The organism is Kordiimonas sediminis (genome assembly GCF_014656395.1).
GTDB classification, from domain to species: domain Bacteria; phylum Pseudomonadota; class Alphaproteobacteria; order Sphingomonadales; family Kordiimonadaceae; genus Kordiimonas_A; species Kordiimonas_A sediminis.
Genome location: NZ_BNCI01000001.1, coordinates 1,093,318 through 1,150,988 on the forward strand (window position 1 = coordinate 1,093,318; position 57,671 = coordinate 1,150,988).

Here is a 57,671-nt window from a genome sequence, read left to right on the forward strand (position 1 = left end):
TTGCAGAGCTGCGCGAATCAAGGTGAATAAGACATTCTGGCCTATCAGAGCGAAATCCGTGGAGCACGTCCACGAGCGGTCCCTCGACGAAACTTGGCGGCGCAGAAATTCTAAGCGTTCCTTTTTTCCGTGACCGCACATCTTTGGCTAATGCGGATAAGTTATCAACACCCTCAAGTATTTCAGACACTTTATCTAAAAGAAGCAGGGCTTCTGACGTAGGAACCAGATTATTGTTTTCGCGGTGAAAAAGGGAGATCCCCAATGATTTTTCCAGTTCCAGTATATGTTTGGAGATCGTTGACTGTGCCACATCTAATATTTGAGCGGCACCAGAGGCAGAGCCACTGTTGATGACTTCCTTGAAACTAACCAGGGTTTTAAGTGTAGGTTTGGACATGACGCTCCGAAGTAGCTTGGAAAACTCTATGAAATGTCGCGAAAGTTCTGACTAAATCTTGCACAAATTCAGCGCATTGGTAATACAAAAGCTGCGGCATAATTATTTTTTGGTGTAAGTATAGTTATGCTCTATATGGCTTGTATCAGGCTGATTAAGATGGGGTATGTTATGAACTTTCGGCAAATAGAAGTTTTTTATTCGGTTATGACCGAAGGCAGCATCACGGGTGCAGCAAAAAAACTAGGTATTTCACAGCCTTCTGTGACAACGACGGTCAAGCAGGCAGAAGAAAAAATTGGCTTTCGTTTGTTTGAGCGCGAAGGAGGGCGGTTAATTCCAACGGCCGAAGCGCGGGTGCTGTTTGAGGAAGCAACACGGGCGCAGGAGGCCTTGACCGCAATTGATAGACTTGCAGACCGACTTCGGGACGGTATCTCCGGCCATGTCAGTATCGCTGCCACGGCTTCTTTCTGTCTCGAGATTATTCCAGATGTGATCGCGACGTTTACTAAACAGTATCCGCATTATTCGCTGTCAATTTCCACCCATAATACGGATGCGATTTTGCGCAAACTGGACGCCAGAACAGGAACGCATAATATTGGGTTCACTTTTGGAACAGGAAACTATGACGGATTGTCCACATCAAAACTTGGGACTGCTGACCTGTTTGCTGTATTGCCGCCCAGCTGGCCAATGATCAAAGGCGATACGATCAATATTGCAGACCTAAACCACAAGCCTTATATCGGAGCGGTGCAGTCTACACCTCTTGGTACGACCATCGAAAATACGCTCCTGCAGGAAGGGGTGGAGCCAAACCGTGTTGCAACGGTACATTCACATCAACTGGCGCTGGATCTGGTTAAACGTGATTTGGGTTTCTCGCTGTTGGAAACGGTGACCGTCCATAATCTTATCAAGTCAAACACTGAGCCAAATGTCAGGATCAAGAAACTGTCTCATCCGGTTAAACTTCCCGTAACGGCGGTGTTCCCTGGCGGGCGTACCCTGTCCAATCCGTCCAAGCATTTTCTCGACTGTGTTCGGTCGCGTTTCAGACGCCTTTGCACGGATGTGAATAATGCGCTTTAGGGGCGTAAATCCTGCGTCTGCTATAGATACATAGTCAGAAGTTATGATGCGTTTTTTTTGCTGGGAAGCGGCGATACAGTATCACCAACTGTCCTGAGAAATGGAGACTTCTTATGTACCGGATTGTGTGTTCTTTCCTTGCTGTTCTGGCGCTGCCTTTTTCCGTGGTGGCGACCGATGCAAAATCCTTTGCAGGAATTGTCAGTTCCGCATCGCCTGAGGCAACCCGTGCCGGGCAACAGATACTGGAGCGGGGCGGCAACGCCATTGATGCCGCTGTTGCTGTATCGCTTGCCGTTGGGGTGACAGAGCCGGCGGGCTCGGGCATTGCGGGCCAGACCGTAATGCTGGTTCAGCCAAAGTCGGGCGACCCTTTTGTCATTCACGGCACGACATGGTCCCCGGCAAATATCCCTGCGACTGTTACAAAGGACCAGCTGCGCCAGGGACGCACCGCGTCCACGGTTCCGTCTACGCTGAAGGTTCTTTCGCTTGCACATCAGCGTTATGGTAGCGGTGCAATTGACTGGGCTGACCTTGTCGCACCGTCTATTGCGTATGCAGAAGAAGGGTTCGTCGTAGGACCGTTCCGTCAGCGTGCCTTTCGTTTCTATGGGGACGCGCTGAAGAAACAGGCGGAAGCAAAGTCTATTTTTATCAAGCCGGACGGCACTGACTATCAGGTTGGCGAAACTTTCAGGCAGCCAATCCTTGCGGACACACTGCGTCAGATTGCTGAAAAGGGTGCCGAAGATTTTTATACCGGTGATATTGCAAGAAAAATTGCTGCTGACATGGCCGAAAATGGGGGCTGGATCACCTATGATGACCTTGCGAACTTTCCTGAGCCGCGTATCGTCACACCGCTTTCCGGTACATACCGCGGGTATGAAGTTCTGACCTTGCCGCCGCCCTTTGGTGGCTGGGTCGTACTGCAAATCCTGAATGGTCTTGAAACAGCGGATCAGGGGGATGTGGATGCAGATGATGCAGCACGCAGAATTGCGCTCCTGAAAGCAATGGCAATAGGGCACGGTAGCCGCAAGCATACACCTGTTCCTGGTTTTCTGGAGTATGAAGATGATGTGAAGGTCAAAATCTCCAAACAGGAAGCGGCAAGACTATTGTCCTTAATGGAAGACCGTGCCTCAGGAGAAACAACGCACTTTTCTGTCGTTGACGGAGACGGGAATGCAGTCTCTGTGACCCAAAGCATAGATAGTTATTTTGGATCAAAGGTTGTTCATCCTGAACTGGGATTTTTATACAATAATTATATGCAGTCTTTCCGCCTTGTTGATGACGGATCGCCTTATGTGCTCAAGGCGAAGGAAATGCCGTTAAGTTCCATGAGCTCAGCAATTCTACGCAAAGACGGTGCGCCTGTCATGGTGCTGGGAAGCCCTGGCAGCGCTCGCATCATCTCTGCAGTGGCACAGGTCAGCAGCTTCTGGATTGATGTAGAGGCAGATATTGAAAAAGCCGTCGGAGCATACCGCGTACATGTGGTGCCGGACGGTAAAGCATATGTTGAGGGGCCAGTGGTGCCAGCGGACCTTCTGAGCGGTATGGCAAAATATGGTTTCAGCCTTAATCGTCCTGCCTACGGTGTTTCTGACAGCCAGTATGATCCCTATTTTGGCGGGGTACACGCACTGGCAAAGGAAGGCGACACATGGGCCGGGGCCGCTGACCCGCGTCGGGACGGCTTGGTGCTAACCGCCAGGAAATAGGCCTTGTTCTGATAGCGATAAACAGAGGAAACACCGGCCCAGCGCCGGTGTTTTTTATTGGCCGTTTGTCTGCGCGGTCTTGGTCGCCGGAATTTCAACCAAAAAGCCGTGCGTGACGGCGTCTGTAGTCAGGACAACATCCTGAAAGTCATATTCTGCGTACCTATAAGGGGTGCGGGGGCTCCAGACCCGAACAGTCGTATCTGCAAGCTCACTAAGATGCTGTTCAAAATCCTCGTGAATATGAATGCGGACTTGGCCGTCAGACTTGGTTTTTGCCAGAAAAGGGGTGCTAAATCTGACAATATAGCCGGCGGGCTTATCGGATCCTTCCGCAGTTAAAATCTGCACCCAGTCCATGTGATCATCCTGAACGGCATCGGGGGTGGGCGTGGCTGTTATATTTGCCTCTTGCGTGACGCTATAAAGCGGGACGTTAATGTAGCGCCTGCTTTCGGATAGTGTCGAGGGTACTTTGGTGCTCGCAGGAAGGGCGATTGGTGACGTACTGCAGGTATCAGATAAACAAGGAAGGGCCACGCGGTATGCGTGGCCCTTCCTGCAAGTTCAAATAGTCGGTAGTTTACTGTTCCTGCCAATCAGGGATGCGGCCAGGCGTTGCCGGTGCACCTTTGCTTTCAAGCTCGGCTTCAAGTGCAGCAAGATCACGGGCAATCGCCTGAAGATCAGCCTGTGCCTTGGTAAACTCAGAGGCAGCGATCTCGTAGCTTTCGCGGTGTGATCCTGACACAGGTGACTGGCTTCCCCAGGATGCAAAAATGATCCAGCCAATGCGTCCCTGAATGGAAAGCGGTGTTGGTTCATTGATACTGGCGATTGCGCGGTCACCTGACAGCGCGACCGATAAGTCCGCCACCGCGGATTTGATGTTACGCAGGCGCTGTGCATCATCCTCGGTTGCCGCAGCCGTCCGCAGGATCGCCGTGTCCAGATGGCTGATGCGGGTACCGAAGTCCCGAACCGCACGGCTTGCTGCGATAACAGCCCGCTGTAGATCAGATGTCTTGGTCTGGAAGTCCAGAAGCGCTGCACGGTCTTCGGTGATTTCATCACTGAGCGGCAGTGTTTTGACGGTAAAGGACTGTGGGTCACCGACTTGTGTCAAGGTGCCTTTGATACGGGTGCTGAGGGTTACAGTATAAGTACCCGGCAGTGCCATTGGACCAATCACATCACCCTCCCACGGCAGACGAGGGCGCGGTGAAAGATTAACCGCATCCGGCGCATCATAACGCAAGTCCCATGCTGTACGGTGCAGACCCTTGCCGGATTTGCCGTTAAGTTTCCGGACAACATTCCCTGCAGAATCACGCACGGTCAATAGAACACTTGGTGCCTCTTCGCGGGCTTCGGCGCGCAGGGTATCAAAGTCAGGATATGGGGTGTCTTTCCCTTCTTTCTGTGCTGCCTGATCTGCCTTCTGGCGTGCCGCTTTGTCTGTTTGCAGTCCTTCGGTCAGATGATAAGTAAAGATCGCGCCATATGGCGGGTTCTCCGCACGCCAGAACTGATCACCAAGCGATCCCTTTTCTGTCATGCCCCATTTATCGCCGACAATGAATTGCCAGGCGTCTTTCACCGGGAACAGAGTTGCATTTTCTTTGGTGACGTCCTCGGCGCTGATACGCAGGGGCGAATAATCATCCAGAATAAACACGCCGCGTCCAAAGGTGCCGATCACCAGATCATTTTCCCGACGCTGGATTTCCAGATCACGGACTGCAATGGTTGGGAAACCGCCTTTGACCTGATGCCAGTTTTCGCCGCCATTCTGGGTGAAAAACAGGCCGTATTCGGTACCCACAAACAGCAGGTTTGGATTAGCATGGTCTTCGGCAATTGTGTGGGCGGTGCCGCGAACAGGTAAATCACCGCTGATCATCTTCCATGACTTTCCCTTGTCTGTTGTTTTCAGGACATAGGGTTTGAAATCGCCGCGTTTATGGTTGTCAATGACACTATAGGCGACATTTTCATCATGCACTGATGCGATAACATCTTCGATCAGGGACATGTCGGGGACGCCTTTAAATTTGTCAGTTTTACGCCAGTTCTGTCCACCATCCTCGGTTACCTGAATAAGGCCATCATCCGTGCCGACATAAATCAGCCCTTCACGCAGGGGGCTTTCAGATAGGCCGATAATACTGCCATAAATGGACGTGCTGTCATTCTTGGCAATGGCGTCCACACTCCAGACACGGTCCATAACGTCCAGCGCATTGCGGTCAATCTGGCGTGTCAGATCGGGGCTGACCGCAGACCATGTATCGCCGCGATCTTCAGACACAAATAGTTTCTCTGCGCCGTAGTAAATGCGGGTGGACTTATGGGGACTGATGATGATCGGTGTATTCCAGTTCCATTTATACTGGTTCTCGCCGCTTTTCGGTTGCGGCGTGATATAAAGACGTTCTTTGGTCTTTTTATCGTAGCGTGCCAGGCCGCCATACTGATACTGGGTATAAACAATATCAGGATTGGTGGGGTCCGAGACAGCTTTGTAACCATCGCCACCCAGAATGATATGCCAATCACTGTTGGTGATCCCGTGCACTACATTGGTTCGTGAAGGACCGCACAGGGAATTATTATCCTGCGTACCCCCGCACACATTATAGAAGGGCTCTGCATTGTCTGGTGTGATCCGGTAAAACTGCGCCAGCGGCAGATTGCGGATGTGCCGCCATTTGTTGCCGCCGTCATAGGTTTCATAGACGCCGCCATCACCGCCAATATACATATGATCGGTATTATCGGGGTCGATCCACATGGCATGATCGTCAACGTGGCGGCTGCTGAAATTCAGGGCTGACCAGGTGCGTCCACCATCTTTGGATACATTGGTGAAAGTGTCGGTGGAATAGAGGGTGTTGCCGTCTTTTGGATCCACGAACAGCTCGTTATAATATTGGGGGCTGGTGGTCATGTGCGCGGACCGTTTCTCCCAGCTTACACCAAAATCTGTGGTCGCATAAACGCCCCGACCTTTTTCGTCCGCTTCGATGATGGCATAGATCAGACCGGGTTCAGACGGTGCGGCTGCCAGCCCAATCCGACCCAGATCTCCGCCGGGTAGTCCCGATGTAATTTTAGTCCAGGTCTTGCCGCCGTCTGTTGTTCGCTGGATACCGCTGCCGGGTCCGCCGTTGATCAGGGTCCAGACATGTCGTCTGCGCTGATAGCTGCTGGCGACAATTGTGTCAGGGTCATTTGGGTCAACGACAAATTCGTTGATGCCTGTATGGTCGTCAATCTCCAGAATACGGGTCCAGGATTTGCCGCCATCGGTCGTGCTGTACAGACCGCGGTCCCCGCCTTTGTCCCATAGATTGCCTTGTGCAGCGACCAACACATGATTGCTATCGTCGGGGTTGATCCAAATCTGCCCGATATGGCCGCTGTCTTTCAGGCCCATGTTGGTCCATGACTTGCCGCCATCGATGGATTTATAGACACCGTCGCCGTTTGCGACTGACCGCTGGGCATTGTTTTCCCCGGTACCAAGCCACAGGGTGTTGGTATCATTTGGGTCCATCTCAATAACACCGGTCGCATATGAACCGTATGTATCAAAAATGGGTGTCCAGCTGATCCCGTTATCAAGCGTTTTCCAGACGCCGCCCGAAGATGTTGCAACATAGAAAATGTTGGATTTTTCTGGGTGAAAGGCAAAGTCGGAAATACGTCCGGACGTGTGCGCCGGGCCAATCTCGCGTGGTTTTAAATTTGTAAATGGATTGCTGTCGGCTGCACTCGCTGCAAAACCGCCTAGGTGTGACGCAGACAGTACAAGTGCCGATGTCATAAGCGCCGAACGTATGAACGTTGATTTCATCGTGGTATCCCCCCTGTTTTTTCCGCTTGCTGATTACCCGTGCAAGCAGATTTGACGAGGGGGGAGAGTAGCACTGAGCTGTGTGCGAGTAAAGTGGACCGGATCGTCAGAAATCCGCAGAAAACCTCAGAAATTCTGGACTAAACTTTTTTCCACTTGAGAATATAGTGACTTTCTCTGTCGTCTCTGCCTTTGGACGTTAGGGTGGTCAGCGTCATACGGTCCCCGTCCAGTGATGCTTTTCTGCGGACAGTCTCTCCGATAAGGTTGGGTACCGAAGACAGTTCAATATCATGGTGAACCACATCGCCGTGCAGGCTGTAATGCCCGACATAAGACAGCACCATCGGACGTGGCGGCACCCCTTCGATATGGGCATAGTCCGGGTCCATCAGAAACCCGCACATCTGGCCGGATGGATCATAGATCAGACGTCCTTTTGCCTTTTCGCCGTAAGGGTAGGTGACTGTGCCGTCGCCAGCAACCCGTGTCCATGACAGAAGGTCCCATGTACCCAGCAGCTTGTCTGTGCTTAGATCAGTCATGTCATTATTCTCCTGTTCCAATTACAAGGCTGACGGTGGTGGTGGCACTGCCACCGATATTCAGCGTGCCAACATTTTTGGCACCGTCCACCTGATAGTCCCCGGCGGCGCCGGTGACTTGCTTATAGGCATCCAGTACCATGCGCGCCCCTGTCGCCCCCACAGGGTGGCCCAGACCGATCAAACCACCGGACGGGTTAATCGGCAGCCTGCCCGTCATGCTGATAGTGCCGTCTTCGACTGCTTTCCAGCTTTCGCCGGGGGCAGTTATGCCAAAATGGTCAATGGCCATATATTCTGTGGTGGTGAAGCAGTCGTGCGTTTCGATCGCATCCAGATCAAACACGTCTTTGCAGCCGGCACGCCCAAGCGCATCCTGAATGGCTGCGTGGACGTGGGGGAAGATATAGGGCGAATTAGTCGTCGTGCCTTCGGCAATTTTACTGGCATAGGAAATGGCGGCCGTCCGGTGTCCCCACCCTTTAATACGGGGGATGTCTGACAGCGCGATATTATGCTGTTTTGCATATTTTTCGGCCGTACGTTCATTTGCGAGGAAAACAATGGCGGCACCGTCTGTTACCTGGCCGCAGTCTTGTCGGCGGATGATACCGTCAATAACGGGGTTGGCTTCATCATTTTCCGTGAAACTTTCCGGGGTGAAGGCCCATTTCCGTGTTTGGGAATTGGGGTTCTTGCGGGCGTTGGCAAAGTTGATGTCCGCAATGCCCGCCAGATGTTCATATTTCAGGCCGTAGCGTCTTTGATACTCCTGCCCGAGGGTGGAAAACATGTGCGGCCATGGATACTTGATATCCTGACATTCATGACCTGCCCACATGGCCGGTCCGCCAATATTCAGGGCAGCCTGATCACCGGGGACGTTGCGCATAATTTCAATGCCCAGCACGGCGACCAGTCCGTATCTGCCCGCTTCAATTTCTGCGCTGGCGGCCATCATGGCAATGCTGGATGATGCACAGGCCGCCTCGTGTCGTCCGGTCGCAATACCTGCCATTTTGGGGTTTGCCTCGGCAAAAAAGCCGCCCAGATGCCCCTGGTTGCAGAAAAGTTCGGCTGTAAAGTTACCCACATGAGCCGCTTCAACATCCGCTGCATCAATGCCGGTTGCATGCAGACCCTGTTCAAGAGTTTCCTTGAACAAATCAAAAATTTCCAGTCCTTCACGGTACCAGTTACGGGCAAAGTCGGTTTGATGACCGCCGAGAATATATACTGTGTTGTTCATGGTGTTCCCTCCTGATGGGATTGTGATCTTACATTAATGTCGTGCGGTATCTGCCGAGAGACAGCCAGACCCTTTACCAGCCGCCGGTTGAGGCCCATTTTGCAGCTTGCTCCAGCCGGTCTGCACCCCAGAAAATCTCGTCCCCTACTTTAAGGGTCGGAGCGCCGAACACCCCCAGGTCCTGTGCTTCCTGTGTAGCGTCCTTCAGTGCCGTCTTGGCAGCTTCTGTTATATCAACTTCCAGACCAAGGGTTTTTTGGATAGCTGCTAAAACCTCGGGCGATGATACATCTTCTTCGCCTTTATAGGCAGCAGTGAAGACGGCCCGTGCGAAGGCGACAGCCTGCGCCGGATCCACCGCATCAATGGCATAAAATGCACGCCCGGCAGCAACGCTGTTGAAGGGAAACTGTTTTGGCATTGCGAACGGCATACCGTGGGCCCGTGCACAGCGGGCGACATCATGAAACAGATATTTGCCTTTTGGTGTTTTTGGAGATGCCGGTGCGGCACCAATTGCCTGGAAAACAGGCCCTAGCAGAAATGGTTTCCATTTTGTCGTAACATTGTGTCTTGCGGCTGTTTCTTCGATTATCCCTTGGGCAATATATGAATAAGCTGATGAAAAATCGAAATAAAATTCAATAACCATGGACATGTCCCCATCCCTTTTTAACTGCTGATACCATTGAAATCAGGCAAACCATAAACTGATTAAGTATCGTATTGCAAGTTACTTCATGACCCGCTATACATACATAGTTTCTTTACGCAAGTTAGTGTAGAGATGTGGCAAGGGGAAGTGTCGCATGAACGCGAAAAAGAGAGTATCCAAAAAACTTATACCGGCAATGATGTCGGTGTCTGTAGCTGCCGTTAGTATTGGCGCAGCATTTGCCAGTGATGTACCGCAAGATATGGGTGACGTCTCAGGCCTGACTGACCGCTGTGAGGCATTTGCCGACGCGAAAATAACCGGTGTTGAAATCAGCAGCAGTACGGCATCCACAGACAATGAAGCATTGCCGGACCATTGCAGGGTGCAGGGCACGATTGCACCCAATATAGGGTTTGAAGCACGTCTGCCCCTTACTGACTGGAACGGGAAATATTTCCAATCTGGCTGCGGCGGCTTTTGCGGGTCTGTACTGGCTGACAAGCCGGGATTTTCAAACGGAATTAATGAAGCGCTGAAAAAAGGCTATGCAGCGCTGACAACAGATAATGGCCACAAGGGCTGGCTTGGTGATGCGTCCTGGGCCAAAGACAATCCGGAAGCTTTGGAAGTGTATGCGCGGACGGGTGTGAAATTTGCGCACGCGGCTGGTACGGCACTTGCGAAGGCATACTACGGTGCTGAGGCGCTGGACCGTGCATATTTTTCTGGCTGCTCAAACGGCGGACGGATGGCGGCCATGACGGCGCAGGTATATCCGGATTTGTTTGACGGGATTTTAGGCGGAGCCGGAGTGCTCGATCTGACGAACTCTGGCGGTGTGTATGGGCCTTGGATTTATCAGGCCAACTCGGATGCTGGCGGCGAACGTATTTTAACACGGGCCAATTTCGGCATGGACAAAATCAAGCTGCTGGAAGCAGAAGTTATGCGGCAGTGTGACGGTGTTGACGGCCGTGAAGACGGCCTGATTTCTGATCCCTATGGCTGTGAAGTTGACTTGGGTGTCCTGCCGACATGCGAGGATGGCGGCAAAGCTTGTTTTTCGGCTGCACAGAAAGATGTTTTGAAAAAATGGTATCAGGGTCCACAAAATTCAAAAGGCGAGCAACTGTATCCGGGGGTGCCGCCCGGGTCTGAACGCTTCCTCTATGTCTGGTTCCTGGACGGTGACAAAGGAATGGCGCCGGGGACCGCGCTTGGATACAGCTACACAAAATACATAGGTTTTGAAACGTTGCCAGTGGAAAACTATACGGCTGCCGATTTTGATTTTGATGCCCATCCCGCTTTGTTGCAGAACCGCGGAAAGCTGGTTGATGCAACAGATCCGGATTTATCCGATTTTCGCGACGCAGGCGGAAAATATTTGATGTGGCACGGTCTTGCAGACCCGCTAGTCCTGCCAGAGAACAGCACCGCCTATTACAGTGCAGTCGCTGACAAGATGGGTGGTTATGACGCCATTCGGGATTTCTACCGCTATTTTACTGTGCCGGGATACGGGCATTGTTGGGAAATGCCAGGCGCCGGTCCGGACAGTTTTGATCCCATCGCTGCGCTGGAGCAGTGGGTAGAGGACGGAATAGCCCCAGAGTCAATTCCGGCAAAGGCTTCAGATCCGTCAGCGCGTACCAAGCGGGCTAATCTGCGTCCGTACCCGCTGCAGGCAGAGCCGATGTCGGAAAAATAGATAAAAATTGCAACCTTAGTACTATTGTAAAAGTAATCACTTGCATAATAGTACTAAGATGTGATCAAGTGTTTTGAGATTCAGAAAGTTCGGGAAAGCTTTCTGACTCCGGCCTTAGGGAAATGGCCGGACTTTACAGGGAGAGAGTTTACATGATTACTGTATCTAAATTATTTGGCACGACCGCACTGACGGCTGCTGTCTTCGCTGGTGTTGTTCCAGCGGTTGCGCAAAATCAGGGTGGTGAGGCTTCCTTCTCGCTTGAGGAAATTACGGTTACAGCCCAGAAGCGTGCTGAAAGTATTCAGGATGTTGCGATCGCAATTTCTGCTTTTAATGGCAACGATCTGGATAAAATCAATGCGGTTGATGTAACCGACGTTGTTAGCCGCACGCCTAACTTCAATATGACCCAGTTTAATCTTGGGGAGCCGCAGTTCACGATCCGGGGTGTTGGGTCTTCGTCTGATTCGGCTGCAAGTGACCCAACGGTCCCGGTATTTGTTGATGAAGTCTATAACGCCCGCCCCGGTTCTGGCGCGTTTGACTTTTTCGATCTGGAACGTGTGGAAGTTCTGCGTGGTCCGCAAGGTACGCTTTATGGCCGAAATACTTCTGGCGGCGCGGTCAATATTATTACGAAAAAGCCAAGTCAGGAAGCATACTCTAAAGTATTCCTTAGCTACGGTAATTACGATTCTATGCAGGCGAAAGCAGTCTTTAACGGCGGCCTGACCGAGACTGTGGCAGCCAAGCTGTCGCTCGCATACCGCAAGCATGACGGTTATTCGGAAAATATTCTGACCGGTGACGAGTTGATGGACGCGGAAAACTTCAGTGCGCGCCTTCAGTTTATGTTCGAGCCTAGCGACACAACCAGCCTGTTGATCAGTACGGATTATTCCAAAGACGATAACGGTGGTAATGCGCGGGTGCCATTCCCGTCATTGGCGCCGCTGGATGCCTTTATCAAGTTGCAGTTCCCGGACGGCACATCCATTCGTAAAAGTTATGCCAACCCAGATAGTTTCCAGAAGCGAGACATGGGCGGCATCATGGCAAAATACGAACAGGAAATGGACTGGGCGACTCTAACATCGATTTCTGCATACCGCGAAACAGATTACAGCTGGTTTGAAGATTTGGGTGGCCTTGAGTTCGGCAACCCGGAAAAACCGTGGGTGTTGAAAAATGATGATTATGCAGACGAGAAGGCTTCCCAGTTCAGTCAGGAACTGCGCCTCTCCTCGAAGCCTGAAGAAATGGTCAAGTGGGTTGCGGGTCTCTATTACTTCACAGAATCTGTGGACAGGACTGAGCGTTTTGTAACTGAGGCAGCTGTTATTTTCCCGCCGGTTCTGGGTGGTGATGTATCCTTCCTGCAGGATGTGAAAACACACAGCTATGCGGCTTTTGCCGAAACAACGTATCCTATCTCAGAGAATTTCCAGATCACGGGTGGTCTGCGCTACACGCATGACAAAAAATCAGTTAATCAGGTGACTACCGACAATGATGGCAGTGACCCGGTTCCAGGTTTGCCACTTCTTGCAGCGCCATTTGACGTGTCAGCAAGCGATAGCTGGGACGCTCTGACAGGTAAGATCTCGCTTGAATATAAGTCTGACAATGTTCTTTATTATGGAACAGTTTCCCGCGGGTATAAATCCGGGATGTTCCCGAGCCAGCCAAATGACCCGGTAGTTGCTGTAACGGCCCAGCCGCCAGAGCGTCTATGGAACTATGAAATTGGTATCAAGTCTGACCTGATGGACAAGCGGGTGCGTTTGAACGTAGCGGCATTCCTGATGGATTACAGCAATTTGCAGCTTTTCCAGCTGACACCGGAACTGCGTCTGCAGACATTCTCCGGCACTGCCAAAAACTACGGTGCAGAGGTTGAACTGGCTGCGGCTGTAACACCTGAGCTAGAGATTGGGGCAAACGGTTCCTACCTTCATACCAATCTGAAGGAAACGTCCATTGGCATGTTCGCAGGCTCCGATCTTTCGGTTTCACCGACCTGGTCCTATAATCTGTATGTTGATTGGTCCCGTCAGCTTGATGGTGGTGAAATCAGTGTTCGCGCAGATTATCAGTGGCGTGATGAGTATAACCGGGGCTTTACCCCGGAGGGTGGTCAGCCACCAGCCGAATCCAATATCCCGTCCCTTGGTCTTCTTGATGCCCGGATTGCCTATGCATTCAAGGAAAACCAGTATGAAGTGGCGCTATGGGGTAAAAATCTGACCAATAAAGATTATCAAACACACGTGATCCCCTTCGTGGGTTCGGGCTTCTCCCTATTCGGCCCCCCACGCACATACGGAGTATCCTTCACTGCTCACTTCTAGGGTAGAGGATTATCTGTACGTTCTGGAGCCCCGCTGTATCGCAGCGGGGTTTCTTGTTTCAGGGGGTCAAAATCAGGCAAAAAACACCAGAAAATCAGCAGTTTCTGGTTGCAAAGCCTTTTGATGGCAGGTATAACCTAAGTAGGTTTAGTTATAAAAGTTACGGATAAGAATTTATGAGTGCTGGTTCCTCTTCATCTGAAATATTTTCTGGAATGAAACTGCCGTTGATGGTGGCGCCGATGTTTCTGGTGTCTGGTCCTGATCTGGTTTTAGGGGCCTGCAAAGAAGGGGTCATGGGTACCTTTCCGTTTCCGAATGCCCGCACAATTGATGTGTTGGATGACTGGTTAAGCCAGATCACAAAGACATTGCAGAAATGGACCACCGAAAACCCCGATTGTCCGCCTGCGCCGTTTGCTGCAAACATGGTGGCGCATTCGTCTTATGGACGGTTGTCGGCAGAACTGGAACTTATCGCCAAGTATCAACCGCCCGTAGTGATTACAGCGCTGGGCAGTCCCAAGCCGGTTATTGAGGTGGTTCATGCGTATGGTGGGCTGGTTTTTGCCGATGTGAACAGTGTTCCCTATGCGAAAAAAGCTGTCGCAGCAGGGGCGGACGGGCTGGTGCTTGTTGGGGCAGGCGCCGGTGGGCACACAGGGCATATGTCTGGCTTTGCGCTTGTTTCTGCCGTACGTGAATTTTTCAGTGGCCCGGTCATTTTGGGCGGCAGTATCTGTAATGGTGGCGGTATCCGCGCGGCCGAAGTACTGGGTGCCAATATTGCGTCCATGGGCACAAGTTTTATTGCGGCAGAGGAAAGCCTTGCTGACAGCACCTATAAAGAGATGATTTTGGCGGCCGAGTTTGAAGATTTGGTTCTGTCGAATGCCCTGACCGGCGCGCACGCTTATTATCTGCGTGAAAGCCTGCTCAAAATGGGCCTAGATCCAGATAACCTGGGCAAGAAGGCCGGGCCGGATTTCAGCGATTCTGAAAATCAGGTCAAAGCCTGGCGTGATATTTGGTCCGCGGGGCACGGGGTAGGTACCGTGACCAAGGTTAGGCCAATCGCCGACATAATTGATGAATTGAAAGCACAGTATCAGGCAGCCGTTGATTTGCCGCACTGTGCGATTGCAACGTGATTTACGAGAGTGTTTGTAGGAGGGAAAGATGAAAGAAATAGTCACTGATATTCCGCTATATATTGATAGCGATACTAATCCTCTGCTGGAAGGTGGTTACGAGCCCATCGGTACAGAGATCAATGCAACGGATATGGAAGTTATCGGGACATTGCCCGCAGATATTGATGGTGTCTATGTCCGCAACGGTCCCAACCCACAGTTTCAGCCGCGTGGCCGCTATCATATTTTTGACGGCGACGGCATGCTGCATGCGATGCAGTTGAAAGACGGCAAAGCCGTTTATAAAAACCGCTGGACCAAAACCCGCGCGCTTGAAATGGAGCGTGAGGCAGGTAAAGCGCTGTGGCCGGGACTACTTGAAATGCCTGACCGCACCCTCCCTGAAATGTGGGGGTCCGACGATAACCTGAAAGACGTTGCTAACACCGACGTTGTGCCATTTGGCGGTAAGGTGCTGTGCATGTTCTACCAGTGTGGAGAACCGTATCTGGTTGACCCAATCACGCTGGAAACTGAATCCATTATAGACATGGACGCGATGGATGCGCGCCTGATATCTGCGCATTCGCGGACGGATTTGCACACTGGCGAATTCTACTTTTTTGATTATCACACAAAGCCGCCATACATGACCTACGGTGTGCTTAATCCTGATGGTACGAAAAAGCATTTCACGGAAATTGATCTGCCGGCAGCGCGTTTGCCGCATGATATGGGTATCACTGATAATTATGTGATCCTGCATGACCTGCCCCTGTACTGGGATCCGGAACTGTTGAAGCGTGATATCCATAAAGTCTGTTTCTTCCCGGAAAATCCAAGTCGGTTTGGCGTGTTGCCGCGTCTTGGCACCAATGAGGATATCCAGTGGTTTGAAGCAGAGCCCGGGTATATCTATCACGTGATTAATAGCTGGGAAGAAGGCGATGAAATCGTTCACGATGTTTGCCGGATGCAGACGCCGTGCCCACCGGATGATGCGCGTATTGGTGATACGAAATATGCGTCTTTGCTGGCGTGGGGCGCGATGGATGCACAGTATTACCGCTACCGGTTTAACCTGAAAACAGGGGAGACAACCGAAGGGGTGATTGACGACCAGTGCGTCGAGTTCCCAACCATTAACCAGTATTTCCAGGGTAAGAAAAACAAATATTCTTACTGTGTTTTCATCCCGCAGGGTGAGCCGCTTCGCATGGGTGGGATCATTCGGTATGAAACCGATACAGGTAACCGTACAGAATATATGTACGATAAAAATGTCTATGCCAGCGAACCGGTATTTGCCCCTAGGATTGGTGCAACTGAAGAAGACGATGGTTATGTGATGACCTTTGTCGAGGATATGAATCAGGATGGACGGACAGAACTGCACATTTTTGATCCCCATAAGATTGATCAGGGGCCTATCTGCCGGGTTGTGATCCCGCAGCGAATCCCAATGGGCTTCCATGCTTGCTGGGTACCGGGCGAGACTATTAAAAACTAGGAAGTAATCTGGTTTCCAAAACACCTAAGCCCGACTTTGTCGGGCTTTTTTCTTGGGTACATTTCACTGCTAAAGAAGTTTTAGACAGCGTTTTTCAGGGTGGTTTCGGTTGTAGACGCTGTCTCGTCTCCGGTGGAGGCTTCTATCACGGTGAATTCAACCTCGTCCGGTGTGATGACTTCGCGGCATTCGGAACAGATAACTTCCTGTTTCATTTCCTTGCCGCAGGCCTTGTGGGACAGTATCAGAGGCGGTCCGGCTTCAAAGCTGTACCATGTTTCGCCCCATTCTAGCAGGGTCATTAAAATCGGATAAATATCCAGCCCCTTGTCCGTCAATTTGTAGCGGTATCGGTTGGGGCGTGTCTGATAGGTCTTCTTGGAAAGGAAACCATCATCGGTTAGCATTTTCAGGCGATTGGCAAGGATATTTGTTGCCATGCCGGTATCTTCCAGCATTTCATCATATGTATTGATGCCAGTGAAACATGACCGGATGATCAACGTTGCCCATCTGTCGCCAATGATGCGTGTGATGGTATCAAGGAGTGTGGTGGCATTTTGCCGTTCCTGCGCACTGCTGGTTTGCTGGCGTCTGCGTTGATAGTTCAGCGGCACCATGCCGTTGCCGGGGCCTTCTTTCCATTCAATGTCACGCGCTGTATATTCTTCATGACACTGGTCACAGGCAGGGGCAGGTTGAAAATTCTTCCCACATGTACTGTGTGTCAGCGTTACCTGAATTTTCTGACTGTTCGCACCCCATTTGTTTTCCCACCGCAACATCATCAGGGCAGTATTATATAGCCCCAGACCTTTTTTCGTCAGGACATATTCATACCGTTTCGGTTTTTCGCAGTAGAGCTTCTTTTCCAGACAACCAGCGTTAACAAGTTTACGCAGGCGGTCACTTAGAAGTGTGCGCAGAATTTCGGTCCGTTTTAAAAATTGATCAAACCGGGTAACGCGCAGAAACGAACTTTCCAGAATTAGTAAGGTTGGTACGTCGCCAACTATTTCCAGGGCACGCCAGATTGAACAGGCTCGTATGTATTTTTCTGATGACATGGATACTTCATCCTTATTTACCCCTGAGTCTAGTTTTGAAAGTAAACTGATTCAAGGTTTTCTTCGGAGAAGTTTTAATAAGCGTTACTTTTGTGCATTTGATTCATGATTACCCTTGCAGTGATCGGGAACACTCATTAACTTGCATTAACGAACTAACTTGATTGGAGATGTGACTATGAGTTTGGCAGCCCTGTTTGAAGCCCACAAAGATACTCTCGATAAGGCGCTTGATGCCTGCAGGACACGGTCTTTTTTCTCTCCATTTGTTGAATCTCCAAGTTCCAAAATTCATGGTACGGACAAAGTTCGTGCAGGGAAGGAGGCATTTGAAGCCCATCTGGGTACGTCTTTTGATCTGGAGCAGCCAGGAACCGTTGGCCGAACAGGATTTGAAGTGTCCCCCTACACGCAGGAACCGCTGGGTATAGACTATCCGCGCATAGATGTGGACATGATGATGGAGGCAGCAAGCAAAGCTATGCAGTCTTTTGCGCACACCACTGCTGACGAACGGGCTGGGCTGTGCCTGGAGATGGCTTTTGCCTTCGACAGCCATAGTTTTGAAAACGCCCATGCGACGATGCACACGGCGGGGCAAAGTTATCTGATGGCATTTTCCGGAAGCGGTGCCAATGCGATTGACCGGGGCGTCGAGGCGCTTGCTTATGCCTATAAGGCCCTGAAAGATGTGCCAACAGAAGCGGAGTGGGAGAAATCTTTCGGCGCAACGGGTGTCGTGAAACTAAAGAAGACCTACCGCACGGTGTCGCGGGGTGTTGCGGCCGTCATTTGCTGCGCGACCTTTCCGCTTTGGAATGCCTACCCTGCGATTTTTGCAAATTTGATGACGGGTAATCCAGTAGTGCTGAAGCCGCATCCTAACGGTATTCTGCCGGTTGCCATTGCGGTTAAAAAGGCGCGGGATCTTCTTATGCAGCACGATCTTGATCCAAACATGGTAACCATGGCGGCTGACACCCGCGCGGAACCGATTACGATTGATCTTCTCAAGCATGATGCAGTGCAGATTATTGATTATACCGGTAGCCAGCGTTTCGGTACCTGGATTGAGGATAATTTTGCGACCAAGCTCGTTTATACTGAAACGGCTGGCTGTAATGGCGTCGTGATCGAAAGCCTGAAGGACGTTGATGACATGCTACAGGGGCTTGCCAACGCGCTTTGTGGTTTTTCCGCACAAATGTGTACCAGCCCGCAAAATATTCACATCCCGGCGACGGGCGTTAAAACACCGGACGGCACACTTTCCTATGAAGACGTGCGGGATCTGATCGTGGGCAAAGTTCAGAAAAATATTGCCACGCCGCGTCAGTGTGCGGGCCTTTGCGCAACCATTCAGGCGGATGAGACACTGACACTACTCTCAGATGTGCGGGCGGCAGCACAAAAAGCGGGGCAGGTCTTGCTTGATAGTGCGCCCTATGAGCACCCTGACTTTCCAAAGGCGCGCACGGCAACTCCGTTGATTGTTGAAGTACCCGCCAGTGATACCAGCCTGTATGATCAGGAACACTTTGGGCCGATCTCTTTTATCATCAAGGAAGAGACAAGCGAAGCAGCGCTGGCGAATGCTGCAAATATGGTACGGGACCACGGGGCTATCTCCAGCTATGCCTACAGCTATGATCCTGATTACCTTGCTGCGGCGCAGAATGCCTTTGCAGACGCAGGGGCATCCCTGTGGTGCAATATGACGGGCAGGATGCCGATTAATTTTGCAGCCGCATACAGTGATTATCATGTCACGGGTATGAACAAGGCAGGGAATGCCTGTCTTGCTGATCTGGCCTTTGTTGCTAGCAGGTTCCGGATCATCCAATTCCGAGAACCCATTTAGTCAGAGACTGTTACGCGATAAAAAGGGCGGTACCAGGTTTGGTGCCGCCATTTGTATGGATGATATAGTTTTTCTGGCTGGTGTGCCGGGCTTTTACTTTGTGCGAAAGACCTACACCCGTTCAAGGACCATGGCGGTTCCGACCCCTGCGCCGCCTGACAGGGACACAAGACCTGTCTGTAGACCACGCCGTTCCAGTTCGTCCAGGAGAATACCGATCAGCGCGGTGCCGGATGACCCCATGGCATGTCCCATGGCGATTGCGCCGCCATTGACATTGACCTGATCATGACTAAAGCCAGAGTCGTTCAGGAATTGAACGGAAACAGCTGCAAACGCTTCGTTAAATTCAACAAGATCAATATCGGATGCAGTCATGCCTGCTTTTTGCATCGCCAGTTTGGCTGCTTCGAACCCGCCGGTCAGTCCCATCACGGGCGTTACACAGCCGTTAGCCATACTGAGAATTTTGGCACGTGGTTTCAGGCCCGTTGCAGACAGGGCTTCATCAGAGGCAAGAATAACCGCAGACCCGCCGTCACACATAGCGGGGGAGTTACCAGCATGGTGAATGTGGGTAATCGCTTCAAGGTTATCAAACATGGCGACGATCGCAGCATCAAAACCTTTAGCGCCGAGCCCGGCAAAGCTTGGCTCCATCCCGGCCAGTGTTTCTGCGGTGGTGCCTTCGCGAATACATTCATCTTCTGAAATGATCTGGCCTGTTTCCGGGTTGGTAATTGGAATGATGGATTTCTGGAAATAGCCATTTGCCCGCGCTGCAGCCGCGCGTGCCTGCGATGTTGCCGCGTAGGTATCTGCATCCATTCGAGAAATGCCGTACAGACTTGCAATTAAATCGGCAGAGATACCGAGCGGAACGGATTTGGCGCGTGTGGCTACATCGGCATCAACGAAGAAGGCCCCCTTGTCTGCCAGCATTGGAACCCGTGACATGCTCTCGATACCGCCCGTGATGTTCAGTGTATCTAATCCAGACTGGATTTTTGTAGCCGCCAGAATGGCAGCGTCCAGACCACTGGTGCAGTAACGGGTAACGGTCACACCGCCCACTGTATCCATTTTCTCTGTCAGGAGCGCGGATGTGCGGGCGATATTACTGCCCTGATCGCCAACCTGTGTGACACAGCCAAGGACCACATCATCGACGGTATTCAGATCCAGCCCATTACGGTCAGCCAGCGCCAAATAAAGCTTTGCCATCAAGTCTGCCGGTTTGACAGCATGCAAGCCGCCTGTGTCTTTTGCTTTGCCGCGTGCGGTGCGCACGGCGTCGCAGATGAATACGTTTGGTGTGCTCATTAAATCAGGTCCTTCAGTTCGGATCGTACAACTTTGTTCAGGGGATTGCGCGGCAGTTTGTCTACAGAGATAAGCTTCTCTGGCAGTTTGAACACCGCGACATCCTTGGCCCGTAGGAAGTCCGTAATATCGTCCAGTTCTAAGGACTTGCCTTCCATTGGTACGACGACTGCGGCGACTTTTTCCCCCATCAGTGTGTCTGGGTAGCCAACCACTGCGGCCTCCAGAATATCTGGATGGCCATCCAGTAGAATGTCCAATTCCTCGGGCGAGATATTCATGCCGCCTCGCACAATCAAATCCTTGCAGCGGCCAACAAACTTATAAAATGCATTGCCATCACCAGTGATTTCGAACAGGTCTCCGGTGCGGAAATAACCGTGTTCATCAAAAACCAGGGCATTGTCTTCGGGGGAATTATAGTATCCATCAAAGACGGCCGGGCCTGCGATCCGCAGTTCGCCTTTTATGCCAGGTTCGGTGATCTCTTCGTTTGTATCAGGGTCGCGCAGCACAGAACGCATGCGGTGCGCCATACGGTTATGCCAATCAAAGCCACTGACACCGTAGCGGGGGAAACAGGTTGCCCGGGTTTCCGGGTCGGGCACATCCTTGGAACAACTGGCAAGCGTGCAGCCTTCGTTGGACCCAAAGACATTAATCACGTCAATACCGACCTTTTCCTTAAATCCGCGCACCATATCCGGGGCAAGCGGCGCGCTGCCTGACAGGATAAATTTCAGTTTTGACAGATCAACCTTGTCAAAAATACCGGGCATACTGTTCAGGTGTGACAGCACGGCTGGCGGTGCAATGGTATAGACAACGCTCTCAGTCTGCAGTTGCTGCAGGAAGATCGTCGGGTCAAAAGGATGGTGCAGCACAAGAGTGCCTTTAATGTTCAGCCAAACGAACAGGAAACCACCGATCGATGCCATGTTAACAAATGGGAACGGGTTTAAAAGCACGTCCCCTTCGGTTAGGGAAACACTGTCTTCACACGACACCATGGAATTGCGCCAGTGGTTATAGCTGCGCGGAACCCCTTTGGGGCGCCCCGTGGTGCCGGATGTCCAGCAGATGGTGAAAATATCGTCGCCGCTTTGTTCCAGTCCTGCCAGATAGGCGGCGAAGTCGTCGGATTTTACTGCCGTGCTTTCGTCTGCGCCAATGTCCTGCCCGATGGATAGGATCAGTGTGTCTGCATCAAAGGCTGACTTATGGGCCTCGGTGGAATTTTGACCTTTGAACCAGTTGGTGCTGATAAATGCCTTGGGTTTCAAGGTGGCAGCAATATGCGTCAGCTCATGCAAACCATACTGCATGGGGACAGGGCTTGCGATTGCGCCGATACGGGAAATCGCCAGATACAGGATGACAATTTCAACTGTGTTTGGAAGCTGGATAACAAGGATATCATCCCGGCGTACACCGGCTGTGTATAGTTCCTCAGCCAGTTGTTCCGTTTTGTCGGCCAGTTCAGCATAGGTGTAGCGTTTCGGAGCCTCCTGGCTGAAACTGCTGCGGTCCGGCGGATCAGCAAGGGCGCATCTACCTGGTGCAGACGCCAGAGCTGTCGCGAACATGCTATATAGCGTCTGATCTTCCCACCAGCCCTCTTTGTGAAAGGTTGAAATTTTTTCTGCATTTGAAGTTTGCATACTGTTTCCCGCTTCCCGAATAATAATAACTTGCATAAAAGAACTAACGTGCAAGACTACTATTGTCAATCAGGTTACGCTGAGAAAGTGATGTGGTATTTACAGGCCCTTGTAAGCCGTCAGAGCTGGATTGTTAGCTGACGGCTTACCCGTGATTAAAGGTGCCTCGATTTTCAGGGCGTGGCGGGCGCTAGCTTGGTGCAGAGACAGATTTCCCGGTTGGCTTGATCCGCTGATACAGATAACCGATACCGATCAAGGCACCCCCCAATCCCATGAAGGATAAGGCACGGGCCAGGCCTTCCAGCTCGCTCATATCAATCAGGAAGACTTTCAGTACCACGATACTAAGAACAGCAAGACCGCCCATGCGAATCTGACTGACTTGCCGGCGCAGCCCCAGACTAAGAAGCCCAATAGCATAGAGAAGCCACGCCATTGAATATCCGTATCCTTTCCAGTCGCTGGAGCCGAAGAACTGGTGTACTTCCACGGTCATCCATAGCCAGAAGACAAGGAATGTAACTGCCCCGTACCGTTTTGCCGAACCGCTGCGTCCGGCCTTGTAAGTCAGATACGCCTTGGCCGCGAAAATAAAGGCTGGCAGCAACAGTTGCAGGAAGTTCAGGTTAAACAGAGGCAGACTGTCATCCGGTTCTAGATCGAACAACTCGTTATTCCATAAACCGCCACCGACCAGCAGCGCACCAACCGACAGTGCGGTCATAACACGACGCAGGGCGCGCAGCACCTTGTCATCCGTTTGAATTTCAAACCATAACAGCACCAATGTCGCCAGTGACCAGTTCAGGGTTTGCACGGCGATTTCAAAACCGGTCGGTTCTGATGTGAGCGTGCCGCCCTCACTGAACAATACTCGGATTTCAAGGCTGATGAAGCTGATGAACAGTAAAATTGCACCGGCTTTCAAGACGGTAAGCAATCTGTCCTGTATCCCGTTTGTCTCGAATATTTTTGCGGCCACCGCAAATAAAACAGCTGTCAGGCCATAACCGTAAAATAACCAGTTAAACACCGGCATTGGGCCTTCGCCGTGATACTCTACGACCGCATCATTCAGGAACAGCCTGCACAGAACCGCTACCGCCAGAAGAAGCGCAAGACGGCGCAGGCCGGACACCTCGGTTTTACGCCAAATGTAGGCAAGGGCCACAAGTTCGAGTGCAAGTGCAAAACTGAGCCATGCGTCCCTAAGTATCATCGTAAAGGCAAGGGCCAGTGCCGCGGTTGCCCCGGATGCATAGGCCGCCACCGGCACATTCTGCGCGGTACTATCCAGTTGGCGCATTCGGGTGACTGCAAATGTAAACGCCAGACACAGTCCAAGTGCAACCATTGCGAACGGTAGATTTTGTTCCAGGTCCATTACGCGCCAATAAGTAATGATCAACAGAAGTATTGGCGTTGCAACGCCAACCGATGCCCACACACCCGTCCGTAATAGCCTTGGGCAAATCCAGAAAAGCACACTGCCAATACCAAGCGCATAGAGCGCAACCAGCGTGATAAATTTCTCCATACCCGGGGGCGCAATAGGGGACCAGGCAAATTGCTGGAAATTATGCCCCGTTAAAGTTGCCTGAATTTCAAAAAAATCTGGAACGTGCCACGTACTGAAAAGAAACAGGATGCTGGCAATGGCAAAAATCCCGGCCACATCATTTTCAGCAGACCTATATACCGCATGGGCATGTACGGCCAGATTCAGCGTGACCAGCATGATGCCTAGACTGCTGTAATGATCCAGCCGCACAATGCTGACCAGCAACAGCATACACACAAGCGATGCGATATCAGAAATGAAGGTAATCCAATGGGAAGGCATTAAGCCTTGCAGCGTTGGGATGTTTTGCCTGTCAGGGGACGCGCCCTGTGCCATGTAACTGTTGGCTGTGGTCAGGAGTATTAGATAGAGCCCGGTTGGCAGTATGTCGCCGGGGCCCCAATTTGTGAATATCCAGACAAGAACCCAGAGAGCCGCTAAAACCAGTGTTGGGACTGCAATTTCGAGCCAGGCGCGCTGGCGGCTGATCCACAGGCATGTAGCAACAATGATCAGAAGATAGGGGAACAAGGCCCATGCATTCCCTGATCCGGTGGAGACAAGGGCAGGGGTAACAAGCCCCCCTAAAACGCCTAAAATCGCGAAAAATCGTCCATGCCGAAGCGCGAGGAAACTGGAAGCAAGTGAGAAAAGTGCAAGCAGGCCAAAGGCAACAAGGGCAGGGAGTAGCTGGTATAAGGCAAAAGCAGCATAAACCGCGGTGAAGGAGAGCGATAATCCAGCTGCGGCAATAGCGCTGGGAACATAATCGGGTGCATCCCGCAACAGGGGCACCAATGCGCGCCGTTGGCGCAGAACTTCCCCTGCGCCCGTCATAAGGATACCAAAGATAGTCCCCAGAGTAACCCGGACACCGGGGCTGAGGAGACCAGCGTCCACGGAATATTTAACCATAAAGGCGCCGCCAAGGGCAAATGCTACGCCGCCTAACCATATGATCCAGCGCGATGACAGGGAATGTTCCACCTCGCTTATGTCAGATGGTTGGGCTGCTGTTTCCGCTTTGCCTGCGGTGTCACCCAAGGTGGTGTCTTCTGTTCTGAGGGTGGACACTGCAGCATCATTTGCCGGCACACTAGCCGGTGTGATTGCGGCATCCTCTGGTGCAACGTCAGCAACCCAGACAGTGTCTTCTTGTGATGACGTTTTCTCAAGGGCAGTCGTATCTTCAACAGTATCAGGGGGCGGGTATTGCCGTGCAAGACGTTCTGTCAATCCCCGACTTTTTTAGACAAGCGCAGAAACTCATCGGTGAATAATTTGCGAAAACGCCTGTGTTCCAGATGCGTATTGATGGCGACCAGCCCGACAATCACGAGCAGTACCCCTAAAATTTCACCCATAAACGCATCCCCCTCTTTTTAAGACAGGCAGCCGTCGCCGGCATGTCTATACGCGCAGGCTCCGTTGCTGCTACTATTAAGAGAGAATAGTCACGAGATCGCGTTTTGCGAACTATTTTATATTTTTCTTAGGGTTGGCTGGACCGAATGACAGCATTTAGACGGCTAATTATGGCATCGTCCACGCGCAACGAGCAGGCAATATGAAAAATTGGACCATGCTTCAGCATCGGAAGATGGGTGTATTTGGTGAGCTGATCTTCGTAATTGTCCCAGTTTCGGATTTCTTCGGTAAAAGCATCTGCAAAAATGGAATAGTCAATCGAACGGGATGCGATGGCGTGAATAATCCGTTCACTTGATGACAATTCTGCTGGGATACGTGAATTGCCAAGGAGCTTTTCAATCGGTTCCACATAGCGTGCTTTATGGGGCAGAACACCCTTGGCACCAGTTTTAATCAGCTCTTCAAGGGTTTTGCTGTTTTGGATACGCGTGTCATCAGACCGGCCAATCAGGATATATTCTCCTACAGTGCCAATTGGATCAGAGAATTTCATCACGCCTTCACGCTCTGGCACATGGATAAAATACGATCCGCAAATCGGGCGGGCGTTGGCTTCCAAAACTCGCAGTTGGTCATGCCAGGGGATTGTTACCGTGATTGTGTTGATGCCTGCTGTATCAAAAATCTTAGCTACTTTTGCACCGATTGCACCGCTGGGGGACAGAGTGGACCGTATTTCACTTTCGCTTGATGACGCCGGGTAGGAGTACATCAAAATAAGCTCATCATCCTCAATTGGTTCCTGCGCCTGCACCTGTGGGTATTTAATTGAAAAACCTACAGCTAAACATGCAGCGAATATAAGCATAGAACGTATAAAGGCATACAAGGTCATGTGTGACAGTAATATCGGCAAAAGTTTGATTAGTTTCATTCCACTGGTGACGGGCAAAATTGCGAGACGCTTATCCTTGATTTAGCCAGCGAATGCAACCTGTATGTGTTCAACTGGCGAACTAAATTCTAATGTTGGTTGGTGCAGTTTTATTGAGCATTTCAAAAGCATGATACCAGTGAATAGTTAACAATCTTGACACGTCCCTGACAAATGCATAGCGTTTTCAGGTAAGCAACCAAAAGGAGTTGGCATAACTGCCAGTTACGGGTTCTGACCCATGTGCAAATATTTGCGGTGATGTGCTGGCGCTTTCTGCCCATACCAATTCATGACATTCAGTATAGATATCCGCCCAATCGTGTTTGTGATCGGGCTGCTTCTTGTGGGTATTGCCACATTTATGATGATACCCGCAATTGTGGAAGCGGTTATGGTGGATACAACACCGACGGAATTTCTTTTTGCAGCGGCAACAACCGGCTTTTTTGGCTTTTTGCTGATACTGGCTAACCGGGATGACCGTGCGTTTAGTCTGGATACCAAGCAGGCATTTTTACTGACCGCAAGCTGCTGGATTATACTGCCGGTTTTCGCGGCGTTGCCCCTTTTGGGAATGGGTCTGAATGAAGAGGCCGGGCTTTCTTTCACCGATGCCGTGTTTGAAACTGTCTCCGGGATAACAACGACCGGGTCGACGGTTATGACCGGACTTGATGACATGCTGCCGGGAATTTTGCTGTGGCGATCTCTTCTGAACTGGATAGGCGGGGTCGGTATTGTTGTGATGGCCATTATCCTGTTACCGTTTTTGCGTATTGGCGGGATGCAGCTTTTCAGGGCAGAGAGCTCGGATAAGTCCGAAAAGGTTGTCCCGAAATCAGCAGAACTGGTGAAATGGATTACAAGCGTATATCTTGGGCTGACCTTCCTGTGTGCGCTGGCATACTATATGACAGGCATGTCAGGCTTTGATGCGATCAACCATGCTATGTCAACGCTGGCAACCGGGGGATATAGTACCCATGATGCTTCCTTTGGCCATTTCGGGGCTGGCAGCCAGTGGATAGGCAGCGTCTTTATGTTGGCTGGTGCCTTTCCCTTCATTGCCTTCATCAAGTTTGCACAAGGGCGGCCAAGGGCACTGATTGACGATCCGCAGATTCAGGCCTTTATCAAGTTTTTAGCGGTGGTTATCTTTTTTTCTGCGCTAATGCTGCAGGCAGACCGTGGGTGGGATTTCTTTGATGCACTGCGTATAGCAGCCTTCAATATTATTTCGATTGTGACAACAACCGGCTTTGCATCAACGGATTATACCACCTGGGGCACAGGAGCGGTTGCAGGCTTTTTTATTCTGACCTTTATGGGGGGCTGCGCGGGCTCTACTTCTGGGGCGATCAAAATATACCGATTTCAGGTTTTGTGGATAACGCTCAGGGAGCAATTAATACGCTTAAATAGTCCGAACCGGGTCGTGGTGATGCGGTATCATGGTGCGAGAATGGCACCTGACCTACCGATTTCTGTGCTTGCGTTTTTGGCGGCTTTCTTCGCATCCATTGCAATATTTACGCTCTTGCTTGCGATGATGGATATTGATTTTGTTACCGCGCTCAGCGCCAGTGCAACCGCAATTACCAATGTTGGGCCCGGATTTGGTGATATCATTGGCCCATCGGGCAATTTTTCTGCACTTCCGGACGGTGCAAAATGGCTCCTTTGTCTTGCCATGCTGCTGGGCAGGCTGGAGGTCTTTACCTTATTAATGTTATTTGATCCGCAGTTCTGGCGCGAATAATTCTGACAGATTATTACTGTCCTTAATCCCTGTCTTGCCTGATGCTCAGGGCAGGGTCCTTCCTTACTTATCGCGTGCAAGTTAATTTCTGCCTTTGGGGACGCTCTGACTTCGAAAACGTGCAGTATAGCAACTGGCTATGTGATCTGCTCTGCTCCCTTTCCCGTACCCCTGTATGCAAACAAAAACTTATGTTCCAAGTATCAATACAGCTAGTCATTAATCGAAGGAGGCGGGTATGACGACCATCGCTGGCATCGCGACAGGCGATACTAATTTTGAAATTCTGGTTGCAGCAATCGGATTTATTGATGCGGAAAAAGGCACAGATTATCTGGGCACCATTAGTGACCCGAATGAATCTCTTACAGTATTCGCGCCAACGAATGCTGCTTTCGGCCAATTGGCTGCAGATTTAGGGTTCGACGGTGATGTAACAGACACTGGTGCAGTTACTGGTTTTCTGACAACGCTTGGGGCTGATACGCTCGAAGCCGTCGTTTTGTATCATATTTCCAGCGGCGTACAATTGTCCGGTGACATTGCGACTTCTGGTGAAGTCATCACCCTGCAGGGCGGCACTATCGGAGCCTCAGAATTACCAACGCTAACAGACATGGAGCCAGATTTGATCGACCCATCGCTTGTTGCAACTGATATTGTTGCAGACAACGGCGTTGTGCATGTGATTGATAAGGTACTGTTACCACTTGACCTTGAAGGCAACGATGCGGCGTCCATTACGGGTACGGTCCTGGCTGTCAGCGGTGCAGAAGGCTTTGACGACAACGGCAGCGATTTTGATATGCTCCGGGAAGCGGTGGTAGCTGCGGGTCTTGCAGATACGCTGGATGATGTGAATGCTGACCTGACAGTCTTTGCGCCTACGGATGATGCCTTTATCGGACTTACCCAGGCTTTAGGCTACGAAGGCAATGACGAAGCAGGCGCCTTTGATTATCTGGTTCAGGCGCTGACACTCATGAATGGTGGTGACAATCCTATTGATCTACTGACAACAATTCTGACGTATCACGTCGCCGGTGAAAGCCTGCAGGCAAGTCAGGTTTTGTCTAAAGATACGATCATGACCCTGCAAGGCGGAGAGCTGGGCGTTGATGCGGCAGGCCTGACGCTTTCTGATGCTGACCCGGATGTAGCTGACCCAATGTTGACTGCAACGGATATTCAGGCTTCGAACGGAATTATTCACGCCCTGAACGGTGTGCTGCTACCAGCAGATTTGCTTCAGTCTGACGGATCAAATGATGTTGATCTGGTGATCGGGGGTGACGGTGTTGACGTTATTCGTACCGGCCTGGATGCAGATTTGATTGCGGCGGGTGCAGGCAAAGATAAAGTTTTCGCAGGTCGCGGTGATGATCTGGTCCTTGGCGGTGATGACCGGGATCAAATTTTCGGCGGTTGGGGCCATGATACGCTGCATGGTGATAACGGTAATGATATCATCAAAGGTGGCTGGGGCCATGACATGATCGCCGGTGGTAGTGGCGATGATCAACTTTTCGGCGGTTGGGGCAGTGATACTTTTGTCTTCGCGGCCGGGGATGGCTATGACCGTATTTTTGGCTTTCAGGATGGCGAAGATCTGATTGATCTCTCCGCTTATGGTTTCACTGGTTTTGCGGACATCGCTGATATGATATCCGGCACTGGTGCGAAAACAACAATCGATCTGGGTGATACAACGATTGCGATCATTGGACAGAAAGCCTCAGCCTTTGATGCGGATGACTTTATTTTCTAATCGCGGTCAACGGACCGACAGAATATCGTTCTGAAAAAGATAGGCGTATAGTACGCCGCCCAGCACCCTCGGCACAGCTGCTGCCGGGGGTGTTTGTTTTCTGTTCGAATATGGACACAAGTGTTCAAAAGTGAACGGTTTGGCGCAACTTAAACATAAGTTTAATTTGTAACTCATTGTTTTTACATGTTTTAAAAGTTGCGCTGTTGGCTTGATTGTTGCCTCTCTGCTGAGTTCGTGTGTCCGTCATGAATGTTGGGCACATCACTGGTAAAAGGGGGGCGGTACCTATGTTCCGAAATTATTTGATCACTGCCATTCGGCATCTTTGGAAAGACCCAACGTTTTCACTGATTAATATTATGGGTCTGGCTATTGGTCTGACTGCTGTGATGTTGATATCCCTGTATACGTGGGACGAAGTTACTTTTGACAATATGTACCCCGGTACGGAGGGCGTGTATAAAGTCGAATTACAAATGACCCGTGAAGGCCGTCCACCCCGTGCGCATTCCAATACGGCTGGTGGTGCTGGGGTTGGCCTGTTAAATGATTTTCCGGAAATGGTCGATCAAACTGCACGTATTCAGTATGGGACACGGGTGATTAGCCTGAATGGTAAGCCGCAAAGTATGGATATCGCCCAAGCGGATACCAGTATTTTCGAGATATTCCAGATCCCTTTTATCGCAGCAGACGCAGACAATCCCCTGATTGACACATCGTCTGTTGCGATCAGTGAAACATCGGCAATGCATCTGTTTGGGACCACCTCCGCAGTAGGTCAGACGCTTGAACTGGATGATGGCCGGTCGTATCAGGTGCGGGGTGTTTTTAAAGACCTGCCGCGAAATACACATTTGAATTTGTCTTTGGTGTTTGCACTCCAAGCAGGAGAGTATGACCGAATTGACGCAGATAGTGGTTGGTGGTGGCTGCAATTTTCCACCTATGTCAAGTTGGCTGATGGTGTTTCGATCTCGGACCTGCGGGCCCAAATGCCTGCTTTTGTTGAGAAATATGTCGAAGCATCGTCACCGGATGCTAAAGCTTCGGATGAATATAAGCTGACCTTTATCCCGCTTAGGGATGTTCATTTTGAAACCGCTGGACCGGAGCGAGGCGACCGGACAATTCTGACGGGTTTTGTGGCCATTGCCTGCCTGATCCTAGGGATTGCGACCTTCAATTTCATGAATATGACCTTGTCGCGAACTGTCATGCGTGCACGCGAAGTAGCCATTCGCAAAACGGTAGGTGCAACCCGCCGGGATATTATCTATCAATTTGTAGGGGAAGCAGTGGTAACAACATGTACGGCACTTGTGATTGCCATTGCGCTGACAGAATTTTCACTTCCCTTCTTCAATGATTTTGTCGTCAAGACCATGCAGGCTGGCACGCTGGGGTCACCAGTGTTTGTATCGGGTATTTTGGTGCTGATAGGACTGGTAGGTCTTGTCTCTGGCTATTACCCGGCGTCTGTTATGGCCGGGTTCAATCCCGCGCGGGTGTTGCGTGGTGGCCGGGCAAGCGGCAAGAATATGACCGTGTTCCGGTCCATACTTGTCACAGTTCAGTTCAGCATTGCTATTGGGCTGATTATCGCGGCAAGCGTGATTTACAGCCAGATACAGTATAGCCGCAGCATGGACCCAGGCTTCACCAAAGAGAATGTGGTTATTATCTATGATATAGATCATAGGGATGTCACGGCCAGTGCAGAAACGCTGAAGCGGACCTTAGCAAGTCACCCAGACATAGAGAATGTCAGTCTGAGCGATTCTGTGCCCGGTGGTAGATACGGCTGGATATCCGGGATTGAAAGTGTGGCCGGCTCACCGACACCGTCGCTGACCCTGATGGGGCAGACCATTGATGCAGACTTTTTCCCGACAATGGAAATGACCATGGTTGCGGGGCGTAACTTCGCATCAGACATGGAAAGTGATTATAACCGCCGCTTGGGCGGGGACTGGAAAGATTCGAGCGTCATCATCAATGAAACAGCTGTAAGAACGCTCGGTTTTAGCAGTCCATCGGCTGCGCTTGGCCAGACGATCAACGACGGTAATGTGAAAACAATCATTGGTGTTGTGAAGGATTTCATGGTGCGATCTGCGAAAACCCCTATCCCTGCCATGTATTATATCATGGACGAACAAGGGGCGCGGATACTGTCACTGCGTTACAGAACAAAGGATGAGCAGTCTTTACTGTCCTATGTCGATGCACAGTGGAACCAGGCAGTGCCAGGGCGGCCCATCCGGCGGGATTTTCTGGATGAAAGACTGGCGCAGCTCTACAGCATAGAAGAACATCAGGGGGATTTATTCGCTTTGTTTGCGGCCCTTGCCGTTCTGGTGTCCTGTATTGGGCTTTATGGTTTGGCGGGGCTAACTATTGGCCGCAGAACCAAGGAGGTTGGTGTGCGCAAAGTCATGGGTGCCAGCGTGACTGCCATCACAAGGCAGTTTCTTTGGGATTTTTCCAAACCGGTTCTGGTGGCGAACGTAATCGCCTGGCCACTGAGCTTTTTCCTGCTTCAGGGATGGCTGGAACAGTTTGCATTCCGTATTGATCTTGGGGTGGTGCCTTTTGCCACGGCGGGTTTTACGGCCTTGGTCATTGCGTGGATAACGGTTGGGGGGCATGCGGTACGTGTTGCACGGTCGAACCCTATCCATGCCCTAAGGGCAGAATAAGGGTTTTCATGCTGACTAGCGGTCGTTGCTCTGGCGACCATAAAAATGGCGGAAGGAAAGTGCCTTCCGCCAATATCTTAAAGGGGATAGTCGGTGGTTACCGTACAAGACGGATTAGTCTTTCAGATCTTCGAGTAGAATTGTCATCATTTCTTCGGCAAAAACCTCGGCCGCTTTCTTCAGCTTCGTGCGGTCTGTTTTATCACCGACTTCATAGGTGATAGAAGCGATACCGTAGGTCCGGTACATATAATTTTTGGATGTATAATAGGCCCGCTGATCAGGGGTGTAATCCGCTGATGGGCGTTCCGCATGTTCCAGTTCGTACATACCATCTAGTCGTTTCATCGCAGCCGCGGACCAGCGGCGTGCAAACATATCGGGTTTGGTTTCTTCTTCGTCACCTTGTGTGTAGAGCACATTCCGGTTCGTGGAATGGAAGTCAAGGAACAGGGCAATGTCATCCTGTTTGGCAAAGCGTTCCAGCTCCTGTTCGATTGCCTGGCTTTCAGGATGGTCAAACAGGCCCCAATCACGGTTCAGGTCCTGCCCCTGCATATTATGGCGCCAGTTGCCGTTGTCGACACCGTCCGGGTTTACCAGCGGGATCATCACGATGCCGAATTTCTGGCGAAACTCTTTTGCGAGTGCACTATCACCCAGAAGCGTTTCAACAAACGGGAAGAATGCCAGCGCGCCTGTTACTTCTGGCGGATGCTGTCTGCCCACAAGGAAAATATATTTTCGGCTGTCGCCATCAGGAGCCGTTTCCAATTTGTGGATATCGCGCCCTTCGACAGATTGTCCAATAACGGTTGTCTGTATGTTGGATGTGGCAGCAAGTCGTTTATACCAGTCCAGATAATAGGGCTGTGCGATAATTTCCTGCCCCGCGACATACAAATCACCGGTAAAGGCAGGCAGTGTCATCTGCATTTGTTCTTTTTCAGCCACGATATTGTCCGCGCTTAGTTTGGTCCAAACCTTGCCATCTGTGCTGACTTTTGGCCAGTATCTGTGCCAACCATGCTGATACGACAGTGTGATCTGAACCGGGCTTGCCTCTGCTGCCTTCAGCTTGAAAGCATACCACGGGCTTGGATTGATCGGTGGCTCATCCTCTGGGCCGATTGTCAGGGTGAAAGCACCATCGTCAGACACGCTGCATGCCCGTGCCTGCCCGCCGGGAAAGTCTGTCCGCAGGGTGATAGTTTTGCTGGCACAGGTGATTTTGCCAGTGGCGGTTTCTGTCGATTTTGCAGACAGGGGGGGCGCCAGTACCATCATTGCAGCAAGGATGAACAGGGACGAAATACGAATTTGGGTAAAATATCTTGGCATTCTGGATACTCTCAGATTTGGTGGGCGTCACATGGACTTGTCATGGCCGCAGTCTGCAGGACCGAAGTCCTGCAGTAAAGTCTAATGCTAAATCCTAGAAGGATTTTTTGATGTCCAGATAGAGGAACCGACCCTTGGCTGAATGGATGCTGCCGAAGAAGCCGTAACTTTCATCAGCCAGTGGTGGCAACTCGTTAAAGAGGTTGGTGACACCCAGACGTACCCTTGTGTCTTCAAGCGGGCCTTCCTGGAACGTGTAATGAATATTGGCATTCACGGTGAACCAGCTATCCACTGTCCAATATTCACCAGTGTCATCCTGTGTTGCACTGGTCTCGTAGAAAGAGCCAACATAACGTCCCTGAAGACCGGCACCGTAGTTGTCCTTGCGCCAGTTCAGACCTGCTGTATAGCGCCATTTCGGACGACCGTTTTCCCGAACCAGATCACCAACACCGCCTACATCGATTGGATTGGCAATACCCAGTTTACTAAGCTCAGTGTCAAGGTCAGCCTGCAGCGTGGTTGCAAACTCACCCACATTTTGATCAAAACGGTCCAGCTTTGCAGCATTCAGCTTGAAGGTGAAGTCACCCCAGTTATCCGTTTCAATTTGCTGAATGACGGCGATATCAATGCCGGCCACAGTTCTGTTATCAAGATTCAGGTAGGGGTCGTGTACCTCGATAATGTCACCAACAGCGGTAAGGCCGGTACCGGCAAACCGGTCAATGGCATCCTGGTCCGGTGCGCCGCGCACAACACTGTCGGATGTTTCGCCGCGCAGCAGTTGCAACAGCTCATACGCCAGCTGGTTCTGGTCACCAAAAATACCAACCAAGCCGTTTTGCTTCAGCTTCCAGTAATCAACAGTAACTGTCAGGCCTGGTGCAAACTCTGGCTGGAACACGGCACCAATATTCCACTGTGTTGTGTTTTCGTTCTTCAGTTTATCAGAACCTGACCGCACACTTTCAACACCCACGCCAGAACAGCCCTCGAGATTATCTTCAATGCCATTGATGACATCAGGCAGACAGCTGTAATAGTCCTCCCGCGTGTTCACGCGGCGAATACCTTCGTCGAAAATCTGCACAAGGTTAGGCGCGCGGAAGCCTTCGGACCATGCACCGCGCAGCATCAGACCGGGGGTGACTACCCATGATGCAGCTACTTTTGGTTTCACAGTTGAGCCGGAATAATCGAACTTCTCGTACCGTGCGGCCAACTGCAGATCAAGACTGTGTACCAGCGGGATTTCCATATCCGGGCTGATAACTGGGACAGCAAACTCCGTGAAAGCACTCAGCACCCAGCGGCTGCCGGATGTGTCAGGCGTTGGGCTTGAACCCAGAACATCACTTGTTGTCACAAACTCGCCGGTTACCATGTCTGTGAAGGTGATGGTTCCGTCAAGGCGGTCATCACGGTCGTCAGAAAAGCTTTCGTTCCGTGCTTCGACACCAACAGCCATACCGATTTCACCGGCAGGCAATGTGAATAAGGATGCGTTCGACAGTTTGAAATCTGTCAGGAACAGGTCTGTCATACCGTCCCGTGTGACATCAATGCGAACTGCATCAAGTGCGGTTTGAGAGTTTGCAGTACCACCATTACGGACATCGCCCAGCCACGGGTTGTAGGCATCTGGTGTATCAAGCGCCAGCTGCTGCTGTAACTTGGTCAGCGAGTAGCGGTTACGCGTCAGATCGTGTTTGGTAGCCTTGTTATAAAGGATCGCAGTGTCATAGTCCCAGTCACCCCAGGCGCCGCGCAGACCCGCAAGAACACGGTATGTTTCGCCGGTCACTTCACCAATGCGGGGGCCAAGATCGTTTGGTCGCCAGTAACGTACCTCGATATCTTCGCCAAACGGATTATAATAGTTGGATTCCGGAATATAAAAACGCTGCGAGCTTAGAACCGAGCCGTTTGCCTGTTCCCGCCAGGTTTTACTGCGGTAGTATGCAGCTTCTGCGTAAAACTCTGTGCCGCTGTCAAACTCATGCGTCAGCATGGAGAAAACATTGAAGCGGTCAATCTTCGAGTTTAAACTGCGGTGATTGTCGTGGTCGTAATAGAGATCACGGCCCAGATCACTGGTGCCGCCACCTTCGGTCAGGCAAACACCGTTGCCAACATCCAGAAACGCCGCGCCGTCAGACACGGTGCTACAAGGGCGTGCGTGGAAATCATCGTCGCCTAGGCTGTCCAGGCTGTCATCTGCCTCGAAGCGGCCCCATGGTGAACTCGAAGACCGGTTATCAAATGCCGTGTCGCCTTCCCATTCTGTCCCTTCAAGCAAGGGTCTGCGATCAGATGATCTGGAAGCTAGACGTTCGCTGGACGGCACAGCGTTTCTGTGGAAATAGCCACCGAAAATATTGATATGCGTCGCGCCGTCATTCAGCTCAAAACCGGCTTTCATATTCAGGCTATATTCTTCGCGGCTGGTGCCGTCCACAGCACCAATGCGGCCTTGAACTTCCAAGCCTTCAAAGTTGTTTTGCAGGACGGTATTGATCACACCGCCAACAGCATCCGCGCCGTAAATCGCCGCCGCACCGTCACGCAGAACTTCCACGCGGGAAATGCCCATGGTCGGCAGAACGTTTGTGTTGGGCGATACTACAGGGACCAGCAGCTCAGTCTGGAAACCGGGGTGCAGTACCATCCGGCGCCCGTTGATCAGGGCAAGTGTGTTACCGGTGCCAAGCCCGCGCAGGTTCATTGAATTAACGTCACCACGAACGCCGTTAATGCCGCCGGACGTGTTGTTATCGTTAAATGTTGAAAAACCAATTTGGGGGATGGAACGATAGAGTTCGTCACCGGAAAAAGCGCCTGTCAGTTCAACGTCTTCGGACGATACAACTGAAACGGGCAGGGTGTCGGCGACTTTTGCGCCCTTAATCTGTGAGCCAACGACAGAAATTTCTTCAATCTCTTCGCCGCTACTGGCTGTATCCTGTGCGTGCAAAGGCGCAACGGACAGGCCAAAAATACTGCCCAGTAAGGCAGCTTTAAAAAAAGTGTTCTTTCTCATGCAGGATGTGTTCCCTCTTGTCTGTTTTTGACACGTTTTCATCTCATGATAGATGTTTATTGTTGTTAATAAATTTACACGCTAATGCGGGCTAAAAAGTTTCTTTTGAAACCATACACATTTTTATCGATGTAAAATTTATGGCGTATTTATAGGTACAAATACGCATCAAAGAAATACATAGTGGTGCCTTTAGGTAAATTTATTGCGCGGTATGGCATTTATGTTACGGTATTGTTACAGGTGAAAGTATTCGCGAATTAACCTTCGTCTTGAAATTAATAAACGATAGAACTAGCCAGCAGAGTGTTGCAGGTATTGAGTTTTGTTAAAAAATTAAGAATGATTGTTCAATCTGGTAAAATTTTGTGTTCGGAGGGGGTCGATGCAGGATAGATATATTGGAGATATCGGGGATTATGCGAAGTATGGATTATTAAGGGCCATACAAGGGTCTAGAAAGTTAGGAATTGCTTGGTATTTATTTCCTGATGAGCAGCATAACGCTGATGGAAAACATATTACATTTTATCAGCAACCTAAGAAATGGCGTTATATGGATGCGCCCCTTTTTGATGAATTGAAGCAGATTGTAGTGTCTGGAAAACGCTCTGTTAAAGAAGTCTCGGAAAGAGGCATTTTTACAAATGTTGTCTTTCATTCAGAATTGCTGAAAAATTCTTCAACATCAATAAAAGACAGACAAAGCTGGCGTAAGAATTGGTTCGATGGAGTTTTAAAGAAGGTAAGCGATGCTAATATTGTATTTGCTGATCCGGATAATGGGCTGTGCCTTGATGAGCGCTTTTCATATGGGGGTAGTAAATCATGGAAAAGACTTCCAATCAGTGAGGCACTTCGACTAGCTGAGGGTCGCGTTGCCGTTATTTATCATCATAATAGCCGCTTTAAGGGAGGTCACGCTAAGGAGATTGAATATTGGATGAATGCCTTGGGAGGTAATGTGGTTGCCCTGAGATGGCGGGCATACAGTTCACGAACATTCTTTATTGTGAACCCTACTGAGGAAATAAAAAGAAAGTGTGAAGCATTTTCGGTGCATTGGGGTGATAAAGCCGAATTCGTCTCATAAGAATTACACCGAGAGGGTAGGATAGTGCCGGATAAAACATTAAGTTTGCTACACAGGGTGGCGATGGGCCAGCATCCTTCGTCCACACTTTTTCTGACGGTGACGGCACTTATCATTCCGGTTGCGGTTTTTACCCGGTCAGAGACCTTTATCACCATGGCGGCCTTGGGGCTTTTTATTCTTGGTCTTTTCATCGTCTGGTCTGGGCTTCATCACAGTCTGGAGGGGGTCAGATCACGCCGCTGGCCAGCGTCTGTCGCGACGCTATCCCATATCGGTAAACGGGGCGGTGTCGGTAAAAGTCGCCGAATGTTCGAGCTTGATATCACCTATCAGTATGCAGCACTGGGGCGCGACTATACGTGTGATCGGTATGATCTTGCGGCGGGTGCCTATTACACCGAACAGCAAATAGACAGACTGATCGCCAAAATTCAGGCAGAACCGCTGCATAAAGTTAGCTGGGACCCTGATAATCCGGCGCGGTCGGTTGCTGTGCCCGGTCTTCATGCAAACCCGGTAATCCGTATCGTGATTGGTCTTGGTATGGTCGGCGCGGTTGCCACATGGTGGCTGGGTCTGTGGACGTTTCAGTGAAGATCGGTAATAGGCAGGGGGCGTCCTAGCGTTGCTGAGACAGGGGTACTAAGAAGAGCTGTTTTTAAAGGGGTTCAGTATACTAAAAGCCGGGAAGCGCACTATACCAGCAGGCATCTTCCCGGCCTTGAACTGTTACGTCATTGGAGAATGACTTAGTCCTTCAGGCACACTTTCGCGGCCTCTGGCAGGTTTTTCATGAAAGTTAGGTCAAGCGCGCTAAGCTTGCCGTCTTTCTCGATTTTCTCTGCCCATTCTTTCATCTGGTTTTCACCAACTTCTGCCGTAAGTGCCTCTGCAATGCAGTCAGCTTCTGCTGCGTATTTGCTGTCTTTTTCTGCGATATAGTCCGCAAGAACGTCTTCGTCGTTACTGCCGCAGGCAGACAGGGAAAAGGCAGCGGCGATCACACATGCCGTTTTAACAAATTTGATCATAAATAGTCTCTCTTGATTGGTGTCGAAAAAATGCCTGTCAACGATAGGTATATTGGCGCTGGAACACAATACCGGATAACAGCCTGCTTGCTATACAGGACCGTTTGTTTGCTTCAAGATAGTTTGAGGAAATGGTGCTGCCGAGAAGATTTGAACTTCCGACCTCTCCCTTACCAAGGGAGTGCTCTACCCCTGAGCTACGGCAGCACGCTGAAAAGCGGGATGACGGCGAACGTCACGGCAGGCTAGTTGCCATACTGGCCGCTTTGAATCAAGCTTAAAAGAGTCTTTTCACGCGACTTTTTGTTCTTGATTTTGGGATTCAGTCGCTTATAGCTTGGCACATTATGACAGATCAAGAAAACAAAGCCCCCGAAGGCACTGGCAAAAAGCAGAAAGAACGCCTGAAAGACGCAGACAAGCAGGCGCGTCTGGCAGAGGCTCTGCGTGCAAACCTGCGCCGCCGTAAAAGCCAGGCCAGGGACCGTAAGGACACGGGCGAAGACGATCTTTAGCCAGACCTACTTTAGTCAGCTCTACTTAAGCCAGATCGGCAAACCCCTTTGAGATTATACTAAAGCTATGTCTTTGCCGCCCATGTCACGTGTTTGGGGGGCTGTCTCCGGGCTGATGATTTTTCTGCGCCAGTTCTTCTAAAAGCGTAAAGAACTCTTCCTTGTTATTGGTGCGCGGATAGGGCGTATCGGGCACCGGGACGCCTAGCCAGGCACACAAAGGCTCCCACCCGTCACCAATTGTATAAACGAGAAGCCTGTCACCTGGGAAAGATGCTTGAACAGCGGCAACGTTCGCATTGAACACCTGCATCAGGTGGTCATCGTTCGTAATGTCCCCACCGAAGGTTGTCTCCTTGATCATTTTTTCAATCATGGCGCCAAACATTATGTCGTAGGGGTCAGGATTTGGTGGTGGGTTCTCCAGTGTTTGGAATATGGTCGCCTTGATGCTTTTGACCCAGCTCTCCGCACTGCGGGTGGTCAATAGGATTTTGGCGTCAGGGAAATGGTCTGCAAGGGTGGGCCAGTAGGCGGCGGTTGGCCAGTCGACAGCAGAACGGTACCCGGCATAGGCCTTGTTCCAGTCAACCGGTTTGCCGAATGCGGCGTCATGCCAGAGAGGCAGGTGCTTCTCCCGGTTTTGCAGGACTTCTTCCATATGGTGGCAGGGGCCAAAGCCAAGCTGTTCCAGTGCCAGTTTCATGGACATGGTCCCCGTGCGGCCGAAGCCCGCCCCGATAATTTTCAGTGTCATTGCTCTTTAGCCCCCTCAGGTGATTGGCTACTCCGAACAGAGACAGTTTACCACGAAATATCAGGAAAGCAGAATCGTGCGCCGTGCGCCCTAATCTAAACTTGCCGATAAGAGGATATTGGCTTAAAACCGGCTTCATACAGGTAATAAATTTCCAAGGGGAGGGCCCGCATGTCTATCATGTCCGATAAGTGGATACGCACACAGTCACAGGAAAATGGCATGATTGAGCCATTTGTAGACGGTCAGGTGCGCGGGGATAATATTTCCTACGGCTTATCTTCTTATGGCTATGACGCTCGCGTGGCACCAGAGTTCAAGATTTTCACCAACGTAGACAGCGCGATTGTGGACCCGAAAAACTTCTCCACGAAAAGTTTTGTTGATCGGGATACGGATGTCTGCATCATTCCGCCAAACAGCTTCGCGCTTGCCCGCACCGTGGAATATTTCCGAATTCCAGAAGATGTTCTGGTTATCTGCCTTGGTAAATCGACCTACGCACGGTGCGGCATTATAGTGAATGTGACACCACTGGAGCCGGGCTGGGAAGGGCATGTCACGCTTGAATTTTCCAACACAACACCACTGCCTGCGAAGATTTACGCGAATGAAGGGGCTTGTCAGTTCCTGTTCTTCCAGGGCAATGAGCCTTGTGAAACCCCTTATAACAGCCGCAGCGGTAAATATATGGGTCAGACGGGCGTAACCTTGCCGAAAGTATAGACTAAGGCTACGAGCTGAGTGGGCGAAATTTTGGCACGCTGTGGCCCTATTGCAGCCGTTTTCCAGCGGTACCCAATGGGCAGATGGTAAATACGGCGTGCACGGGATTCCCGTATGCACACTGAAAAGTTAAGTGTTAGGACGAATTAATGGAAAAACTGGTCATTCGCGGCGGTAAAAAGCTGTCTGGAACCGTACCTGTCAGTGGTGCAAAAAATGCGGCCTTGCCGCTTATGTGTACACCGCTTTTGACGGCTGATCCGGTGACATTGACCAATCTGCCGCGGCTTGCTGATATCAATACCCTGACCGACCTGTTGAACCATTTGGGGGTGGCAGTCACCATCGAAGGCGGTAAAGGTGGCAGATTGTCGGGCAGGTCCATGACGTTCAATGCAGCCAGCATCAATGACACGGTCGCCCCTTATGATATCGTCCGGAAAATGCGGGCCTCTATTCTGGTGCTTGGGCCACTTGTCGCGCGCGCGGGCGAGGCAATTGTCTCGCTGCCTGGTGGGTGTGCGATCGGTAACCGCCCGATTGATTTCCATCTTCTGGCGCTGGAAGCACTGGGTGCCCGCATTGATCTGGAAGACGGCTATGTCCGGGCCAGTGCGCCAACGGGTTTGACAGGTGGACTTATTAATTTCCCCGTTCCCAGCGTTGGGGCGACGGAAAATGCCTTGATGGCGGCGGTTCTGGCAAAGGGTACGACAACGATTGAAAACGCCGCGCGGGAGCCTGAGATTATCGATCTTGCCAAGTGTCTGAACAGCATGGGGGCAAAGATCACCGGAGCAGGGCACGAAACTATCACCATTGAAGGTGTCGACCGCTTGCACGGAACCACCCACAAGGTCATGCCTGACCGGATTGAGGCAGGCAGTTATGCAGTCGCTGCCCTGATGACAGGCGGGGACGTTATTCTGGAAGGCGCGGAAGCTGCCGACATGCGGGCGATGCTAACGAAGATTACCGAGGCAGGTGGCATTGTTGAAGAAAAGCCAAATGGTGTCCGTGTTGCGGCGAACGGTCCAATCAAGGGGTTCAATATTGTAACTCAGCCTTTCCCCGGTTTTCCAACCGATATGCAGGCGCAGTTTATGGCACTGGCCACCATTGCAGACGGGGCCAGTGTGATCACGGAAGCCATTTTTGAAAACCGCTTTATGCATGTGCCGGAGCTGTGTCGTCTTGGGGCGGATATCACCGTCACTGGATCCAGTGCCACTATTCGCGGTGTTGGCGGCCTGAAATCAGCGCCGGTGATGGCAACTGATCTGCGTGCCAGCATGGGACTTGCGCTGGCCGGGCTGGTGGCAGAAGGGGAGACGTCAGTGAACCGTCTCTACCATCTGGACCGCGGGTATGAACGGCTTGAAGAAAAGCTGCGGGCGCTGGGCGCAGATATTGACAGGGTTCCCGGGTAACACCTTTCGGAACACACGTTGATAGTCAGGTGCGTTTAGGGGGCGGTAGAAAGTCCCTTACAACAACGGGGCTGTACAGGGGGCGTCTGAATGCCTACATATGGTCCTGTTGATTTGGAAATTTTGGATACTGTATGTCAGAGTCGCTAAAACTTACCTTGCAAACACAAGAGGACCTAACTGTTGCATCTGCGCTTCTGCAGGATGCAGCAATTGTGGATACTGATATCATCTGGATACCATCAGAGCGCAGATTCGCCCTTATCGGTAACCGGTTTCGCTGGGAAAAGCGTCGCTGGTTCCGCAAGCCGAAGGGCGAGCGTGTTCGCACTGCCCTGCATCTGGACGGTATATTGGCGGCCAAACTGAAGAATATCGATCTTGGTGAAAAGGGTTCTGGTGATACCTTGTCACTTCTGGCGATTGTGGCGGAAAAACATGGGGAATTAACAGAGATCACCTTTACTTTTTCGGGTGGACCTGCCATCAGACTGCAAGCAGAGTGTGTCGATGGTTTGTTGACAGATATTGGCGATAGCTGGGACGCACTTGGAAAACCGAAACATTCATAGGATCCGTGTCCGATGCAGATGAGTGAGAAACTGGTTCTGGCCTTGCCCAAGGGTCGTATTCTGGGAGAGGTTATGCCGCTGGTGAACAAGGCAGGCATTATCCCCGAAGCAGCGTTTGATGACCCCAAGTCCAGACAGCTCGAATTTAAGACCAATATTGATAACCTGACGATTATTCGTGTGCGGGCGTTTGATGCCGCTACCTTCGTTGCATTCGGGGCCGCGCAAATTGGTGTGGTCGGTAACGATGTATTGCAGGAATTTGGATATGATGACCTGTATGCACCGCTTGATCTGAATATTGGTCATTGTCGTTTGTCGCTGGCGATGCCGGTTGATGCGGATGAGGTGGACCCAAAAGAATGGTCCCACATCAGGGTTGCGACCAAATACCCGAACCTGACCCGCTGCTATTATGCATCGCGCGGGGTACAGGCAGAATGTATCAAGCTGAATGGCGCAATGGAACTGGCGCCGTCCCTCGGGCTGTGTAACCGGATTGTGGATTTGGTGTCCACCGGCAGCACGTTGAAGGCGAATAACCTGAAGGAAGTAGAGGTTCTGACGGATATTACCTCGCGCCTTGTGATCAGTCGTCCTGCATTCAAAACACGGCCGAAAGAAATTAATTATTGGATCGACCGCTTTAAAGAGGCGCTGAAAGATGCCTAGTTTTTTGACCTTTGGGGCTGATGGTTTTGAAGCCGCTTTCACGGCACTGTTGCATGCCAAACGGGAAACTGATCAGGACGTTCGGGAAACAGTTGCAGGCATTATCAGGGATGTAACTGCCCGCGGTGATGAGGCGCTGTATGATTATACGTCAAAGTTCGACAGGTTTGACGCACACGGTGCGGGGCTTGCAATATCTTCCGCCGAAGTGGATGCAGCCTGTGCCGAAGTGGATGCGGACACGGCGGCCGCGCTACAGTTTGCTGCGGACCGGATACAGGCCTTTCACGCACGTCAGACACCGGAAGAGCTGGATTATACAGACGAAGCGGGTGTTCGCCTTGGGCAACGCTGGTCGCCCGTTGACGCGGCCGGACTGTATGTGCCGGGTGGGCTTGCAAGCTATCCGTCCAGCGTATTGATGAATGCTATCCCGGCGAAGGTTGCGGGCGTAGACCGTATCGTGATGACCGTACCAACACCGGACGGTGTGTTAAGCCCGCTTGTCCTGCTCGCTGCCCGTATTGCCGGTGTCACTGAAATATATAGAATTGGTGGCGCACAGGCAGTTGCAGCCCTTGCGTACGGTACAGAGACTATTTGCGGTGTAGACAAGATCGTTGGACCCGGTAATGCATTCGTTGCAGAGGCGAAACGACAGGTCTTTGGTCGTGTTGGTATTGATACCATTGCTGGCCCGTCAGAGATTCTTGTGGTCGCGGATAATAAGAATGATCCCGCCTGGATCGCAGCTGACCTTCTGTCGCAAGCGGAGCATGACACAGCGGCGCAAAGCATATTAATTACAGACTGTCAGGATTTTGCGGATGCTGTGGTCAAGGCGGTTGATGTGCACTTGCAAACTCTGCCCAAGGCCGACATTGCAGGCAAAAGCTGGGCAGATTTCGGTGCGGTTATTGTCGTCCCCACGCTTTTGGATGCTGTATCCCTGATTGACCGGTTGGCACCGGAGCATCTGGAACTGGCGATCGAAGACCCTGAAAGTTTGATGAGCATGATCAAACATGCCGGTGCGGTCTTTATGGGGCGTTATACACCAGAGGCGATTGGCGATTATGTGGCGGGTCCAAACCACGTGTTACCAACCGCGCGGTCAGCACGTTTTTCCAGTGGCCTAAGCGTTTATGACTTTATGAAACGTACCAGTTTCGTTGAGTGTACGGCGCAGTCGCTCGAAAAGATCGGGCCAGCTGCAGTGACTCTTGCGCACAAGGAAAATCTGGATGCTCACGCACTTTCAGTTGCCATTCGACTGAAGGACAGGCAATCATAACTCCATGACGGATTACAGGCTGATAGATGTATCGCTAGACGAATCGACCATTGTGCGCTGGAGCGCCGAGGTTGATCATGAAAGACGTGTCGCTATCTATGACCTGCTGGAGGAAAATAGTTTTCAACTGGTGAAGTCTTCCGATCCGGATTATCCGGGGCCTTATAAGCTGACGCTTGGAACCATTGAAGGCCGTTTGATGTTTGATATCCGGTCGAAAGACGGTGTTGAGCTTATGTCCTTTCGGCTAGCCATGTCCCCATTTCGCCGGATTATTCGCGAATATTTTGCCATTTGCGATAGCTATTATGAAGCGATTAAAACGGCTAGTCCCTCGCAGATCGAAGCCATTGATATGGGTAGGCGGGGTATTCATAATGAAGGTAGCGAACTGCTGGCCGAGCGCCTTGACGGTAAAGTGAAGGTTGATCACCAGACCGCACGCCGGCTGTTTACACTTGTTTGTGTGCTGCATCTTAAAGAAGGTCGGGGGCCAATCTAATGGGGGCGACTGAACCGAAAAAGCTGCGCAGCATTTTATTTGCCTGTAATCAGAATGCAGTCCGAAGCCCGATGGCAGAGGCTTTGGCAACCAGATTTTTCAAGCGCCGGGTTTTTGTTGATAGTGCAGGATTGGTTGCTGGCACCCTGGATGGTTTTTCCGTTGCAGCGATGCAGGAGCTCAATATCGATATCTCTGATCATGAAGCCAAAACGCTGCAGGATATCCGTATTGATGACTTTGACATGATTGTCGCCCTGACGCCCGAGTCGCGGGATAAAATTCAGGAACTGGTCGCTGATAAGGACATTCGGGTTGACTATTGGCTTACGCCTGACCCGGCGGAGGCAGAAGGTAATCGTAATCAGGTTCTGGATAGTTATCGCCTTGTCCGGGATCGGCTTGAATGCCGGATTGCTGACGCTTTTGCCAATACTTAAAGGGGCAAGTCTCGTTTTTCCGTGATGTTTCTCGGCCATTCGTTCCGGTGAAAAATTTAAAATTCGGGGGCGCATCTGCAGTTCAGGCGTTGCCCAATGATCACAGCGACGCCCGGTTTATCGGGTTTTTATGCTATAATATCAGTGAATTCGGCCAAAACTGTTGCATTTTGGCGCCAATAGAGCCATTGATAGGCGCAAAATTTCCCTGCCTTGCAGAGAAGTTTCAAAGGTTGCCATAATTAAAAGGAGCAAGAATGGCAAAGGAAGAAGTATTGGAAATGCGTGGTACGGTAACTGAACTGCTACCAAATGCTATGTTCCGCGTGAAACTGGAAAATGATCATGAGATCCTTGGTCATACTGCAGGAAAAATGCGCAAAAACCGGATTAGAGTTCTGGCAGGCGATGATGTTCTTGTTGAACTGACGCCATATGACCTGACTAAAGGTCGTATCACCTACCGCTTCAAGTAAGCTGCCTGACCGGGTTGCACACCTTGTTTCCTAACATTTGCGACCTGCGGGAGGCCCTATGACGATCCCTCTTATTCTTGCATCTGCATCGCCCCGTCGCCGTGACTTGCTCGCGCAGATTGGTGTTGTGCCGAATGCAATTGATCCCGCGGATATTGATGAAACACCGCGCGCGGGGGAACGCCCCAAAGAGTATGCGGAACGTATCGCGCAGGAAAAGGCTGCGCTTGTCGCCACCCGGCATGCAGGCAGTCTTATCCTGGCCGCAGATACGGTCGTTGCCTGCGGTCACAGAATCCTGCCAAAAGCAGAAGATGAAGCGACAGCCCGGCGCTGTCTTTCTTTGCTGTCTGGTCGCAAACACCGGGTTATCTCTGGCATATCAATTGTTACAAAAGATGGAGTACAGCATACCAAATCTGTCTCCACCAGTGTAACCTTCAAACGGTTAAGCGCGTCTGAGATGAAGCAGTATCTGGCGGACGGTGACTGGCACGGTAAAGCAGGCGGGTATGCAATACAGGGCCCTGCGGCAACATTTGTGCGGTTTCTGTCCGGGTCGTATTCAAGTGTCGTTGGGCTGCCGCTTTTTGAAGTGGGGCACTGGCTTGAGGCACACTGGAGACACACGGCATGACCGATTTTCTAACCGTTATTGAGCCCCGATTTGGAGGATGGCGCGCTGCAGAGATTGACGACGAAGGTTTTCCTGTATCTTTGCAGTTTTTCGATGACCCGCAGTATCATCCTGTGGACGCCCTGTTTGATGCACGTGTAACCGCATTTGATGCGGCGTCTGATCTGGCGTTTCTGGACTTGGGCGGTTTTGACGGGGTGATGAACCTGCAGCGTGCCAAACAAATCGCTGATAAGCGCGTCGACCGTATTCAGGACTGTCTGCAGATTGGTCAGATGATCCGCGTACAGGTAATTGCCGAACCTGCTGCGGCTGAGGGTAAAGCGCTGTCTGTTACGCCGCGGCCCCGGCTTGCGGGACGGTATGTGACGCTGGAACACGGTGCACGTCTGAATTTTTCCAAAGACTTGAAACCCCATGTGATTGGCACGTTGAAAAGCGGCCTCGAGGCTGTCAGTGCGCATCATGCCGTTATTGTGCGGACCCGTGCCAGCCTGGTGGGTGCAGAGGCAGTTGTCAGGGAAGCTGAAACATTTGCGCAAGCACTTGCAGCACCCGCGAAAAGTGCGCCAGGCCTTGTGTATGCGCCGTCCCCGGCTACGGCCTGCCTGATGGCGATGAACACAAGCAGCGCAGATATTCTGATTGACGGTGTGGAAGAAACACTGGCCGCACAGAAGATAGCGCGGACCTCGTATCCTGATCTTGCGGACCGTATTAAAGCGGGCAAGGAAACCGAGGGACTTTTCGAATTTTACGGCGTGACCGAAGCGATTGACGAAGCTCTGTCTGATCGGATTGAACTGCCCTGTGGCGGCTGGATATCCATTACGCCGACCCCCGCGCTGACTGTGGTGGATGTGAATATGGGCGGGGCACTGAAGGGGCGCTCTGCGGCCGAGGCAAAAATCACTGTTAATCTCGAAGCAGCGATGGCAATTGCCTATCATCTCCGGTTTCAGGATATTGGCGGCCTGATTGTGGCTGACTTTATTGATATGTCAGGCAAAGGGGCTGCAGCTGAACTGATGGCAACCCTTGATGATGCTTTGCGGGATGATCCTGTACCGGTACGGCATTCGGGTATCTCTAACTTCGGGCTTGTGGAATTTACGCGCAAGCGCAAGGGCATTAGCCTGCGCGACAGAATGCAGCGTGCACGCAAGCCAGTGGTGAACCCGCGCGAAGAAGCCTTGACCCTGCTTGATCGTGCGCTCCGGGTTGGGCGCAGTGGCCAGCCAGGCACGCTTATTCTGCAGGCACCGGACGCAGTGATATCTGAGCTTGCGCGTTTGGACACCTATGTGGAGGCCCTGAAGACCAAGACCAGTCGGCAGCTCGAGATACAGGCCGGGCAGGGTTCAGACGTTTATCTTAAAACCAACTAATCGGAGACAAGTCAGTGACCGACCACGCGGCCCCCGCAAAATGTCCCCAGTGTGACAAACCAGTTGATCCGAAATACCGTCCGTTTTGCTCAAAACGCTGTGCAGATCTGGATTTGGGTAAATGGTTGAATGAAGAATATGTCCTGCCGGGCAATGCCCCGGTCGAAGGAATTGATCCGGGCGACAGAGAAGCCTGATCAGGGCTTTACCGCTGGATTTACGGGCCCCAAAGTCAGGCTGTGGAATTATTTCACAGATTCTCAAAAAGAGGGCTTGCAAGGACCGCGTATATTGGCTAAAAGCGCGTGCGCACCACGGCACTACCCCGCTTGTTGTGCGATTCTAAGATTGGTGAGCCCGGGTAGCTCAGGGGTAGAGCAGCGGATTGAAAATCCGCGTGTCGGTGGTTCAAATCCGCCCCCGGGCACCATTTAAAAAAGCCTCCATTTTGTGGAGGCTTTTTTGTTTCCCGATTAGAAGTTCAGGGTTGGATCTGTCACTACTCTGTAAAGAGTGCAGCGGGTCAGCTACCTCCCTCAAGAACTCTTTTTAGCTTTATTGCTGCTTCAAAGCTTGGGTCGTGAATCAAAGCCGCCGATACATATTCAAGCGCAAGCGCCTTGTCACGATCCTTCGAGCCGAGCGCTTGGACGAAGAGTGCGTACGCCTGATAATTCTTTGTCGGTCCCTGTTTCAGTCTTTCCGAAGCTTCAGGATCAACCTGGTCAAACAACATGAACGAGATATGCAATGCGATATCTCGTTGAACCTCAAAAACCTCCTCAAATGGGCGGTCATAGGTCTGCCCCCATACTATCTCGCCTGTCTTCCAGTCGGATAGCGATACGACGAGATGCAGTCTGTCTGAGCCTTTGGCAAGCTGACCCCTTAGAACAACATCAACATCTTTATCATTGCTCAGGTCTATCGGACCGATTGCCCGAAGTTTTGGTAGCGACGCAATCTTTGTAGCAAGTTCAAGTGAGAGGCCATCTACAAAACTCTTACTTACAGGTCCAAGTGTATCTGACCGCTCCATTGGCTCAACACGAACAAGCAGACTTTCGGGTCTGTTGACTTCCAATAGCACAATGATTGCCAATACAAGGACTGCAGCAAAAGCTACGCCAAAATACCAAAACCTCTGCAAATAAGAGCCTTGAGCCTGCGAGTGAGCTGGCTGGGCTGGTATGGCAAGACGATATCCCTTGCCTCTGTGGTTAACAATATAACCACTTCCATCCGGTGAGGGACCGAGAGCCTTCCGCAACAACCTGATACGTTGTTTTAAAACGTCTGGGCCGACCACTTGTCCCGGCCAGAGAAGTTCCTCCAACTCAGTTTGAGACAAGACACTTTTTTGGCTGCAACAAAGTGCGTCAAGCAATGCAAACGTAAGATCTGGAAGATCCAACTTCAGTCCCTGCTTAAAAACCTCGCGATTGCCGAGATCGATGCGAAGGTCTAAGACCTTCAGCACTCTACCCCTTGGCGTATCGTTCGTTCCTTCACTCATCTTCACCTGATTTCACCTGACCCGCAAATGTTTGAAGCTATTCTGCTAGCGCAAACATGACTGAACGCGGGAGAATTAATTATGCGCAGTATCCGTATATTCCTCATTTTAATCTGTCTCTTTGAGGGGCGGGCTACAATGGCCACTGTTGGAGAAGGTGACACCAAAGTCAATAGAGATGAAATAGCCCCTCGTTGGTCCGATGATGGGAATTTCATCTATTTTTATAGTTACAGGGATAAAGATCCGGAGCTGGTTCACAAGTTGCCTTCTGTGACGATGCGAATGACCTCAAAGGGAACAGATCGAAAAATATTATCCGACAGAAGCTCCAGAAACTGGTGGCTTGCGCCTGCTGCCTGCACGCCTGAGAACTGTGGAAAAACGAAACTTTACCTTATCTCTGAAAGAGACGCAGGAGAGCCTTTTGGCGGTTCCAACTTATATGAGTTTGATCAAGTAACCGGACAATACACTGCTTTGACTGAAGCAGCTCCAGAACAGGGTGAATGGGTGCTGTTTCCAACCCGCTCAGCAAATGGTCAGCAGTTGAGTTACATACGACGTGCCAGTTTGCGAGATAGAGAAACATCCCATTTGTTTATACTGGATCTATCTTCTGGCGATCACAGGGAAATTCCGCTTCCACATACAGGTATCAAGGAGGCTGTTATTTCGCCGGATGGAACCAGTATATTCTATTCGCCAAATGACCATCAGATTTATCGTTTTGACATGAAGCATCGTGATTTGACCTTGCTTGTCGAGTTTGATGAGAATGAGGGGCAAATTCTCGACGGCCTCTCAGTTAGAAGTGATAGCGGCGCGCTTCTTTTTGCCTATGGACCCGGCAATATTTCCGATACCGAAATCTACATGATGGACCTTGCCAATAGCAATTTGACCCAATTGACCGAAAACCAGGTAGCCGATTTGCGCCCTTCCTGGCACCCAAGCAGCAAGAAAATTATTTTCAACCGTATACCGTCACCTGAGAGGGACTGGAATGATATCATCGTGTATGACTTGGAAAGCGGTGCTGAAAGTAATTTGACGGGAAACGCAAGTAGGGTCAGGCCTCAATAAATCCACCAAATGAGGATGGCGGCGATCTTGATTGCCGCCATAAATGCATGGAAGCACCAAATCTGATTATGTCTGGCCTGTCCACGCGCGTGGTTGTCGAAGGACACCTACTGGTGTTTCAGGTCTACAAGATTGAAACAGAACCCAAGGGGTCTCTGGAAGTTGTCGGTGAGAATAACACACCGACAGCATGGGATGACCTATTCGACACAGACAGAGCGGTGAAGGAAGAAACGGAAAGAACGACCAGGGAAGAAAGCCTCCATTTTGTGGAGGCTTTTTTGTTTCCCGATTAGAAGTTCAGGGTTGGATCTGTCACTACTCTATAAAGAGTGCAGCGGGTCAGTTAAACGTCGCCTGTTAGTTACTGGCGGCACTAAACCAGTTTTCGAATTGCTCCGACACATCTGCACTATAGAAAAGGAATTCGGGTATATCCGCACGAAGAGCCGTTCTATGATTGGTGAAGGCTGTGAAAGCGCCGTTTACTTCGAAAGAAGGTGTACCATAACTGGTTATCATCTTCTGTCTTAAGGCAGGTAATTCACTCTCGTTGACCAGTATCCAAACCAAAACCAATTTATCATCACGGTAGACAAATTCGGCAAGCCGTTTTGCGCCAGCCATCTCAAAGCCTTCGCAGTCCAGTTGCATTTGCCTGGTTATCGTTCCTGGAATTTCCGCAGGTATAATTTCCCGCACACTGATATTGTCGCAGTAGGTGGCCAGTGATTTTCGGCTTTCCGATAGGTCTTGTCCAAAATGAATTATCTCAGGCTTTGCGATATCTGCGTCATCCTGCGTATATCCGGCGCTCGTAGTTATAAGAGCAATGATCAAGGCCATGGTAGATTTCATGCGTGTTACTAACATCTTTTATCCTGTTTTTGATTTTCTACTGCAGAAAAGATGTCAGCACTTGCAACGCATAGCGTCCAAAAAACAGAATTTAGACGTTTTACTGGTTTTGTGCTGAGCGCCACTGAGTGGGCGTGACCCCGGTTTCATCCTTGAACGCCTTGTTAAAACTGGATTTAGCACTAAAACCAGCATCAAAACTGATACGTAAAAAGTTAGCCTTAGTGCCAGCTTTCTCAGCATCAAGAATCAGCTTTTTGGCTTTTTCTATACGCAGCCGTTGTACGTGTTTGGGAAAACGATCGCCACTAACCGCCTTCAATTGTCTGGACAGTTGTCGTTCATCCATGCCGACGTGGTCTGCAAAGTCCTTCAAGCGCAGATCCGGCTGCAAATAAAGATTGTCTTCAGCAAGGCGGACAATTGCGTTCTCTATTCGCTTGATGTCCTCAGAATTGACCTCCGTCGGCGTAGCTTCAAAGGTCGATGCGATACTTTCTTCCCCCGGATATAATCCGTTAAATCGTTTGTTGAATTGAAAGGTAAACAAAGCAAGCCAGTTAATAAGCAGAAGTACCCCTAGCATGGTAATTGCAAACCAGAAATCAGTACGCATCACGCCGAAAATGTCATGCGCCAGCGTTCGGGTAATGTCATACAGGGTTAGAATCCCAAGAAAACCGCAGAGCCATTTCAGTCCTGTTAAACGGCCGGATAGTGCATCACTTAATGTTCGGTCGATAACCCGGTCATAAGTCTGCACATAGCGATAAATCAATATGCCATAAATCAGCAACGATACTAAGGATAACGCCCCGAGCACTGACGGATTTATTGTTATCAAAATCGTAGCGAAAAAAGGGACAAAATGTAACCAAACATCCGGCCTCAGTGTTTTGGCTTCTTGTGTCAATTCTTTAATGAACAGATAGAAAAGCGGACCATACAAAAAAACAAAGGATGATGTGATGTCAGTAAATGGCCCGAGGTGGTCTGTATCGACCATTATGTTGAAAGACATGTGCAGGAAGAATGTAAACATCAGGGCGGAAAAGGCAAAAAGCCTCTCCGACAGGGCAAGTCCTCCAAAAAGGGCCGCCTGAGCAGCCATAATCAATTGAATAATGTTGATTAGCGATAGGATAATCATCGCACCAGCTTATCTTTGGATAATCAGAGCGGCAAGTCATGAAATCAATTGGGTATCAACTGAAAAGCCGTGTGGCGGTAGTTCAAATCCGTTCATAGGCATCGTTTAGAAAGCCACCACAAAATGGAGGCTTCCTTGGGATTGCTTTGAGAATCTCACCGGTCTGTGCTGTGATCGGTGTAGGACTTAAAATGTATGTTTGGTGTCTGACATGACGGCTGATCAGAGGACACCATATCTCTGCAGTATCCGTGTGTGTTCAGGTGAAAACGTCATAATTTCAAGGATGCGACTTTTCTCTTCAGGGGTGAAGAAGGCATCTCCTCTTCCACTGGTGCCCTTGTTAAACCTTAAGTCCTTTTTGTTGGCCATGGTTTTTTGTAGCGCACTGTCTATATCCTGGATTGAATAGGTGTTTGCTGGATCAACGTGTCGAGCAAACTTTGACAATAATATTTCAGGGTCATTGGAGAGCTCTTCAAAGGAGGTCCAAAGGGGCGGAATTTTCCCTGCCTCACGACATGCTTCGGTATAGTTCAACCAGTATGCATAAAACCGTGCGTACCAAATAGGCGCAATATTTACGAGAGACCAACGCCGTCTATCTTCGGTCATGTCACGATAATATTCAGAGCTGTGAGAAAGAAAGTCCACGCCCAGTTGGTCAGCTTCCTTAGTAACCATGTCATTGTAGCTTACGAGCGTATCAAGAATGTTACGCGTATTGACAATGGTTGCGAGTTTAAACACTTCAATAATCTCAATGTTTGGTTTGTTTGCGTGCATATGACAGTGAGCAATCAGCGCTTTTGGCGTGGGGTCAATCGTCACATGATGATGTAGGAAGGTCGGAAAATATAAATCTCTGGCCTGGTCCGTTGATGCATAGGAACCCCGACTTAGATATGCATAATAATTTTTAGAGAGTAATTCAATAAGAGCGGTACGCAGGAATGTCCCACCTACTTTTGGTGGGAATGCCAGAATTGCACCAATATTGGGGGATTGAAAGTTTTGAATTTGATTTTTAACGACGGGATTAATGCCCCCTTCGGGATCAGGCATTGTTTGGAGGATTTTATATAAAAGTTCGTAGGGACTACTCATGGCGATCTCTGAATTTGTATAATAACAATTTTAAGTTTCTGTTATCGTATAAGAATCAGATTTAAGTTGAAAGAGCTATATTGAATATATAGCGGACTACCAAAGTAAGTAGGCTTCAATAGGCCGGTTTGATAATATTTCTCGCAGTCGTGATCGGGTTTAAGCGGTTTCGTCGCGCAACTGTTCCATGTCAGCCAGAATTTCTTCTAGGTGCTTTACGAACTATTCCCCCGTACGTTTTAAGGCACTTATTGGTTCACGCTAGGCTTCAAATACTGTTCGCCCGTTCATGATGGTGCGTATTATCTGAATGTCCTGCAGGGCATCGGGGTCCACAGAAAATGGGTTGTCAGACAGCAGGACAATATCAGCCAGTTTGCCTGCACGAAGTGATCCTTTTTTATTTTCATCAAACGATGCGTAGGCCCCGTTGCGTGTGCAAATGGTCATGGCTTCCATCATGGAAACCCGTTGTGACGGTCCCCACACATTGCCTTGCAGGTCTTTTCGGGTGACAAGGCTTTGCAGCGCCATAAGTGGCTCATAGGGCCCTGGTGTGAAGTCAGATGCCGGGGCAACAGGAATACCTGCATCCAGCATGGACTTGTGGGCAAACATCCACTCCATTTTCTCGGGACCGTATTCGTGCCATTTTTCGCCGTGGTAGTGGGCGTAGGTATAAAAGGGTGTGGGGATAACCCCCAAGTCTTTCATGCGTTTCAAAATGGATGGATTAACCAGCGAACAGTGTTCAATCCGCAAGCGCGTATTTCGCCCTGTGTTGCCGCGCAATAGTTTCTCGTAGCTGTCCAGCACCATATCAATGGTTACATCGCCGTTTGCATGCACACCGACCCTGAAGCCTGCTTCGTATGCTCCGGATACGGCGTCGTCCAATGCGTCTGCTGTCATCGTCAGGATACCGTAGTCATCAGGCCGGTCCTTGTAGGGCGTGCTCATGCGCATGGTGCGTTCTGATGCAGATCCGTCTGCGGCAAATTTCACGGCCCCGACCTTTAGCATATCATCGCCAAATCCGGATAGTATGCCTGCCCGTTTGAACAGTTCATAACAGGATGCATCTTCTCCCTGCCACGCAGATGAGGACGGCATAAAGTCAATCCTACAGGACAGGGTTTCATCACGGTGGCAGTCACTGTATGCCAGCCAGCTAGGCATGGTGCCAAAGGCATCTGTTGTTGATGTCAGGCCGGTTGCGGCCATTCTTCTGGTGATCAGTTCGGCATTCCGGGCCAGGGTTTCACGGTCTATTTTGGGCCAAACGCCGACTTGCTCAAAAACATCCAGCGCCAGCTCTGCAACCTTGCCTGTAAACTGCCCATTGTCGCGATAGAACTTACCGCCGTCAGGGTCCGGTGTGTCTATAGTCAGTTTGGCTATTTCAAAGCCTTTGCTGTTGATAACTGCCGTGTGCCCCCCACGGTGACGGACAAAAATGGGATGATCGCGGCTGACTTTGTCAAGATCGGTACGCAGCAGCGGGCGTCCTTCGACAAATTTTGTATCATCATACATATGACCAAGTACCCAGTGACCAGCCGGTGTGTTGGCAGCGCGTTTGCGCAGGCTTTCTATGACTTCATCAATTGTCCGGAAATTAACATCAGTGCTGATGGCCTCGTTTGCCATCATCGGGTGGCTGTGGGCATCGATAAACCCAGGCACAATTGTCAGCCCCCGTGCATCTATCCGCTGCGTTGCTGGGCCTGCAAGCGGATCAATCTCCGCCGCGGTGCCCACCGCTAATATGCGTCCGTTCTTTATTGCCAGCGCTTCGGTTGCGGCTGTGTCTGATTCCATGGTGATAAACGTGCCGCCGGTTATGATGGTGTCGGCACTGCCGAAAGCGCTTGCAGCGCGCGCAGTGCCGCCAAACGCTGATGCGCCGTAGAGTGCCGCTGATGTGGCCAGAAATTCTCGTCTTGATGTCACCTTATTGCTCCCCCTGAAACTTAAGAACCCAGAGTGTACCGTCAAACGGGGAAGGTGTCGAGCAACCACCCTCTACTGTGGGCAGCAAGGATCGTTTATGGCAATTGGGGGAGGTCTTTGAAAAGGACGCGCCCAATCTCTGCAATGATGTGGTTGCGGTCGCTAATCGGTAGATCATTTTCCGTCAGGTAAATTGCAATAAAGATCGGTTTTCTTTCAGGGGGATAAACAAGTGCGGTAATAGACCGGGACCCATAGCCACCAGCCCCCGTTCTATCGGCAATCCGCCATCCCGTTGGCATGACTGACCTTAGTAACGGACCAGCTACCTGATTATCCATCATCCAGTCCAGAAGCTGCTGTTTCGAGCCGTCAGAGAGAACAGTACCTGTCAAAATCTTGTGGAGCGTAGAGACCATGGCCAAGGGAGTTGTTGTATCCCTTGTATCACCTGGCTTGCCTTCATTCATGGATGTTTCGTATCTGTCCAGCCGGGTGATAGTGTCGCCAATAGTGCGTAAAAAGCGGGTCAGACCTTCTGGACCACCTAGTTTTTCCAGAATCAGATTAGCGGCTGTATTGTCACTTAGGGTCATTGCGGCGTGACACGTATCCGAAACAGATATTGATCCGGAACTGACAAGAGGCTCCAGGGCAGGGGAGTATGTGACGATATCTGCCCCGGTGAAGGTTAGAAGGTCATCTCTGCCGATTTCGCCCTGATCAATTTGTTGGAGAACAGCTGCGCAGGCAAGTGTTTTGAACGTACTATTCAGCGGAAAACGGACATCACCATTATAGTGTCTGCTGGTGTTGGTTTCCGTGTCATATACTGCAAGACCGATCCGGGTCGCATAGCTGGTCTCAAAGTGTTTAACGGCGGTAATAACCGGGTCGTCCTGACCGGCAGCGTGCGCTGCCAAACCCAGTATCAACACAAAGCTGCAAACAAAATTCCTGACCATTCTTGTCCCTATGTCACCGTGGGCGGACGCAGTGTGTGTCCTGTGTTGCCTATAGTCGGACCACTTGGCCGGTATATTCCCCGCTCCAGTGACCAGCAGCCTGTGTGACATTCAATCAAGGCAGAAGTGAGGTCGCCTAGTTATGCGTGTGCTGCATGTGATTGTTATAGTGTTCTTTCACCAAATCCAGCCGGGAGTGGTTTTGTGCCTCTGCTAACTGCACGGCTTTTTCAAAGCTCAATTCTGCCTCCTGATGAAGAGCGGAGGCTTGCTGTGCGGTTGCCAGTCGGAACCATGCCCGAACAGACGCAGGGAAATGTTTTGTGGTTGTACTTAATAGTGAGATTGCCTCAGTATGTAGTCCCTTGCTTGACAGGAAAGACCCGTAGCTGACATAGCGGTTTTCGTTCTGGTATGCAGCCAGCAAGGCGGGTGTGAAGATGTCTTGTTCGTTCAGGATTTCCTGCATCATGGTAGGGTCGTCATCCTCCATGGCAATCCGAAACAGCCACCACAATGTTTCAAAGTCGATGGCGGGGTCGGTACCGTACCGTGCCGCCCGCTGGCGGTAAAAGTCCTGCACATATGCCATACTGCCCAGCATGCGGTATTCTGCGGCTGTATCAGGGCGCAAAGGGGCATAGCCCTTGTGGGCATGGGCAAGGCCGGCCGCAAATAGGGCAAAGGGGGACCGTATATGATCTGCCTTGTAGGTGCTGCCCTTGATCAGATAGCTGTCTGTGCTAAGGCCCGGTATCGGTGTTTCAGACAGGACGTCCAGCAAGGTGTTGACCCCGTCATTGACGGTGCGTTCATGTTCTGAAACGCCGAAGAAAAGATATTTGGG

Annotated in this window: 49 protein-coding genes and 2 tRNA genes (2 of these 51 only partly in view); 27 read left to right on the top strand and 24 right to left on the bottom strand. The window is 50.8% G+C overall.

Going from position 1 to position 57,671, the window contains the following annotated elements; translation table 11 throughout:
- Positions 1–400: the 5' portion of a LysR family transcriptional regulator gene (locus tag IE181_RS04920; RefSeq protein ID WP_191250422.1), read on the bottom strand. It extends 494 nt beyond the left edge of the window; 400 of the gene's 894 nt are visible here — the first part of the coding sequence; its start codon is at positions 398–400; the stop codon falls past the left edge of the window.
- Between the two features lie 171 nt (positions 401–571).
- Between IE181_RS04920 and IE181_RS04925 the strand changes: the two genes are divergently transcribed.
- Together IE181_RS04925 and IE181_RS04930 are read left to right on the top strand one after the other, a co-directional pair.
- Positions 572–1,498 carry a LysR family transcriptional regulator gene (locus tag IE181_RS04925; RefSeq protein ID WP_191250423.1) on the top strand — a complete coding sequence of 309 codons (927 nt, stop codon included), beginning with the start codon at positions 572–574 and terminating at the stop codon, positions 1,496–1,498.
- A 113-nt stretch (positions 1,499–1,611) separates the two neighbouring features.
- Complete coding sequence (locus tag IE181_RS04930; RefSeq protein WP_191250424.1) at positions 1,612–3,231, top strand: gamma-glutamyltransferase family protein; 1,620 nt, start codon at positions 1,612–1,614, stop codon at positions 3,229–3,231.
- A 54-nt stretch (positions 3,232–3,285) separates the two neighbouring features.
- On the opposite strand, the gene IE181_RS04935 is transcribed toward IE181_RS04930, so the two are convergent.
- The 5 genes from IE181_RS04935 to IE181_RS04955 all read right to left on the bottom strand — a co-directional run bounded on the left by IE181_RS04935 (position 3,286) and on the right by IE181_RS04955 (position 9,536).
- Entirely contained in the window at positions 3,286–3,591 is a 306-nt protein-coding gene (locus tag IE181_RS04935) for a hypothetical protein (RefSeq protein WP_191250425.1), read from the bottom strand.
- A 223-nt stretch (positions 3,592–3,814) separates the two neighbouring features.
- The gene (locus IE181_RS04940) at positions 3,815–7,090 is read right to left on the bottom strand and encodes a glycosyl hydrolase (RefSeq protein ID WP_191250426.1); all 3,276 of its coding nucleotides are present in this window, start codon (positions 7,088–7,090) and stop codon (positions 3,815–3,817) included.
- 140 nt (positions 7,091–7,230) lie between these two features.
- A complete protein-coding gene (locus IE181_RS04945) occupies positions 7,231–7,635 on the bottom strand; it encodes a lipocalin-like domain-containing protein (RefSeq protein ID WP_191250427.1) in 405 nt (134 codons plus the stop codon).
- 4 nt (positions 7,636–7,639) lie between these two features.
- Positions 7,640–8,884 carry an acetyl-CoA acetyltransferase gene (locus IE181_RS04950; RefSeq protein WP_191250428.1) on the bottom strand — a complete coding sequence of 415 codons (1,245 nt, stop codon included), beginning with the start codon at positions 8,882–8,884 and terminating at the stop codon, positions 7,640–7,642.
- 73 nt (positions 8,885–8,957) lie between these two features.
- On the bottom strand, positions 8,958–9,536 hold the full coding sequence (locus tag IE181_RS04955) for a 2-hydroxychromene-2-carboxylate isomerase (RefSeq protein WP_191250429.1): 579 nt from the start codon (positions 9,534–9,536) through the stop codon (positions 8,958–8,960).
- 157 nt (positions 9,537–9,693) lie between these two features.
- Here IE181_RS04955 and IE181_RS04960 point away from each other — a divergent pair, with 157 nt between their 5' ends.
- From IE181_RS04960 to IE181_RS04975, 4 genes are all read left to right on the top strand, one after another.
- On the top strand, positions 9,694–11,253 hold the full coding sequence (locus IE181_RS04960) for a tannase/feruloyl esterase family alpha/beta hydrolase (protein ID WP_191250430.1): 1,560 nt from the start codon (positions 9,694–9,696) through the stop codon (positions 11,251–11,253).
- 152 nt (positions 11,254–11,405) lie between these two features.
- Positions 11,406–13,607: a TonB-dependent receptor gene (locus IE181_RS04965; protein ID WP_191250431.1), complete on the top strand. Its 2,202-nt coding sequence runs from the start codon at positions 11,406–11,408 to the stop codon at positions 13,605–13,607.
- A 176-nt stretch (positions 13,608–13,783) separates the two neighbouring features.
- On the top strand, positions 13,784–14,758 hold the full coding sequence (locus IE181_RS04970; RefSeq protein ID WP_191250432.1) for an NAD(P)H-dependent flavin oxidoreductase: 975 nt from the start codon (positions 13,784–13,786) through the stop codon (positions 14,756–14,758).
- 28 nt (positions 14,759–14,786) lie between these two features.
- A complete protein-coding gene (locus IE181_RS04975; protein ID WP_191250433.1) occupies positions 14,787–16,250 on the top strand; it encodes a carotenoid oxygenase family protein in 1,464 nt (487 codons plus the stop codon).
- Between the two features lie 80 nt (positions 16,251–16,330).
- On the opposite strand, the gene IE181_RS04980 is transcribed toward IE181_RS04975, so the two are convergent.
- A complete protein-coding gene (locus IE181_RS04980) occupies positions 16,331–17,317 on the bottom strand; it encodes a winged helix-turn-helix transcriptional regulator (RefSeq protein ID WP_191250434.1) in 987 nt (328 codons plus the stop codon).
- A 178-nt stretch (positions 17,318–17,495) separates the two neighbouring features.
- On the opposite strand from IE181_RS04980, the gene paaN reads away from it, so the two are divergent.
- Positions 17,496–19,178: a phenylacetic acid degradation protein PaaN gene (gene paaN, locus IE181_RS04985; protein WP_191250435.1), complete on the top strand. Its 1,683-nt coding sequence runs from the start codon at positions 17,496–17,498 to the stop codon at positions 19,176–19,178.
- 111 nt (positions 19,179–19,289) lie between these two features.
- Here paaN and IE181_RS04990 read toward each other — a convergent pair whose 3' ends face one another.
- The 5 genes from IE181_RS04990 to IE181_RS05005 all read right to left on the bottom strand — a co-directional run bounded on the left by IE181_RS04990 (position 19,290) and on the right by IE181_RS05005 (position 26,031).
- Positions 19,290–20,501 (bottom strand): acetyl-CoA C-acyltransferase, encoded by a 1,212-nt coding sequence (locus IE181_RS04990; RefSeq protein ID WP_191250436.1) that lies wholly within the window; start codon positions 20,499–20,501, stop codon positions 19,290–19,292.
- On the bottom strand, positions 20,501–22,162 hold the full coding sequence (locus tag IE181_RS04995; RefSeq protein ID WP_191250437.1) for a class I adenylate-forming enzyme family protein: 1,662 nt from the start codon (positions 22,160–22,162) through the stop codon (positions 20,501–20,503). Before IE181_RS04995 ends, IE181_RS04990 begins: the two co-directional genes overlap by 1 nt.
- Positions 22,163–22,352: 190 nt before the next feature.
- Entirely contained in the window at positions 22,353–24,962 is a 2,610-nt protein-coding gene (locus tag IE181_RS05000; RefSeq protein ID WP_191250438.1) for a DUF2339 domain-containing protein, read from the bottom strand.
- Positions 24,959–25,090 carry a hypothetical protein gene (locus tag IE181_RS14680; RefSeq protein WP_268245727.1) on the bottom strand — a complete coding sequence of 44 codons (132 nt, stop codon included), beginning with the start codon at positions 25,088–25,090 and terminating at the stop codon, positions 24,959–24,961. The genes IE181_RS05000 and IE181_RS14680 overlap by 4 nt, the downstream gene beginning before the upstream one ends.
- Positions 25,091–25,218: 128 nt before the next feature.
- The gene (locus IE181_RS05005; protein ID WP_191250439.1) at positions 25,219–26,031 is read right to left on the bottom strand and encodes a transporter substrate-binding domain-containing protein; all 813 of its coding nucleotides are present in this window, start codon (positions 26,029–26,031) and stop codon (positions 25,219–25,221) included.
- Between the two features lie 292 nt (positions 26,032–26,323).
- Here IE181_RS05005 and IE181_RS05010 point away from each other — a divergent pair, with 292 nt between their 5' ends.
- The 3 genes from IE181_RS05010 to IE181_RS05020 all read left to right on the top strand — a co-directional run bounded on the left by IE181_RS05010 (position 26,324) and on the right by IE181_RS05020 (position 32,266).
- On the top strand, positions 26,324–27,793 hold the full coding sequence (locus IE181_RS05010) for a TrkH family potassium uptake protein (RefSeq protein WP_191250440.1): 1,470 nt from the start codon (positions 26,324–26,326) through the stop codon (positions 27,791–27,793).
- Positions 27,794–28,031: 238 nt separating this feature from the next.
- Positions 28,032–29,561, top strand: a complete 1,530-nt coding sequence (locus tag IE181_RS05015; RefSeq protein ID WP_191250441.1) for a fasciclin domain-containing protein — start codon at positions 28,032–28,034, stop codon at positions 29,559–29,561.
- 290 nt (positions 29,562–29,851) lie between these two features.
- Positions 29,852–32,266: an ABC transporter permease gene (locus tag IE181_RS05020; protein ID WP_191250442.1), complete on the top strand. Its 2,415-nt coding sequence runs from the start codon at positions 29,852–29,854 to the stop codon at positions 32,264–32,266.
- 114 nt (positions 32,267–32,380) lie between these two features.
- Here the strand turns inward: IE181_RS05020 and IE181_RS05025 are convergent, their stop codons facing one another.
- Together IE181_RS05025 and IE181_RS05030 are read right to left on the bottom strand one after the other, a co-directional pair.
- Complete coding sequence (locus IE181_RS05025) at positions 32,381–33,607, bottom strand: M14 family metallopeptidase (RefSeq protein ID WP_191250443.1); 1,227 nt, start codon at positions 33,605–33,607, stop codon at positions 32,381–32,383.
- Positions 33,608–33,701: 94 nt separating this feature from the next.
- A complete protein-coding gene (locus IE181_RS05030; RefSeq protein WP_191250444.1) occupies positions 33,702–36,653 on the bottom strand; it encodes a TonB-dependent receptor domain-containing protein in 2,952 nt (983 codons plus the stop codon).
- Between the two features lie 385 nt (positions 36,654–37,038).
- Here IE181_RS05030 and IE181_RS05035 point away from each other — a divergent pair, with 385 nt between their 5' ends.
- Positions 37,039–37,746: a hypothetical protein gene (locus tag IE181_RS05035; RefSeq protein WP_191250445.1), complete on the top strand. Its 708-nt coding sequence runs from the start codon at positions 37,039–37,041 to the stop codon at positions 37,744–37,746.
- Positions 37,747–37,770: 24 nt separating this feature from the next.
- Positions 37,771–38,343 (top strand): DUF3592 domain-containing protein, encoded by a 573-nt coding sequence (locus tag IE181_RS05040; RefSeq protein WP_191250446.1) that lies wholly within the window; start codon positions 37,771–37,773, stop codon positions 38,341–38,343.
- A 155-nt stretch (positions 38,344–38,498) separates the two neighbouring features.
- Here the strand turns inward: IE181_RS05040 and IE181_RS05045 are convergent, their stop codons facing one another.
- Both IE181_RS05045 and IE181_RS05050 read right to left on the bottom strand, forming a co-directional pair.
- The gene (locus tag IE181_RS05045) at positions 38,499–38,780 is read right to left on the bottom strand and encodes a hypothetical protein (protein WP_191250447.1); all 282 of its coding nucleotides are present in this window, start codon (positions 38,778–38,780) and stop codon (positions 38,499–38,501) included.
- Positions 38,781–38,912: 132 nt separating this feature from the next.
- Positions 38,913–38,987 (bottom strand) — tRNA-Thr (locus IE181_RS05050).
- 140 nt (positions 38,988–39,127) lie between these two features.
- On the opposite strand from IE181_RS05050, the gene IE181_RS05055 reads away from it, so the two are divergent.
- Positions 39,128–39,295, top strand: a complete 168-nt coding sequence (locus tag IE181_RS05055) for a hypothetical protein (RefSeq protein ID WP_191250448.1) — start codon at positions 39,128–39,130, stop codon at positions 39,293–39,295.
- Positions 39,296–39,380: 85 nt separating this feature from the next.
- Here the strand turns inward: IE181_RS05055 and IE181_RS05060 are convergent, their stop codons facing one another.
- Entirely contained in the window at positions 39,381–40,052 is a 672-nt protein-coding gene (locus IE181_RS05060) for a sulfotransferase family protein (RefSeq protein ID WP_191250450.1), read from the bottom strand.
- 171 nt (positions 40,053–40,223) lie between these two features.
- Between IE181_RS05060 and dcd the strand changes: the two genes are divergently transcribed.
- From dcd to IE181_RS05120, 12 genes are all read left to right on the top strand, one after another.
- The gene (gene dcd / locus IE181_RS05065; RefSeq protein WP_191250452.1) at positions 40,224–40,778 is read left to right on the top strand and encodes a dCTP deaminase; all 555 of its coding nucleotides are present in this window, start codon (positions 40,224–40,226) and stop codon (positions 40,776–40,778) included.
- Positions 40,779–40,927: 149 nt separating this feature from the next.
- On the top strand, positions 40,928–42,208 hold the full coding sequence (murA, locus tag IE181_RS05070) for a UDP-N-acetylglucosamine 1-carboxyvinyltransferase (protein ID WP_191250454.1): 1,281 nt from the start codon (positions 40,928–40,930) through the stop codon (positions 42,206–42,208).
- 134 nt (positions 42,209–42,342) lie between these two features.
- The gene (locus tag IE181_RS05075) at positions 42,343–42,780 is read left to right on the top strand and encodes a DUF2948 family protein (protein ID WP_191250456.1); all 438 of its coding nucleotides are present in this window, start codon (positions 42,343–42,345) and stop codon (positions 42,778–42,780) included.
- Between the two features lie 12 nt (positions 42,781–42,792).
- Positions 42,793–43,452 carry an ATP phosphoribosyltransferase gene (gene hisG / locus IE181_RS05080; protein ID WP_191250458.1) on the top strand — a complete coding sequence of 220 codons (660 nt, stop codon included), beginning with the start codon at positions 42,793–42,795 and terminating at the stop codon, positions 43,450–43,452.
- On the top strand, positions 43,445–44,746 hold the full coding sequence (gene hisD, locus IE181_RS05085; RefSeq protein WP_191250460.1) for a histidinol dehydrogenase: 1,302 nt from the start codon (positions 43,445–43,447) through the stop codon (positions 44,744–44,746). Before hisG ends, hisD begins: the two co-directional genes overlap by 8 nt.
- Before the next feature lie 4 nt (positions 44,747–44,750).
- Positions 44,751–45,248: a UPF0262 family protein gene (locus IE181_RS05090; protein WP_191250462.1), complete on the top strand. Its 498-nt coding sequence runs from the start codon at positions 44,751–44,753 to the stop codon at positions 45,246–45,248.
- The gene (locus tag IE181_RS05095; RefSeq protein ID WP_191250464.1) at positions 45,248–45,688 is read left to right on the top strand and encodes an arsenate-mycothiol transferase ArsC; all 441 of its coding nucleotides are present in this window, start codon (positions 45,248–45,250) and stop codon (positions 45,686–45,688) included. Before IE181_RS05090 ends, IE181_RS05095 begins: the two co-directional genes overlap by 1 nt.
- Before the next feature lie 257 nt (positions 45,689–45,945).
- Positions 45,946–46,164 (top strand): translation initiation factor IF-1, encoded by a 219-nt coding sequence (gene infA / locus IE181_RS05100; protein WP_191250466.1) that lies wholly within the window; start codon positions 45,946–45,948, stop codon positions 46,162–46,164.
- A 58-nt stretch (positions 46,165–46,222) separates the two neighbouring features.
- Entirely contained in the window at positions 46,223–46,801 is a 579-nt protein-coding gene (locus IE181_RS05105; protein ID WP_191250468.1) for a Maf family protein, read from the top strand.
- The gene (locus IE181_RS05110; RefSeq protein ID WP_191250470.1) at positions 46,798–48,189 is read left to right on the top strand and encodes a ribonuclease E/G; all 1,392 of its coding nucleotides are present in this window, start codon (positions 46,798–46,800) and stop codon (positions 48,187–48,189) included. Before IE181_RS05105 ends, IE181_RS05110 begins: the two co-directional genes overlap by 4 nt.
- 14 nt (positions 48,190–48,203) lie before the next feature.
- Positions 48,204–48,386 (top strand): DNA gyrase inhibitor YacG, encoded by a 183-nt coding sequence (locus tag IE181_RS05115; RefSeq protein WP_191250472.1) that lies wholly within the window; start codon positions 48,204–48,206, stop codon positions 48,384–48,386.
- 158 nt (positions 48,387–48,544) lie between these two features.
- Positions 48,545–48,619: transfer RNA gene (locus IE181_RS05120), tRNA-Phe, on the top strand.
- A gap of 93 nt (positions 48,620–48,712) precedes the next feature.
- Here the strand turns inward: IE181_RS05120 and IE181_RS05125 are convergent.
- Entirely contained in the window at positions 48,713–49,705 is a 993-nt protein-coding gene (locus IE181_RS05125; protein ID WP_229819233.1) for a winged helix-turn-helix domain-containing protein, read from the bottom strand.
- Between the two features lie 138 nt (positions 49,706–49,843).
- Between IE181_RS05125 and IE181_RS05130 the strand changes: the two genes are divergently transcribed.
- Together IE181_RS05130 and IE181_RS05135 are read left to right on the top strand one after the other, a co-directional pair.
- Positions 49,844–50,791 carry a TolB family protein gene (locus tag IE181_RS05130; protein ID WP_191250476.1) on the top strand — a complete coding sequence of 316 codons (948 nt, stop codon included), beginning with the start codon at positions 49,844–49,846 and terminating at the stop codon, positions 50,789–50,791.
- Between the two features lie 47 nt (positions 50,792–50,838).
- Positions 50,839–51,087 (top strand): hypothetical protein, encoded by a 249-nt coding sequence (locus IE181_RS05135; protein ID WP_191250478.1) that lies wholly within the window; start codon positions 50,839–50,841, stop codon positions 51,085–51,087.
- A 64-nt stretch (positions 51,088–51,151) separates the two neighbouring features.
- Here the strand turns inward: IE181_RS05135 and IE181_RS05140 are convergent, their stop codons facing one another.
- The 6 genes from IE181_RS05140 to IE181_RS05165 all read right to left on the bottom strand — a co-directional run.
- Complete coding sequence (locus tag IE181_RS05140) at positions 51,152–51,664, bottom strand: hypothetical protein (RefSeq protein WP_191250481.1); 513 nt, start codon at positions 51,662–51,664, stop codon at positions 51,152–51,154.
- Positions 51,665–51,749: 85 nt separating this feature from the next.
- Positions 51,750–52,799: a helix-turn-helix domain-containing protein gene (locus IE181_RS05145; RefSeq protein ID WP_191250483.1), complete on the bottom strand. Its 1,050-nt coding sequence runs from the start codon at positions 52,797–52,799 to the stop codon at positions 51,750–51,752.
- A gap of 222 nt (positions 52,800–53,021) precedes the next feature.
- Positions 53,022–53,906, bottom strand: coding sequence for a hypothetical protein (locus IE181_RS05150; RefSeq protein ID WP_191250485.1), 885 nt, complete (start codon positions 53,904–53,906; stop codon positions 53,022–53,024).
- Between the two features lie 261 nt (positions 53,907–54,167).
- Entirely contained in the window at positions 54,168–55,859 is a 1,692-nt protein-coding gene (locus tag IE181_RS05155) for an amidohydrolase (RefSeq protein WP_229819159.1), read from the bottom strand.
- Positions 55,860–55,954: 95 nt separating this feature from the next.
- On the bottom strand, positions 55,955–56,824 hold the full coding sequence (bla, locus tag IE181_RS05160; RefSeq protein ID WP_191250487.1) for a class A beta-lactamase: 870 nt from the start codon (positions 56,822–56,824) through the stop codon (positions 55,955–55,957).
- Positions 56,825–56,960: 136 nt separating this feature from the next.
- Positions 56,961–57,671, bottom strand: the 3' portion of a protein-coding gene (locus IE181_RS05165) for an alpha/beta hydrolase-fold protein (protein ID WP_191250489.1). It continues 582 nt past the right edge of the window; only the last 711 of its 1,293 coding nucleotides appear in the window; its start codon lies off the right edge, out of view; it ends in the stop codon at positions 56,961–56,963.

What these genes read in the sequence shown, in the direction of transcription:
- IE181_RS05055 (WP_191250448.1), top strand. Translation starts at nt 39,128, where the DNA reads ATGACAGATCAAGAAAACAAAGCCCCCGAAGGCACTGGCAAAAAGCAG.
- IE181_RS05045 (WP_191250447.1), bottom strand. Translation starts at nt 38,780, where the DNA reads ATGATCAAATTTGTTAAAACGGCATGTGTGATCGCCGCTGCCTTTTCC.
- IE181_RS05005 (WP_191250439.1), bottom strand. Translation starts at nt 26,031, where the DNA reads ATGAAACTAATCAAACTTTTGCCGATATTACTGTCACACATGACCTTG.
- IE181_RS04975 (WP_191250433.1), top strand. Translation starts at nt 14,787, where the DNA reads ATGAAAGAAATAGTCACTGATATTCCGCTATATATTGATAGCGATACT.
- IE181_RS05060 (WP_191250450.1), bottom strand. Translation starts at nt 40,052, where the DNA reads ATGACACTGAAAATTATCGGGGCGGGCTTCGGCCGCACGGGGACCATG.
- hisD (WP_191250460.1), top strand. Translation starts at nt 43,445, where the DNA reads ATGCCTAGTTTTTTGACCTTTGGGGCTGATGGTTTTGAAGCCGCTTTC.
- IE181_RS04925 (WP_191250423.1), top strand. Translation starts at nt 572, where the DNA reads ATGAACTTTCGGCAAATAGAAGTTTTTTATTCGGTTATGACCGAAGGC.
- IE181_RS04995 (WP_191250437.1), bottom strand. Translation starts at nt 22,162, where the DNA reads ATGCAAACTTCAAATGCAGAAAAAATTTCAACCTTTCACAAAGAGGGC.
- IE181_RS05105 (WP_191250468.1), top strand. Translation starts at nt 46,223, where the DNA reads ATGACGATCCCTCTTATTCTTGCATCTGCATCGCCCCGTCGCCGTGAC.
- bla (WP_191250487.1), bottom strand. Translation starts at nt 56,824, where the DNA reads ATGGTCAGGAATTTTGTTTGCAGCTTTGTGTTGATACTGGGTTTGGCA.
- IE181_RS04965 (WP_191250431.1), top strand. Translation starts at nt 11,406, where the DNA reads ATGATTACTGTATCTAAATTATTTGGCACGACCGCACTGACGGCTGCT.
- IE181_RS05020 (WP_191250442.1), top strand. Translation starts at nt 29,852, where the DNA reads ATGTTCCGAAATTATTTGATCACTGCCATTCGGCATCTTTGGAAAGAC.
- IE181_RS04955 (WP_191250429.1), bottom strand. Translation starts at nt 9,536, where the DNA reads ATGGTTATTGAATTTTATTTCGATTTTTCATCAGCTTATTCATATATT.
- IE181_RS05145 (WP_191250483.1), bottom strand. Translation starts at nt 52,799, where the DNA reads ATGATTATCCTATCGCTAATCAACATTATTCAATTGATTATGGCTGCT.
- IE181_RS04935 (WP_191250425.1), bottom strand. Translation starts at nt 3,591, where the DNA reads ATGGACTGGGTGCAGATTTTAACTGCGGAAGGATCCGATAAGCCCGCC.
- IE181_RS05150 (WP_191250485.1), bottom strand. Translation starts at nt 53,906, where the DNA reads ATGAGTAGTCCCTACGAACTTTTATATAAAATCCTCCAAACAATGCCT.
- IE181_RS04930 (WP_191250424.1), top strand. Translation starts at nt 1,612, where the DNA reads ATGTACCGGATTGTGTGTTCTTTCCTTGCTGTTCTGGCGCTGCCTTTT.
- IE181_RS04980 (WP_191250434.1), bottom strand. Translation starts at nt 17,317, where the DNA reads ATGTCATCAGAAAAATACATACGAGCCTGTTCAATCTGGCGTGCCCTG.
- IE181_RS04990 (WP_191250436.1), bottom strand. Translation starts at nt 20,501, where the DNA reads ATGAGCACACCAAACGTATTCATCTGCGACGCCGTGCGCACCGCACGC.
- IE181_RS05090 (WP_191250462.1), top strand. Translation starts at nt 44,751, where the DNA reads ATGACGGATTACAGGCTGATAGATGTATCGCTAGACGAATCGACCATT.
- IE181_RS05015 (WP_191250441.1), top strand. Translation starts at nt 28,032, where the DNA reads ATGACGACCATCGCTGGCATCGCGACAGGCGATACTAATTTTGAAATT.
- IE181_RS04950 (WP_191250428.1), bottom strand. Translation starts at nt 8,884, where the DNA reads ATGAACAACACAGTATATATTCTCGGCGGTCATCAAACCGACTTTGCC.
- IE181_RS04940 (WP_191250426.1), bottom strand. Translation starts at nt 7,090, where the DNA reads ATGAAATCAACGTTCATACGTTCGGCGCTTATGACATCGGCACTTGTA.
- dcd (WP_191250452.1), top strand. Translation starts at nt 40,224, where the DNA reads ATGTCTATCATGTCCGATAAGTGGATACGCACACAGTCACAGGAAAAT.
- murA (WP_191250454.1), top strand. Translation starts at nt 40,928, where the DNA reads ATGGAAAAACTGGTCATTCGCGGCGGTAAAAAGCTGTCTGGAACCGTA.
- IE181_RS05095 (WP_191250464.1), top strand. Translation starts at nt 45,248, where the DNA reads ATGGGGGCGACTGAACCGAAAAAGCTGCGCAGCATTTTATTTGCCTGT.
- IE181_RS04970 (WP_191250432.1), top strand. Translation starts at nt 13,784, where the DNA reads ATGAGTGCTGGTTCCTCTTCATCTGAAATATTTTCTGGAATGAAACTG.
- IE181_RS05035 (WP_191250445.1), top strand. Translation starts at nt 37,039, where the DNA reads ATGCAGGATAGATATATTGGAGATATCGGGGATTATGCGAAGTATGGA.
- paaN (WP_191250435.1), top strand. Translation starts at nt 17,496, where the DNA reads ATGAGTTTGGCAGCCCTGTTTGAAGCCCACAAAGATACTCTCGATAAG.
- IE181_RS05130 (WP_191250476.1), top strand. Translation starts at nt 49,844, where the DNA reads ATGGCCACTGTTGGAGAAGGTGACACCAAAGTCAATAGAGATGAAATA.
- IE181_RS05125 (WP_229819233.1), bottom strand. Translation starts at nt 49,705, where the DNA reads ATGAGTGAAGGAACGAACGATACGCCAAGGGGTAGAGTGCTGAAGGTC.
- IE181_RS05010 (WP_191250440.1), top strand. Translation starts at nt 26,324, where the DNA reads ATGACATTCAGTATAGATATCCGCCCAATCGTGTTTGTGATCGGGCTG.
- IE181_RS05135 (WP_191250478.1), top strand. Translation starts at nt 50,839, where the DNA reads ATGGAAGCACCAAATCTGATTATGTCTGGCCTGTCCACGCGCGTGGTT.
- IE181_RS05110 (WP_191250470.1), top strand. Translation starts at nt 46,798, where the DNA reads ATGACCGATTTTCTAACCGTTATTGAGCCCCGATTTGGAGGATGGCGC.
- IE181_RS14680 (WP_268245727.1), bottom strand. Translation starts at nt 25,090, where the DNA reads ATGGGTGAAATTTTAGGGGTACTGCTCGTGATTGTCGGGCTGGTCGCC.
- IE181_RS05025 (WP_191250443.1), bottom strand. Translation starts at nt 33,607, where the DNA reads ATGCCAAGATATTTTACCCAAATTCGTATTTCGTCCCTGTTCATCCTT.
- infA (WP_191250466.1), top strand. Translation starts at nt 45,946, where the DNA reads ATGGCAAAGGAAGAAGTATTGGAAATGCGTGGTACGGTAACTGAACTG.
- IE181_RS05140 (WP_191250481.1), bottom strand. Translation starts at nt 51,664, where the DNA reads ATGTTAGTAACACGCATGAAATCTACCATGGCCTTGATCATTGCTCTT.
- IE181_RS05030 (WP_191250444.1), bottom strand. Translation starts at nt 36,653, where the DNA reads ATGAGAAAGAACACTTTTTTTAAAGCTGCCTTACTGGGCAGTATTTTT.
- IE181_RS05075 (WP_191250456.1), top strand. Translation starts at nt 42,343, where the DNA reads ATGTCAGAGTCGCTAAAACTTACCTTGCAAACACAAGAGGACCTAACT.
- IE181_RS04945 (WP_191250427.1), bottom strand. Translation starts at nt 7,635, where the DNA reads ATGACTGATCTAAGCACAGACAAGCTGCTGGGTACATGGGACCTTCTG.
- hisG (WP_191250458.1), top strand. Translation starts at nt 42,793, where the DNA reads ATGCAGATGAGTGAGAAACTGGTTCTGGCCTTGCCCAAGGGTCGTATT.
- IE181_RS04960 (WP_191250430.1), top strand. Translation starts at nt 9,694, where the DNA reads ATGAACGCGAAAAAGAGAGTATCCAAAAAACTTATACCGGCAATGATG.